This is a genomic window from Cellulomonas fulva (assembly GCF_018531375.1).
In the GTDB taxonomy this organism is placed as follows: domain Bacteria; phylum Actinomycetota; class Actinomycetes; order Actinomycetales; family Cellulomonadaceae; genus Cellulomonas; species Cellulomonas fulva.
On the sequence record NZ_JAHBOH010000001.1, the window covers coordinates 628,245 to 685,915 of the forward strand.

The 57,671-nt window shown below is 75.3% G+C and carries 46 protein-coding genes and 1 tRNA gene (2 of these 47 cut by a window edge); 17 read left to right on the forward strand and 30 right to left on the reverse strand.

Going from position 1 to position 57,671, the window contains the following annotated elements:
* The 5 genes from ftsH to dacB all read right to left on the reverse strand — a co-directional run.
* Positions 1-518, reverse strand: the 5' portion of a protein-coding gene (gene ftsH, locus KIN34_RS02790; RefSeq protein WP_214346351.1) for an ATP-dependent zinc metalloprotease FtsH. It extends 1,516 nt beyond the left edge of the window; only the first 518 of its 2,034 coding nucleotides appear in the window; the start codon lies at positions 516-518; its stop codon lies off the left edge, out of view.
* Positions 519-691: 173 nt separating this feature from the next.
* Positions 692-1,246, reverse strand: a complete 555-nt coding sequence (gene hpt, locus KIN34_RS02795; protein ID WP_214346360.1) for a hypoxanthine phosphoribosyltransferase — start codon at positions 1,244-1,246, stop codon at positions 692-694.
* A gap of 11 nt (positions 1,247-1,257) precedes the next feature.
* Complete coding sequence (tilS, locus tag KIN34_RS02800; protein WP_214346362.1) at positions 1,258-2,343, reverse strand: tRNA lysidine(34) synthetase TilS; 1,086 nt, start codon at positions 2,341-2,343, stop codon at positions 1,258-1,260.
* Between the two features lie 7 nt (positions 2,344-2,350).
* Entirely contained in the window at positions 2,351-3,412 is a 1,062-nt protein-coding gene (locus KIN34_RS02805; protein ID WP_307858055.1) for an Rv3626c family coenzyme F420 biosynthesis-associated protein, read from the reverse strand.
* Positions 3,413-3,467: 55 nt separating this feature from the next.
* Positions 3,468-4,883: a D-alanyl-D-alanine carboxypeptidase/D-alanyl-D-alanine endopeptidase gene (gene dacB, locus KIN34_RS02810; protein WP_214346367.1), complete on the reverse strand. Its 1,416-nt coding sequence runs from the start codon at positions 4,881-4,883 to the stop codon at positions 3,468-3,470.
* 169 nt (positions 4,884-5,052) lie between these two features.
* Here dacB and KIN34_RS02815 point away from each other — a divergent pair, with 169 nt between their 5' ends.
* Positions 5,053-5,547 carry an inorganic diphosphatase gene (locus tag KIN34_RS02815; protein WP_214346370.1) on the forward strand — a complete coding sequence of 165 codons (495 nt, stop codon included), beginning with the start codon at positions 5,053-5,055 and terminating at the stop codon, positions 5,545-5,547.
* 131 nt (positions 5,548-5,678) lie between these two features.
* Here KIN34_RS02815 and KIN34_RS17265 read toward each other — a convergent pair whose 3' ends face one another.
* Positions 5,679-7,112, reverse strand: a complete 1,434-nt coding sequence (locus tag KIN34_RS17265) for a C40 family peptidase (RefSeq protein WP_214346373.1) — start codon at positions 7,110-7,112, stop codon at positions 5,679-5,681.
* A gap of 453 nt (positions 7,113-7,565) precedes the next feature.
* Here KIN34_RS17265 and KIN34_RS02825 point away from each other — a divergent pair, with 453 nt between their 5' ends.
* The 6 genes from KIN34_RS02825 to KIN34_RS02850 all read left to right on the forward strand — a co-directional run bounded on the left by KIN34_RS02825 (position 7,566) and on the right by KIN34_RS02850 (position 13,746).
* Positions 7,566-8,885 (forward strand): bifunctional o-acetylhomoserine/o-acetylserine sulfhydrylase, encoded by a 1,320-nt coding sequence (locus tag KIN34_RS02825; RefSeq protein ID WP_214346376.1) that lies wholly within the window; start codon positions 7,566-7,568, stop codon positions 8,883-8,885.
* 115 nt (positions 8,886-9,000) lie between these two features.
* Complete coding sequence (metX, locus tag KIN34_RS02830; protein WP_237689237.1) at positions 9,001-10,182, forward strand: homoserine O-acetyltransferase MetX; 1,182 nt, start codon at positions 9,001-9,003, stop codon at positions 10,180-10,182.
* Between the two features lie 38 nt (positions 10,183-10,220).
* The gene (locus KIN34_RS02835; protein WP_214346379.1) at positions 10,221-10,952 is read left to right on the forward strand and encodes a maleylpyruvate isomerase N-terminal domain-containing protein; all 732 of its coding nucleotides are present in this window, start codon (positions 10,221-10,223) and stop codon (positions 10,950-10,952) included.
* A 73-nt stretch (positions 10,953-11,025) separates the two neighbouring features.
* Entirely contained in the window at positions 11,026-11,712 is a 687-nt protein-coding gene (locus KIN34_RS02840; protein ID WP_214346381.1) for a DUF5995 family protein, read from the forward strand.
* 54 nt (positions 11,713-11,766) lie between these two features.
* Positions 11,767-12,723, forward strand: coding sequence for a zinc-binding dehydrogenase (locus KIN34_RS02845; protein ID WP_214346383.1), 957 nt, complete (start codon positions 11,767-11,769; stop codon positions 12,721-12,723).
* A 9-nt stretch (positions 12,724-12,732) separates the two neighbouring features.
* Complete coding sequence (locus KIN34_RS02850; protein WP_307858056.1) at positions 12,733-13,746, forward strand: alpha/beta hydrolase; 1,014 nt, start codon at positions 12,733-12,735, stop codon at positions 13,744-13,746.
* Between the two features lie 52 nt (positions 13,747-13,798).
* Here the strand turns inward: KIN34_RS02850 and KIN34_RS02855 are convergent, their stop codons facing one another.
* Positions 13,799-15,352, reverse strand: coding sequence for a restriction system modified-DNA reader domain-containing protein (locus KIN34_RS02855; protein ID WP_214346385.1), 1,554 nt, complete (start codon positions 15,350-15,352; stop codon positions 13,799-13,801).
* A gap of 182 nt (positions 15,353-15,534) precedes the next feature.
* A complete protein-coding gene (locus KIN34_RS02860; RefSeq protein ID WP_214346387.1) occupies positions 15,535-15,846 on the reverse strand; it encodes an MTH1187 family thiamine-binding protein in 312 nt (103 codons plus the stop codon).
* A 70-nt stretch (positions 15,847-15,916) separates the two neighbouring features.
* Here KIN34_RS02860 and KIN34_RS02865 point away from each other — a divergent pair, with 70 nt between their 5' ends.
* Positions 15,917-16,366 (forward strand): pyridoxamine 5'-phosphate oxidase family protein, encoded by a 450-nt coding sequence (locus KIN34_RS02865; RefSeq protein WP_214346389.1) that lies wholly within the window; start codon positions 15,917-15,919, stop codon positions 16,364-16,366.
* 72 nt (positions 16,367-16,438) lie between these two features.
* On the opposite strand, the gene KIN34_RS02870 is transcribed toward KIN34_RS02865, so the two are convergent.
* Positions 16,439-18,313, reverse strand: a complete 1,875-nt coding sequence (locus KIN34_RS02870) for an ABC transporter ATP-binding protein (protein WP_214346391.1) — start codon at positions 18,311-18,313, stop codon at positions 16,439-16,441.
* Between the two features lie 102 nt (positions 18,314-18,415).
* Here KIN34_RS02870 and KIN34_RS02875 point away from each other — a divergent pair, with 102 nt between their 5' ends.
* Positions 18,416-18,835, forward strand: coding sequence for a MarR family winged helix-turn-helix transcriptional regulator (locus tag KIN34_RS02875; protein ID WP_307858057.1), 420 nt, complete (start codon positions 18,416-18,418; stop codon positions 18,833-18,835).
* 18 nt (positions 18,836-18,853) lie between these two features.
* Here the strand turns inward: KIN34_RS02875 and KIN34_RS02880 are convergent, their stop codons facing one another.
* The 4 genes from KIN34_RS02880 to KIN34_RS02895 all read right to left on the reverse strand — a co-directional run bounded on the left by KIN34_RS02880 (position 18,854) and on the right by KIN34_RS02895 (position 25,023).
* A complete protein-coding gene (locus tag KIN34_RS02880) occupies positions 18,854-21,787 on the reverse strand; it encodes an FAD-binding and (Fe-S)-binding domain-containing protein (RefSeq protein WP_214346395.1) in 2,934 nt (977 codons plus the stop codon).
* A gap of 224 nt (positions 21,788-22,011) precedes the next feature.
* Positions 22,012-22,449: an OsmC family peroxiredoxin gene (locus tag KIN34_RS02885; RefSeq protein WP_214346397.1), complete on the reverse strand. Its 438-nt coding sequence runs from the start codon at positions 22,447-22,449 to the stop codon at positions 22,012-22,014.
* Between the two features lie 85 nt (positions 22,450-22,534).
* Positions 22,535-23,518, reverse strand: coding sequence for an ATP-binding protein (locus KIN34_RS02890; protein ID WP_214346399.1), 984 nt, complete (start codon positions 23,516-23,518; stop codon positions 22,535-22,537).
* Between the two features lie 41 nt (positions 23,519-23,559).
* Positions 23,560-25,023: a D-alanyl-D-alanine carboxypeptidase family protein gene (locus KIN34_RS02895; protein ID WP_214346401.1), complete on the reverse strand. Its 1,464-nt coding sequence runs from the start codon at positions 25,021-25,023 to the stop codon at positions 23,560-23,562.
* A gap of 261 nt (positions 25,024-25,284) precedes the next feature.
* On the opposite strand from KIN34_RS02895, the gene KIN34_RS02900 reads away from it, so the two are divergent.
* Together KIN34_RS02900 and KIN34_RS02905 are read left to right on the forward strand one after the other, a co-directional pair.
* On the forward strand, positions 25,285-29,142 hold the full coding sequence (locus tag KIN34_RS02900) for a S8 family serine peptidase (RefSeq protein ID WP_214346403.1): 3,858 nt from the start codon (positions 25,285-25,287) through the stop codon (positions 29,140-29,142).
* A gap of 175 nt (positions 29,143-29,317) precedes the next feature.
* Positions 29,318-29,848, forward strand: coding sequence for a hypothetical protein (locus KIN34_RS02905; RefSeq protein WP_214346406.1), 531 nt, complete (start codon positions 29,318-29,320; stop codon positions 29,846-29,848).
* Positions 29,849-29,893: 45 nt separating this feature from the next.
* Here KIN34_RS02905 and KIN34_RS02910 read toward each other — a convergent pair whose 3' ends face one another.
* The 6 genes from KIN34_RS02910 to KIN34_RS02935 form a co-directional block, all read right to left on the reverse strand.
* The gene (locus tag KIN34_RS02910) at positions 29,894-30,844 is read right to left on the reverse strand and encodes a 5'-3' exonuclease (protein ID WP_214346409.1); all 951 of its coding nucleotides are present in this window, start codon (positions 30,842-30,844) and stop codon (positions 29,894-29,896) included.
* A complete protein-coding gene (locus KIN34_RS02915) occupies positions 30,841-31,599 on the reverse strand; it encodes a DUF4203 domain-containing protein (RefSeq protein ID WP_214346412.1) in 759 nt (252 codons plus the stop codon). The genes KIN34_RS02910 and KIN34_RS02915 overlap by 4 nt, the downstream gene beginning before the upstream one ends.
* A gap of 207 nt (positions 31,600-31,806) precedes the next feature.
* The gene (locus KIN34_RS02920) at positions 31,807-33,315 is read right to left on the reverse strand and encodes a hypothetical protein (RefSeq protein WP_214346415.1); all 1,509 of its coding nucleotides are present in this window, start codon (positions 33,313-33,315) and stop codon (positions 31,807-31,809) included.
* Positions 33,316-33,461: 146 nt separating this feature from the next.
* Positions 33,462-34,109: an RNA polymerase sigma factor gene (locus KIN34_RS02925; protein ID WP_214346418.1), complete on the reverse strand. Its 648-nt coding sequence runs from the start codon at positions 34,107-34,109 to the stop codon at positions 33,462-33,464.
* Between the two features lie 232 nt (positions 34,110-34,341).
* Positions 34,342-35,949: a chromosome partitioning protein gene (locus KIN34_RS02930; RefSeq protein WP_214346421.1), complete on the reverse strand. Its 1,608-nt coding sequence runs from the start codon at positions 35,947-35,949 to the stop codon at positions 34,342-34,344.
* Positions 35,950-36,101: 152 nt separating this feature from the next.
* A complete protein-coding gene (locus KIN34_RS02935) occupies positions 36,102-36,497 on the reverse strand; it encodes an ATP-binding protein (protein ID WP_214346425.1) in 396 nt (131 codons plus the stop codon).
* A 163-nt stretch (positions 36,498-36,660) separates the two neighbouring features.
* Between KIN34_RS02935 and ligD the strand changes: the two genes are divergently transcribed.
* Positions 36,661-37,737 carry a non-homologous end-joining DNA ligase gene (gene ligD / locus KIN34_RS02940; protein WP_214346428.1) on the forward strand — a complete coding sequence of 359 codons (1,077 nt, stop codon included), beginning with the start codon at positions 36,661-36,663 and terminating at the stop codon, positions 37,735-37,737.
* A 67-nt stretch (positions 37,738-37,804) separates the two neighbouring features.
* Here the strand turns inward: ligD and KIN34_RS17045 are convergent, their stop codons facing one another.
* Positions 37,805-38,863, reverse strand: coding sequence for a M15 family metallopeptidase (locus KIN34_RS17045; protein WP_214346431.1), 1,059 nt, complete (start codon positions 38,861-38,863; stop codon positions 37,805-37,807).
* Positions 38,864-38,979: 116 nt separating this feature from the next.
* On the opposite strand from KIN34_RS17045, the gene KIN34_RS02950 reads away from it, so the two are divergent.
* The 4 genes from KIN34_RS02950 (at position 38,980) to KIN34_RS02965 (ending at position 43,394) form a co-directional block, all read left to right on the forward strand.
* Complete coding sequence (locus KIN34_RS02950; RefSeq protein WP_214346434.1) at positions 38,980-40,155, forward strand: hypothetical protein; 1,176 nt, start codon at positions 38,980-38,982, stop codon at positions 40,153-40,155.
* A gap of 47 nt (positions 40,156-40,202) precedes the next feature.
* A complete protein-coding gene (locus tag KIN34_RS02955; protein ID WP_214346437.1) occupies positions 40,203-40,925 on the forward strand; it encodes a phosphatase PAP2 family protein in 723 nt (240 codons plus the stop codon).
* On the forward strand, positions 40,922-41,905 hold the full coding sequence (locus KIN34_RS16655) for a phosphatase PAP2 family protein (RefSeq protein ID WP_307858058.1): 984 nt from the start codon (positions 40,922-40,924) through the stop codon (positions 41,903-41,905). The genes KIN34_RS02955 and KIN34_RS16655 overlap by 4 nt, the downstream gene beginning before the upstream one ends.
* A gap of 364 nt (positions 41,906-42,269) precedes the next feature.
* Positions 42,270-43,394: a hypothetical protein gene (locus KIN34_RS02965; RefSeq protein WP_214346439.1), complete on the forward strand. Its 1,125-nt coding sequence runs from the start codon at positions 42,270-42,272 to the stop codon at positions 43,392-43,394.
* A 92-nt stretch (positions 43,395-43,486) separates the two neighbouring features.
* Here the strand turns inward: KIN34_RS02965 and KIN34_RS02970 are convergent.
* The 5 genes from KIN34_RS02970 to KIN34_RS02990 all read right to left on the reverse strand — a co-directional run bounded on the left by KIN34_RS02970 (position 43,487) and on the right by KIN34_RS02990 (position 48,190).
* Positions 43,487-43,562: transfer RNA gene (locus KIN34_RS02970), tRNA-Thr, on the reverse strand.
* A 70-nt stretch (positions 43,563-43,632) separates the two neighbouring features.
* A complete protein-coding gene (locus KIN34_RS02975; RefSeq protein WP_214346441.1) occupies positions 43,633-45,201 on the reverse strand; it encodes an alpha/beta hydrolase in 1,569 nt (522 codons plus the stop codon).
* A gap of 54 nt (positions 45,202-45,255) precedes the next feature.
* Positions 45,256-46,392 carry a DNA polymerase III subunit delta' gene (locus tag KIN34_RS02980; RefSeq protein WP_214346443.1) on the reverse strand — a complete coding sequence of 379 codons (1,137 nt, stop codon included), beginning with the start codon at positions 46,390-46,392 and terminating at the stop codon, positions 45,256-45,258.
* Positions 46,389-47,144, reverse strand: coding sequence for a dTMP kinase (tmk, locus tag KIN34_RS02985; RefSeq protein WP_307858059.1), 756 nt, complete (start codon positions 47,142-47,144; stop codon positions 46,389-46,391). The genes KIN34_RS02980 and tmk overlap by 4 nt, the downstream gene beginning before the upstream one ends.
* 41 nt (positions 47,145-47,185) lie before the next feature.
* Positions 47,186-48,190 (reverse strand): Gfo/Idh/MocA family protein, encoded by a 1,005-nt coding sequence (locus KIN34_RS02990; protein WP_214346445.1) that lies wholly within the window; start codon positions 48,188-48,190, stop codon positions 47,186-47,188.
* 606 nt (positions 48,191-48,796) lie between these two features.
* On the opposite strand from KIN34_RS02990, the gene KIN34_RS02995 reads away from it, so the two are divergent.
* Positions 48,797-52,516, forward strand: coding sequence for a CIA30 family protein (locus KIN34_RS02995; protein ID WP_214346448.1), 3,720 nt, complete (start codon positions 48,797-48,799; stop codon positions 52,514-52,516).
* Positions 52,517-52,663: 147 nt separating this feature from the next.
* Here KIN34_RS02995 and KIN34_RS03000 read toward each other — a convergent pair whose 3' ends face one another.
* The 5 genes from KIN34_RS03000 to topA all read right to left on the reverse strand — a co-directional run.
* Entirely contained in the window at positions 52,664-53,086 is a 423-nt protein-coding gene (locus KIN34_RS03000) for a hypothetical protein (RefSeq protein ID WP_214346450.1), read from the reverse strand.
* On the reverse strand, positions 53,083-53,784 hold the full coding sequence (locus KIN34_RS03005; RefSeq protein WP_214346453.1) for a hypothetical protein: 702 nt from the start codon (positions 53,782-53,784) through the stop codon (positions 53,083-53,085). The genes KIN34_RS03000 and KIN34_RS03005 overlap by 4 nt, the downstream gene beginning before the upstream one ends.
* Before the next feature lie 9 nt (positions 53,785-53,793).
* Positions 53,794-54,102, reverse strand: coding sequence for a hypothetical protein (locus tag KIN34_RS03010; RefSeq protein WP_214346456.1), 309 nt, complete (start codon positions 54,100-54,102; stop codon positions 53,794-53,796).
* Between the two features lie 126 nt (positions 54,103-54,228).
* Positions 54,229-54,984, reverse strand: a complete 756-nt coding sequence (locus KIN34_RS03015; protein ID WP_214346467.1) for a YbaB/EbfC family nucleoid-associated protein — start codon at positions 54,982-54,984, stop codon at positions 54,229-54,231.
* 128 nt (positions 54,985-55,112) lie between these two features.
* Positions 55,113-57,671, reverse strand: partial view of a type I DNA topoisomerase gene (gene topA, locus KIN34_RS03020; protein WP_214346469.1) — the 3' portion only. The gene runs 156 nt beyond the window's last position; only the last 2,559 of its 2,715 coding nucleotides appear in the window; the start codon falls outside the window, past its right edge; the stop codon is at positions 55,113-55,115.

Consider the following 57,671-nt stretch of genomic DNA (forward strand, 5'->3'; position numbering starts at 1 on the left):
ACCCCCGCGACGTCCGCGAACGTGACCTGCGGGGACTCCTTGGAGACCAGCTTGGCGCGCGACTTGCCGAAGCTCATGACGCGCGAGCCGCCGCCCTGCATGTTCGACATGAGGAACCAGAAGATCGCCAGGATGATGATGAACGGCAGCACCAGCGACAGCAGGCTGCTCCACCAGGAGGTCTGCGGGTTCTCCGAGGTGAAGCCCTTGTCGAGGTCAGCGCTCTGCACGGCGTCCACGACCGTCTCGCCCTGCGGCGCGACGTACTGGAACTGCACGAGCTTGCCGAGGTTGTCCTCGCCCTTGACGAAGTCCTCCTTCAGCGTGAGCTCGACCCGCTGCACGCCGTCGGTGATCTTGGCCTGCTCGGCCTTGCCGTCGGCGAGCAGCTCGAGGCCGTCGGAGGTGTCGATGGACTTCACGGACGGCTGGGTCAGCGTGCTCACGCCGATCCACAGCAGCACGACGGCCAGGGCGATCCACAGCAGGGGACCGCGCACGAGGCGCTTGGCGTTCATAGGCGTTCGGGGCAGGGCCCCTCATCCTCCTGGTCGGTCGACCGGCATGTGCCGTCGGACGGGCTGATCGCCTCGAAAGTACACGGTGGTGCTGTTCTTCCCGGGGCCTGTTCGCGCAGGGCACACCCGGTCCGCACCGGGTCCACACCGCGCGGGCACCGGCGTGGGCGCGGTCAGGCGCCGTACACGTGCGGCGCGAGCGTCCCGACGAACGGCAGGTTCCGGTAGCGCTCGGCGTAGTCGAGCCCGTACCCGACGACGAACTCCGACGGGATGTCGAAGCCCACGTACCGCACGTCGACCTCGACCTTCGCGGCGTCCGGCTTGCGCAGCATCGTCGCGATCTCGACGCTCGCCGGACCGCGGCTGCGCAGGTTCGAGACGAGCCAGGACAGCGTGAGACCCGAGTCGATGATGTCCTCGACGATCAGCACGTGCCGGCCCGTCAGGTCGGTGTCCAGATCCTTGAGGATCCGCACCACGCCGGAGGACTTGGTCCCCGAGCCGTACGACGAGACCGCCATCCAGTCCATCGCGACCGACGAGTGCAGGCGCCGCGCCAGGTCCGCCATGACCATGACGGCACCCTTGAGGACGCCGACCAGCAGCACGTCCTTGCCCTCGTAGTCGGCGTCGATCTGCGCCGCGATCTCGTCGAGCCGCGTGTGCAGCTGCTCCTGGGTGAGCAGGACCTTCTCGAGGTCGTCTCCCATGTCCGCAGGGTCCACTGCCGCTCCCGTCACGCGTTCGGTTCGTCTGTCGCCGGCTCGTCGTCGGGCCCGACGACAAGCGTGCCACAGGCACGGCGCGCCACCCGACTCCCGGGCAGGTGGACCGGGCCCTGGCCGCGCCAGTCGGTCAGCAGCGCGTCCACCGCGAGCACGTGGACGCGGTGCACCGCGCCCGCGGGCGCGCCCGCGGCGACCACCGCCGACCGCACCGCGCGGCGCCGCACCGCGTCCGGCGCCCCGACGAGCGTCGCGACGTCGAGCCGCACGTCGATCGCCTCGTCGGGTCCGTCGTTCGACGAGCAGTCCGACGAGCGGTCCGACGAGTCGGCCGATGCGGCGCGCGCCGTCGCGAGCAGCTCCGCCGCGGCGTGGTCGAGCGCGTCCGCGTCCTCCCGCAGCTGCGCGGCGGACCGGGCCAGGGCGCGAGCCACGCCCGGTCCCAGGACACGCTCCAGCGTGGGCAGCGCCTCGGCCCGCACCCGGCTGCGCAGCGGGTCGCCGGGAGCCCCCGCGTTCGTCGGGTCGTGCCACGGCTCGAGCCCCAGCGCCGCGCACGCGCCGAGCGTGTCCTCGCGCGTCAGGCCCAGCAGCGGGCGGCGCAGCACGCCCCGCACCGCGGGCATGCCCGCGAGCGAGCGCGCGCCCGAGCCGCGCGCCAGCCCGAGCAGGACCGTCTCCGCCTGGTCGTCGAGCGTGTGCCCCAGCAGCACGGCCGCCGCGCCGTGCTCGTCCGCCGCGGCCTCGAGCGCGGCGTACCGCGCGTCCCGGGCGGCGGCCTCGGGTCCGCCCGGACCGTCCACCTGCACCCGCACGACGAGCACGGGATCGAGCCCCAGCGCGCGGCACGTGCCCGCGGTCCGCCGCGCGACCTCGTCGGACCCCGCGACCAGCCCGTGGTCGACGACCACCGCTCCGGCCCGCCGGCGCGCGGCCCGGCCCGACCGGGGGACCGCGAAGGCCGCGCCCGCCGCGAGCGCGAGCGAGTCGGGTCCGCCCGAGCACGCGACCAGCACGAGCGCGTCGTCGGGCAGGTCCACGACCGCGGCGGTGACGGCCGAGCGGATCGCGGCGACCCGCGGGTCGGGACCGGGCACGCCCGGCTCAGCCGTGCACGCGACGCACCCACGCGTCGGGCTCGGCGATCTCCGCGGACGTCGGCAGGTGCGCGGCGGCCGTCCACACCTCGTTGAACCCCGAGACGCCGACCCGACGCCGCACGGCGCGCACGAACGCCGCGCCCTCGCGGTACTGCGCGAGCTTCTCGTCCATCCCGAGCAGGCGGCGCACCAGCCGACCGGTGCCCCGCGCGTTCGCGCCCGAGTCGCGGCGGGCCTCGAACTTGCGCCGGATCTCCCGGACGCTCGGCACCACACCGCGGCCCACGGCGTCCATGGTGACGTCGGCGTGGCCCTCGAGCAGGGCCATCACCGCGCCGACCTCGTCGAACAGGTCGCGCTGCTCGGGGGTCAGCACGTCGAGGACGCTGCCCGTGCCGGACACCACGCGGGACAGGCCGGTCATGAGCGTGCCGACCGGCTCGTCGGACGTCCGCGCGAAGTCCGTCAGCAGCTGCCCGGACCGTTCGCGCAGGTGCGCCGCGAGCCACGGCGCCGCCGCGAACTGCAGCGCGTGGGTCTGCTCGTGCAGCGCGACCCACAGCCGGAAGTCGTCCTCCGGAACCTTCAGCTCGCGCTCGACGTGCAGGACGTTGGGCGCGACCAGGAGGAGCCGTCCCTCGCCCGGCGCCTCAAGGGGCCGGCCCGGAGCGGGGGTGAACGGGTCGAACTGGCCGAGCACCTTGCTCGAGAGCAGCGCGAGCACGCCGCCGACCTGCAGCCCTCCGGCCCGCCGCCCCGCGAGCGTGGCGCGTGGCGTCGCGTCGGCGAGCGGGGCCGCCATGACCTCGAACATCCGGGTGTTCGCGCGCGCCCAGCCGGCGCGGTCCACGACGATCACCCGCGACACGGCCGCCGGGTCGCGTCCGTCGGCAGGACTCATCCGCGTGGCGCGCACCACGTGCTCCGCGGCCACGCCCGCGACCTCCCGCAGCCCCTCGACCAGGTCCTCGAGCACGGGTCGCGGCGCGGTGCTGCCGGGCGGCGCGATCCGCCCCGCCACGCGCGCGGCGGTCGCCCAGTCGACGGGACCCCGCGGCGCGCTCACGACGTCACCGTAACCCGGAGCCATCCCCCCGGGTCCCCGGAAGGCGTCGAGCGGGTCAGCCGCGGCAGCCGCACTCGTGGAGGTCGGTGACGAACTCGTCGATCGCGGCGCGCGCGCCCCACGGGCCGTCGGCGACCGGGTGCGTGGTGAGGACCGCGAAGGCGAGCTGGCGGCCGTCCGCGGTCACCACCGTGCCCGCGAGGGCCTTGATGCCGTTGAGGCTGCCGGTCTTGGCGCGGACCAGGCCGCGCGCGGGCGACTCGAGGTACCGGTCGTCCAGCGTGCCCGTCAGCCCGCCGATCGGCAGGCCGGGGGCGATGGGCCGCAGCGCGGGCTCGTCGGGGTCCATGACCAGCAGGACCAGCTGCTCGAGGGTCTGCGGGGTCAGCTCGGAGCCGTCCGCGAGACCCGAGGCGTCGGCGAGCGTGGCGCCCGTGACGTCGACGCCCAGCCGCGCGACCGCGCGCAGCACCGCCTGCGTCCCGCCCTCGAAGCTCGCGGGCAGCCCCTGGTCGAGTGCGACGAGCCGCGAGACCACTTCGGTGATGGTGTTGTCGGAGTGCTCGAGGAAGAGCTGCACCACCTGGGTCAGGGGCGCGGACGTCACCGAGGCGAGCGTCGTCGCGCTGTCCGACGCGGCGCCGCGGCGCGGGTCGCCGGACACCCCGATGCCCGCCTCCGCGAGCCGGTCGGCGAACACCTCGGCCGCGGCCATCGTCGGGTCGGGGTAGCGCGGCGGGTACTCGACGTCCGTCCTCGTCGCGCCGATGTGCACGGCCAGCGGCGTCACGGGGGCGACGTAGCCGAGCGCGAGGTCCCCCTCGGTCCAGGTCGGGTGCAGGGACGGGCCGGAGAACAGCGTGTCGTCGACGAGCAACGTCACCTCGGTCAGCCCCGCGAGCTTGAGCCGCTTCGCGGCGGCGCGGGCCAGGTCGCCCAGGCCCGCGTGCCCGTCGACGAGCGTCGGGTCGCCCTCGTCGGGCGCCAGCATCATGTCCCCGCCCCCGACGAGCACGATCTGGTCGCCGCTGCCGCGCACGACCCGGGTCTCGACCCCCGCGCCGCCGTCGAGCGTGCCGAGCGCGGCGACCGCCGTCACCAGCTTCTGCGTGGAGGCGGGCACGCGCGGGACGTCCGCGCGGTGCTCCGCGAGCACCTGGCCGGTGAGCTGGTCCGCGACGACGACGCCGGAGAACTTGAGGCGATCGTCGTCGACCAGCGCGTCGACCAGCGCGTCGACGCCGTCGGCGGACGGCTGCGGCGCCTGCGGGTCGAGCGCGCCGAGGGCCGGCACGACGTCGTCCGGCTCGACCGCCCCCGGGGCCGTGGGGAAGGGTGCGGCGTCCGCCGGCACGGGGTCGAGCGTCATCACGCCGGGCACGACGTCGTACGCGTCGGCCACGGCGTAGCCGCCGAGCCCGAGCACCAGGACGAGCATCGTCGTGCCGACGACGCGGGCGCCTGTGGCCATGATCACGCTCCGTAGCTCGTCCCGGTACGGGCGGGGAGGGACGGCCCGCCCGCCGGTGCGTCAGACTATGACGACGAGACGAGGTGACCGACCCACCGGCGCGCCGGTCACCGCCGAGGTGACCGACAGCGCAGGCCCACCGGCCGGCGGTTCGGCGGACAGGAGTGCTGTGGAGTTCGACGTCACGATCGAGATCCCCAAGGGTCAGCGGAACAAGTACGAGGTGGACCACGCCACGGGGCGCATCCGGCTCGACCGCATGCTCTTCACCTCGACGCGCTACCCCGACGACTACGGCTTCATCGAGGGCACCCTCGGCGAGGACGGCGACCCGCTCGACGCGCTCGTCCTGCTGGAGGAGCCCACGTTCCCCGGCTGCCTGATCCGCTGCCGCGCGCTCGGCATGTTCCGCATGCGCGACGAGGCGGGCGGCGACGACAAGGTGCTCTGCGTCCCGACGGGCGACCAGCGCGCCGCGTGGCGCCAGGACATCGACGACGTCTCCGACTTCCACCGCCTGGAGATCCAGCACTTCTTCGAGGTCTACAAGGACCTCGAGCCCGGCAAGTCCGTCGAGGGCGCGCACTGGACGGGCCGCGCGGAGGCGGAGGCGGAGATCCAGCGCTCGCGCCAGCGCGCGATCGACGCCGGCTACGACCACTGACGCGGCCACCGACCCGCTGACGGCAGCCGCACCGCCGGTACGAGGCGACGCCCGGTCCCCCGAGGGGGGCCGGGCGTCGTCGTGCGGGCGCCTGCTCGCGCCCGGCACGTGAGGCTACCGGTGCGCCCGGGTCACGGACGGCCCGCGTACGGCATCGCGTCGTAGTAGCGCATCGGAGCGATGCGCACGGTCAGCCCCGGCCGCGGGGCCTCGATGATCTGCCCACCGCCGATGTACATCGCCACGTGGTAGACCGAGTTCGGGTCGTTCGGGTTGGTGCCCCAGAAGACCAGGTCACCGGGCCGCATCGACGAGTAGCTGATCTTCAGCACCTGCTTGTACTGGTCCCGCGAGGTCCGGTAGAGGCCGACGCCGGCGGCGCTCCAGGACGTCATCGTGAGCCCCGAGCAGTCGTAGCCGGGTCCCGTGCCGCCCCACACGTACGGCGCACCGAGCCGCGTCCTGGCCACCGCCACCGCGGACTGCCCCATCGAGGACGACCCGCGCGAGGTCCCGGTGCCCAGCCCGTAGCCCGGGTTGGTGGGCGTCGGCGTGGGGGTCGGGGTCGGTCGCGGCGCCGGGGTGGTGGGCTCCGGGTCCGGGTCGGCCGGCGGGGTCGTCGGGTCGGGGTCCGGGTCCGCGGGCGGGGTCGTCGGGTCGGGGTCCGGGTCGGCCGGCGGGGTCGTCGGGTCGGGGTCCGACGGGGTCGTGGGGTCGGTCGGCCGCGCGGGCGGCGTCGTCGGCTCGGGGTCGGGCGTCTGCTCGCGCTCGCGCCGGGCCTCGTCCTCCTCGCGCCGACGCCGCTCCTCGTCGATCGCCTCCTGGCGGCGGCGCTCGGTCTCGACGCTCGTGTCCCGGGCGGCGGCGAGCTGGGTCAGGAGCGTGCCGCGCTCCGCCTCGGCCGTCCGCCGTGCCGCGTCCGCCTCGTCGGCCGTGCGCTGGGCCGTCTCGAGCGCGGTCTGCGCGGTGTCCTGCGCGGCCTGCGCGTCACGTGCCGCGTCCTGGGCCTGGTCGGCCAGGGCGCCCGCCACGAGCTGGGCCGCCTGGTAGGCCTGGACCGCGTCGTCCGCCTTGCTCGTGATCTGGTCCATCGCACTGGTCCGACGAGCCACGTCCTCGAACCCGTCGGCGGACAGCAGCGCCTCGACCACGTCGGCGGAACCCCCCGACCGCGCGACCTGGCGCGCGATCGCGACGAGCTCGCGACGCGCCTGCTCGGCGGTCCCGGCGGCGTCGGCGGACCGCTGCGCGGCCTCGTCGGACTCGTCCTGCGCGGCCTGCGCGTCGGTGAGCGCCTGCGTGTACGCCTCGCCGGCCTGCTGGACGGCCCGGTCGGCCGTGTCCGCCTCGGTGCTGAGCTGCGCGAGCCGGACCTCCATCTGCGCCACGGACTGCTCCGCGCTCGCGACGGCCTCCTGCGCACGCCGCACATCGTCGTCGCTCGGCCCCGTCGGGTCGGCGACCGCCCCGGGCGCACCGACGAGGAGGCTCGCGGCGGTCACTGCGACGAGCGCGAGCGCACCCGCGCTGCGGCCCGGCCGGCCGCCGGCTCGTCGATGCGTCACGCGCGCCCCTTCGTCGTCCCGTGCTCGTCGGGTGCCCGTCCGCGCGCGGCTGGTCGCCCGCCCGTCCACGTGCACTCGTCTGTCCGCGAGGGACGCTACCCGTCGCGACCTCAGAAGTGAACACCAGTCACAACAGTCACAGGAGTCACACGGATGTGACTCGGGACGAGTCGGGCGCCGCGGATGAATCTGTCTCGGACAGTGAGATAGGCGTGTCAGCACGTGGCACACGCGGCCTACTCTGCCGTCATGACCTGCCGCCGAATGTGTCGCTGACGCGCACGTTCGGCCTGCCTGCGGGCGGCCCGTCGACCACCTGACGGGCTGATCGACCCGCACGAGCCCTGCTCGACACGTGCGCCACCCTCCCCCTCCGCGGGACGGACGTCGGCTGCCCGAGCTCCCCGCGGATCCCGTCACGGACCAGCCGTCACCCACCGCAAGGAGCCACCGATGAGCAACGAGAGCTGGAGCTTCGAGACCCGCCAGATCCACGCGGGCCAGTCCCCGGACCCGACCACCGGCGCCCGGGCGCTGCCGATCTACCAGACGACGTCCTACGTCTTCGACTCCGCCGAGCAGGCCGCCGCGCGCTTCGCGCTGCAGGACCTCGGCCCCATCTACACGCGCATCGGCAACCCCACGCAGGAGGTCGTCGAGAACCGGATCGCGTCCCTCGAGGGCGGCGTCGGCGCGCTCCTGCTCGCCTCGGGCCAGGCCGCCGCGTCGTTCGCGATCCTCAACGTCGCGGAGGCCGGCGACCACGTCGTCGCGAGCCCCTCGCTCTACGGCGGCACCTACAACCTGCTGCACTACACGCTGCCCAAGCTGGGCGTCGAGACGACCTTCGTGACGGACCCGCACGACGCCGAGGCGTGGCGCGCGGCGATCCGGCCCAACACCAAGGCGTTCTTCGCGGAGACCATCCCGAACCCGCGCTCCGACGTGCTGGACATCGAGCTCGTTGCGGGGGTCGCGCACGAGTACGGGGTGCCGCTGGTCGTCGACAACACGGTCGCCACGCCCTACCTGATCAACCCGCTGAAGTGGGGCGCCGACGTCGTCGTGCACTCCGCCACCAAGTACCTGGGCGGCCACGGCTCGGCGATCGGCGGCGTGATCGTCGACGGCGGCTCGTTCGACTACGCGCGCTACCCCGAGCGCTTCCCCGGGTTCAACCAGCCCGACCCGTCGTACCACGGCCTCAACATCGCCGAGGCGCTGGGCGTCGGCTCGGCGTTCGGCGCCAACCTCTCCTACATCCTCAAGGCGCGCATCCAGCTCCTGCGCGACCTGGGCGCGGCGGTCTCGCCGTTCAACGCGTTCCTCATCTCGCAGGGCATCGAGACGCTGTCCCTGCGCGTCGAGCGGCACGTCGAGAACGCGACGAGGGTCGCGCGGTGGCTCGAGGCGCGCGACGACGTGCTGGGTGTGCACTACTCCGGCCTCGAGTCGAGCCCGTGGCACGCCAACCAGGTCAAGTACGCCCCGCGCGGTGGCGGCGCCGTGCTCGCGTTCGAGCTCGAGGGCGGCGCGGCGGCCGGTCAGGCGTTCGTCTCCGCGCTCGAGCTGCACTCCAACGTCGCCAACATCGGCGACGTGCGCTCGCTCGTGATCCACCCGGCCTCGACCACGCACAGCCAGCTCACGCCCGAGGAGCAGGCGCTGTCCGGCGTCACGCCCGGGCTGGTCCGGCTCGCGGTCGGCATCGAGCACATCGACGACATCCTGGCCGACCTCGAGGCGGGCTTCCGCGCCGCCAAGGGCGCCTAGCCCCCACCCGCCGCACCCGTCCCGGCCCCCGGTCGCGACGGGTGCGGCGGGAGCTCCCTGCGTAGATTGGATCCTCGTGTCCGACGAGTCCCCCGCCTTCACGCCCGCCCGGGCCCTGGCCAGCACGCGTGCGAGCCGGGTCCCGGTGGCGCAGCGCGCCGCCACGCCGGCCTCGTCGGCCTGGCGCGAGGGCGACCCCGTCGGCCGCCGGCAGTTCGCCGACCTGGGTCCGTTCGCGCTCGAGTCGGGCGGCCGGCTGCCCGCCGTGCGCCTGGCGTACGAGACGTGGGGCGAGCTCGCTCCCGACGGCTCCAACGCCGTCCTGGTGCTGCACGCGCTGACCGGCGACTCGCACGTCACGGGTCCCGCGGGCGAGGGCCACCCGACGCCGGGCTGGTGGGAGTCGATGGTCGGGCCGGGCGCGCCGATCGACACCGACCGCTGGTTCGTCGTCGCCCCGAACGTCCTGGGCGGCTGCCAGGGGTCCACCGGACCGTCCTCGCCCGCGCCCGACGGACGGCCGTGGGGCAGCCGGTTCCCGCGCGTGTCGGTGCGCGACCAGGTCGCGGCCGAGGTGCGGCTCGCGGACCTGCTCGGCATCCGCACGTGGGCGCTCGTGATCGGCGCGTCCATGGGCGGCCTGCGCGTGCTCGAGTGGGCGGCGTCCGAGCCGCAGCGCGTCGACGCGTTCGCGGCCATCGCGACCGCCGCGCAGACGTCGGGCGACCAGATCGCCAACTTCCACACGCAGCTGTCCGCGATCCACGCCGACCCCGGCTTCCGCGGCGGGGACTACTACGACGCGCCCGACGGCGAGGGGCCGCACCTCGGCCTGGGCCTCGCCCGGCAGATCGCGCACCAGAGCTACCGCTCGGCGTACGAGCTCGACGCGCGGTTCGGCCGCATCCCCCAGGGCGCCGAGGACCCGCTCGAGGGCGGGCGGTTCGCCGTGCAGTCCTACCTCGAGCACCACGGCGACAAGCTCGCCCGGCGCTTCGACGCGAACACCTACGTGACGCTGACCCGCTCGATGATCACCCACGACCTGGGCCGCGACCGCGGCGGCGTCGACAACGCGCTCAGCCAGGTCACCGCGCGCGGCCTGGTGATCGCGGTCGACACCGACCGGCTGTTCCCGGTCGCCCAGTCCGAGCGCATCGCCGAGCACGTGCCGGGCGCCGGTCCCGTGCGCGTGGTGCACTCCGACTACGGGCACGACGGCTTCCTCATCGAGGCGGACCAGGTGGGCGCGCACGTCGCCGACTTCCTGGGCGAGCTGGTCCGCACCCGGCCCTGAGCCCGCGCGCCGTGGCGGCCGTCGGGCACCATGGACGCATGACCGCGACGACGTCCGAGGCGCGCACCGCCCTGCGCGCCCAGTGGGCCCGCCTCCGCGGCTGGGTCGCCGAGGTCGTCGACGACACCGCGGGCGCCACCCCGTCCGTCCTCGAGGGCGGGACCGTCGCGGAGCTCGTCGCCCACCTCGGCCGCGCGATGGACGCGCTCGCGGCGTGCGTGCCGCTGCCGGAGGGGACGGTCCCGCTGACGCTGGCCGAGTACCTGGGCACCTACGGGGGCCGGTCCGACGACGTCGCGGCGCGGACGCGCGAGCTCGCGGCGCAGGCCGCGGGCGACCCGCTCGCGTGGGTCGACGCGCGCGCCGCCGCCGCGTTCGCGGTCCTCGACGAGCTGGCCGGGCCGGCCGGCGCCGACCCCGTGGTCCAGGCCCGCCGCGGCCCCGTGCGGCTGTCCACGATGACGGTGTCCCGGGTCGCCGAGCTCGTCGTGCACGCCGACGACCTGCACCGCTCCGCGCACCGCGTGCCCGGCGCCGGCGCGGGGCCCGACCCCGTGGATCCCGGCGCGCTCGACCTCGTCGCGCGCGAGCTGCTCACGATCGTCGTGGCCCGCGGCGGCTGGGACCTCGAGATCGCCGACGCGCGCCGGTGGGTGCGCCTCGCCGCCGGCCGCACGCCGTACCACGTGGAGGAGCTCACGGCCGCGCTGCACCCGCACTGGACGGGCGACGCGGTGCCGGACCTGGGGCGCATGCTCCCGGTCCTCTAGCCCCAGCCGGGCGAGGCCCCGCCGCGCCCGGTTCAGCCTTCCCGTGACCGCGCCGCGCGAGGACAGTAGGGCCATGGTGCAGGGGTCGGTGGCGATCGGGCGGGTCGTGGCCGCCATGGACGACGAGCGGGCCGCGTGGTCGCGCGACGACGGCCTGGGCGTGTTCTGCGACGTGTACCGCCGGGTGACGGCGCTCGTCGCGCTGCGCGTCACGGACGGCACGTTCACGGACCCGGCGTTCGTCGAGGACCTCGACGTGCGGTTCGCGTCGCTGTTCCTCGACGTCCCCCGGGACCTGGCCGCTCGGCGCGAGGTGAGCCGGGCCTGGGCACCGGTGGTCGAGCGGCGGGCGACGCGCGGCATCTGGCCGGTGCAGTTCGCGCTCGCGGGGATGAACGCGCACATCAACCACGACCTGGCGCTCGCGCTGGTCGAGACGTGCGAGGCGCGCGGCCTCGCCCCGACGAGCCCGGGCGTCCACGCCGACTTCGAGCGCGTCAACGACGTGCTCGCGGAGGTGGTGCGGCCCGTGCGGCAGTCGTTCCTCGACGAGCACGTCGTGCGCGTGGGCGCGCCGCTGTCGCCGCTGGCGGACCTGGTCTCGTCGTTCTCGATCGACAAGGCGCGCGACGCGGCCTGGGCACAGGCCCTGGTGCTGTGGAACGTGCGGGACCTCGGGTTCGTCGCCGCGGCCGCCCGGGACGCGCTGGCCCGCACCGTCGGGCTCGTCGGGCGCCAGCTCCTCACGGTCGTCTCCTGACGGGCGGCGCGCCACCCGGCCGCGCGCGTGGGCGCGCGTGGGTAACGTGACGCTGTGATCGCGGCCTGGGTACGTGAGCTCTCGTCCGACGACCCGCTCGCGGGACTCGAGGTCGGGGAGGTGCCCGAGCCCGTGGCGCCCGCGCACTGGTCCGTGGTGGACGTGCGCGCCGCCGCGCTCAACCACCACGACCTGTGGTCGCTGCGCGGCGTGGGGCTGCGCGCCGAGCAGCTGCCGATGGTGCTGGGGACCGACGCGGCGGGCGTGGTCGACGGGCGCGAGGTCGTGGTGCACGGCGTGGTCGGCGGGCCGTCGGGGCATGGCGTGGGACCGGACGAGCCGCGTTCGCTGCTGTCCGAGCGGTACCCGGGGACGCTCGCGGAGCGCGTCGCGGTGCCCACGTGGAACCTGGTCGACAAGCCCGCGGAGCTGTCGTTCGTCGAGGCGGCGTGCCTGCCGACCGCCTGGCTCACCGCGTACCGGATGCTGTTCACCACGGGCGGCGCGGTGCCCGGCCAGCGCGTCCTGGTGCAGGGCGCCGGGGGCGGGGTCGCGACCGCCGCGGTGCTGCTGGGCGCGGCGGCGGGGCTCGAGGTGGTCGTCACCTCGCGGGACGCGGAGCGCCGTGAGCGCGCGCTGCGCCTGGGTGCCGCGGCGGCGGTGGAGAGCGGGGCGCGGGTGCCCCGCGCGGACCTGGTGCTGGAGACCGTCGGCCGCGCCACGTGGTCCCACTCCATGCGCTCGGTGCGTCCCGGCGGCACCGTCGTCGTGGCGGGTGCGACGTCCGGCGACCCGGACGCCGCCGAGCTCACGCGCCTGTTCTTCCAGGAGATCACGGTGCGCGGCGTGACCATGGGCTCGAAGCAGGACCTCGAGCAGCTCCTGGCGTTCCTCGCCCGCACGGGGGTGCGCCCGCTCGTCGACGCGACGTACCCGCTGGCCGACGCGCGGGCCGCGCTCGCACGGCTCGCGGCCGGCACGCAGTTCGGCAAGATCGTGCTGACGACCTGAGGGGGCGGCGTGACCGAGGAGACGCTCGCGGCCCCCGCGTGGGTGCCGCCCGCGGCGGAGGACGGCTGGGCGCCCGACGTGCTCGGGCCGGGCTACGAGGTCCGGACGCTGCCGCTCGCCGACGACGACGAGGGCGAGGTCGTCGCGAGCCTGGTCCGCTACCGACCCCCGCGGGACGAGGCGCTGCGCCCCGCGCGGGCCCTGCTGTACGTGCACGGGTGGTCCGACTACTTCTTCCAGACCGAGCTCGCCGAGCACTGGGACGCCCGGGGCGTCGCGTTCTACGCGCTCGACCTGCGCAAGTACGGGCGCTCCCTGCGCGACCACCAGACGCCCGGGTACGTCGACGACCTCGTCGTGTACGACGAGGAGCTCGCCGCCGCGCTCGACGCGATCCGGGCCGACCTCGGCGCCCACGTGCGGATCATGCCGATGGGGCACTCCACCGGCGGGCTCGTGGTCAGCCTGTGGGCGGACCGGCACCCCGGGCAGATCAGCGGGATCGTGCTCACCAGCCCTTGGCTCGAGCTCCAGGGGTCGGGGCTCCTGCGGCACGTCAGCAGCCCGGCCATCGCGCAGATCGCCCGGTTCCAGCCCAAGGTCGCGCTGCCGAACGTGGACCCCGGGTTCTACAGCCGCACCGTGTCCGCCGCGTCCGGCGGCGAGTGGACGTTCGACGAGCGCTGGCGGCCGACCCCGTCGTTCCCCGTGCGCGCGGGCTGGCTCGCCGCCGTGATGACGGGGCACGCCCTGGTCGCGCGCGGCCTGCACGTGGACGTGCCGATCCTCATGGCCGCGTCGACCCACTCGCTCATCAGCCCCCGCTGGAGCGAGGCGATGCGGACCTCCGACGTGGTGCTCGACGTCGAGCTGCTCGCGCGGCGGGCGGTACAGCTGGGGCCCACCGTGACGGTGGTGCGCGTGCGCGGCGGCGTGCACGACCTGACGCTGTCCGCACCCGACGTGCGCGCACGGTTCTACGCCGAGCTCGACCGCTGGTCCACCGCGTACGCATGGACCTGACCTGACCTGACCTGACCTGACCTGGCTTGCCCGCTCCTGGTCGCGACCGGGATCAGAGACCGGTGCGGCCGGTCGCCTCCGCCAGCGTCGGGCCGCCGTCGCCCAGGCGCCACGAGCGCCAGCCGTCGATCTCCGCGGTGGACCCGATCGCGGCCGCCGCGGCGTCGCCGGGCTCGACGAACGTGCGGCCGTCCACGAGCTCGATCAGCCCGTCGTGGCGCAGCGTCGCGACGACGCGCTGGTTGCGGCGTTCGCGCAGCCAGACGAGCGTCGCCAGGGCCCGGCGCTGCTTCGCGACGATGGCGAGCTCGGGGTAGGGCAGGCCGCGGGGCTCGTGCCGCTGCTCCGGCACCTCGTCGGCGACCACCCCAGCCGGCGGCTCCTCGGCCACGGGCGCGCCGGCAACGGGCACCTCGGCGACGGGCACTGCGGCGACGGGCACTGCGGCGACGGGCACTGCGGCGACGGGCTCCGTGGTGGTCGCCCGGGCACCCGGCGCCGGGTGCGGCGCGGCGCCGGGCGCCGGCGACGTCCCCACGGCCGGGACCTGACGCGTGCGCGTGCTCGCGACCGGCTCACCCGCGACGTCGGCGCTCGCCGTGACAGGGCGGGCGGCGGGAGAAGGCACGGGGCGGGCGGCGGGGGGAGGAACAGGGGGCGCGGCGGGCGGAACCGCGGGCTGGCGACCCGTGCGGGGCGGCTCGGGGTGCGAGGGCCGGTTCTCGGGCGGCGCCGCGGGCCGGCCGGCCGACGGGTACGGCAGACCGGCGTGCGTGGCGTTCACCGGCACGCTCGTCGGGAGGTCCGGGAGCTGGTCCGGGCGGGCCGGTCCGCTGGTCGCGGCCGGGCGCCCGGGCGCCGAGGGGAACGCGGACGACGAGGGCAGACCGGGGGCCGTGCCCGCGGTGGGGTGCTGGCCGGGGTGGGGAGCCGGCGGGCGGCGCCGCTCGCCCTCGTAGGCCATCGCGGTCGCGAACGACGCCTCGCTCGAGCGGACCAGGCGCAGCGCGGTGGGCTCCACGGGCCGGCGCACCGTCTCGTGCCGCGCGAGCGGCGAGACCTCGAGCAGCCGGCGGTCGTCGACGCCGCGGACGACGCCGAGCTGGAGGATGTCGACGTGCCGGCCGGGGCCGCGCAGGTAGCCGAGGGTGTCACCGGCCTCCGGCGCGACCTCCGAGCACAGCACCAGGAGCCGCACGCCCTCGCGGCGGCTCGAGGTCATGCCGAACGCGACCTGGTCCCGGAACGCCGCGAAGTCCACCGCGAAGCGGTCCGGGTCCGCGTGGTACGAGCGCGCGAGGTCGGTCGCGGTCATCCGCGCGGCACCGCCCGCGTGCCGCAGGGAGGCGACGACGGCGTCGTCGTCGAGCACCTGGACCACCTCGATCACCACCACGCGACCCGTCGGGTCCAGCGCCAGCAGCTCGGGCAGGTCCGCGTGCTCGGGTGCGTCCGAGCGGCGGCGGACCGGGAACAGCGGCTCGCCGGCGATCGCGCTGAGATGGTGCGTCAGGAGCGACGCGCAGTCGCTCGCGAACGAGCCGGGGAGCGGCTGCATCGGCTGGACGAGGCGCGGGCGGCCCTCGTCGAGCTCGAAGATCGGCATCCGGTTCCCAGCCCTTTCCTCTGGTCGTGCGCGGTCCGACGCGGCCGGCCGTCCGACGGCGCGATTTCGCGCGCCCACACTCTCCCACGTCCGGAGCGCCCGGTCTGTCCGCCGTCCGGGTTGCCGTCAGCCGACCCTCACCGCGCTGGACGGCCGCCGGCGGCGCGTCCGGGTGACGGGGCTCAGGCCTCGCCGGCGGGATCCGGCCGCAGCGCCGCCTCGACCCGGTCCACCTTGCCCGTCAGCTCACCCGTGCGACCTGGCCGGATGTCCGCCTTGAGCACCAGGCTCACGCGGTTGCCGTGGCGGCCGACCGCCTCCGTGGCGCGGCGGACGACGTCCATCACCTCGTCCCACTCGCCCTCGAGGGTGGTGAACATCGCGTCGGTCCGGTTCGGCAGGCCGGACTCGCGGACGATGCGCACCGCGTCCGCGACGGCCTCCGAGACGGACTCGCCGGAGCCGAGCGGGGAGACGGAGAAGGCGACGAGCATGGCTCGACTCTGGTCGACGGGTCGCGCCGGCGCAACGTGCCGTGTCGGTGGTCGGGTGTCTGATCACGGGATGACTCGGTGGAAGGACGTGGCGGCGGAGGCGCCGGACCTCGCCGCCCTGGCGCGTGCGGTGTTCACGGCGGGGACCAACAAGACCCTGGCGACGCTGCGCGCCGACGGGTCGCCGCGGATCTCGGCGACGGAGTGCGAGCTCGGCGACGACGTGACGCTGGGGATGATGCCGGGCTCCAGGAAGCTCCTCGACGTGACGCGGGACCCGCGGGTCGCGCTGCACTCGCCCACGCTCGAGCCGCCGTCGGACATGCAGCAGTGGGCCGGGGACGCGAAGCTCGCGGGCGTCCTGGAGCCCGCGCCGCGCCCGGAGGACGGGCCGCCCGGCGCCTACTTCTGGCTGGACGTGCGCGAGGTCGTGCACACGGGGCTCGACGAGGCCGCGCGTCGGCTCGTCGTCACGTCGTGGCACCCCGGGCGCGGCGTGACCCGCGTCGAGAGGGACTGACTGCGGGACTGACCGCGGGACTGACTGTGGGACCGACTGCGGGACCGACGCGGGCTGAGCGACGGGCGCCGGTCACGCGGCCGCGCTGGCGCTGCCCTCGAACTGGGTCCGGTACAGCTCGGCGTACAGGCCTCCGCGGGCGAGGAGATCGGCGTGCGTGCCCTGGTCGACCACGCGGCCGTCCTGGACCACGACGATCGAGTCCGCCTGCCGGACCGTGGAGAGGCGGTGCGCGATGACGATGCTCGTCCGGCCGGAGAGCGCCTCGTCGAGCGCCGCCTGCACGGCGGCCTCGGACTCGGAGTCGAGGTGGGCCGTGGCCTCGTCGAGCACCACGACGTCGGGCGCCTTGAGCAGGAGCCGCGCGATCGCGAGCCGCTGGCGCTCGCCACCCGAGAGCCGGTACCCGCGGTCGCCGACGACCGTGTCGATGCCCTCCGGCAGGCTCCGGACGAGGTCGAGCACGTGCGCCTGGCGCAGCGCGCGCTCGATGTCCGCGTCGGTCGCCTCCGGGCGCGCGTAGCGCAGGTTCTCCGCGATGGTGTCGTGGAACAGGTGGGCCTCCTGGCTCACGACGCCGACCGTCGCACGCAGCGACGCGTGCGTGACGTCGCGCAGGTCCGTGCCGGCGATCCGCACCGCGCCGCGCGTCGGGTCGTACATGCGCGTGACCAGCTGGGAGATCGTCGTCTTGCCCGCACCGGAGTGACCGACGAGCGCGACCATGTGCCCGGCGGGGACCGTCAGGCTCACGTCGCGCAGGGTGTCGTCGACCGGCTCGTGCCCCAGGGTCGCCACCGACTCGAGGGACGCGAGCGAGACCTCGTCGGCCCCGGGGTAGCGGAACCCGACGGCGTCGAGCTCGACACTCGCCCCGCGGGCAGCCGTCGCGGCGCGCAGGTCCACCGCGTCGGGCCGCTCCGCGACGGTCGGTTCCAGGTCCAGCACCTCGAGCACGCGCTCGAAGCTGACCAGGGCGGTCATGACGTCGACCTGGACGTTGGACATCGCGGTGAGCGGCCCGTACAGCCGGCCGAGGTAGGCGGTGAGCGCGACCACGACGCCCACGGTGAGCTCGCCGCGGACGGCCATGACGCCACCGACGCCGTAGACGATCGCGACGGCGACGCTGGCGAGCGTGGTCAGGCCGACGCGGAACCACGTCGAGTACAGGGCGCGCCGGACGCCGATGTCGCGGACGCGGCCCGCCTGCCCGGCGTACGCGGCGGACTCCCGCTCGGGGTCGCCGAAGATCTTCACCAGGTGCGCGCCGGCGACGTTGAACCGCTCGTTCATCATCTGCGCGGCGTCCGCGTTGAGCTCGTAGCTCTCCCGGGTGATCGCGGCGATCCTCCGGCCGAACCAGCGGGCGGGCAGGACGAACGCGGGCAGCAGCACGAGGCTGAGCAGCGTCAGCTGCCAGGACATGGTGAGCATCGCCGCGAGGACGAACACGACGGTCAGCGCGTTGCTGACCACGTTCTGGAGCGTGCTGGTGAAGGCCTGCTGGGCACCGAGGACGTCGCCGTTGAGGCGCTGCACCAGCGCGCCCGTCTTGGCCCGGCTGAAGAACGCGAGCGGCATCCGCTGCACGTGGTCGAAGACCGCGGTCCGCAGGTCCAGGATCAGCCCCTCGCCCACCTGCGAGGACACCCACCGGTCGGCGACCGAGAGGCCGGCGCCGACGAGCGCCAGGACGGCGACCGCCGCGGCGACACCCACGACGAGCCGCGTGTCGCCGGCGGTGATGCCGTCGTCGATCAGCGTCTGGAACAGCAGCGGCGTCACCGCACCCGCGGCGGCCTCGAGCGCGATGAGCACGACGAAGACCACGAGCCGGCCCCGGTACGGGCGGGCGAACGCCAGGATCCGGCGCAGGGTCTGGCGGGTCAGCCTGTGCTCGCGGACCGCGCGGTCCCGCGCGAAGCCGCGCATCGACTCGTACATCTGTCGCTCCTTGCGTGCGCCCGGGGGTCGGCGCGTGTGCTGGCAAGTAGTGAGGTTAACTCACTATGTGGGTTGCTCACCAGTCGCGCTACCCTCTGCGGTGTGAACACCGAGGCCGAGCCCGATGCTTCCGCCGAGCTGCTGGAGCTCGTCTACGCGATCCTCCACGCGGTCCGGCGCGAGTCCGGTCCGGGGGCGCCGGGGCAGCTGCGCTTCCTGCGGACGCTGGCGGCGTGCGGCTGCGCGCAGCGGCCCGGCGCGCTGGCGGAGGCGCTCGGCGTCGCGCCCCGCTCGGTGACGTCGAAGGTGGACACCGCGGAGAGCGACGGCCTGGTGCGGCGCCTGCCCGACCCGACCGACCGGCGCGCGACCCTCGTGGAGCTGACGCCCGCCGGGCACGCGCTGCTCGCCGAGTCGGCGCACCGACGGCACGAGCACGTGGCGGCACGCCTCACGCGGCTCTCGAGCGCGGAGCAGGCCGAGCTGCTGCGCCTGCTGCGGGTCGTCGCCGGGCAGGGCTGAGCACCCGCCCGCGTCCGGTCAGGCGCCGGGCGTCGTCGCCCCGGCCGTCGGGAGGTGGGCCGCGAGCAGCTCGGCGAGGTGGACGCCCTGGACGTCGGCGAGCTGGTCCGCCTGGGTGCGGCAGGAGTAGCCGTCCGCGAGGTAGACGTCGCCCGGGGCGGCGGCGCGCAGCGCCGGGAGCAGCGAGCTCTCGGCCACCGCGACCGACACGTCGTAGTGCCCCTTCTCCATCCCGAAGTTGCCGGCGAGCCCGCAGCAGCCCGCGAGCGCGGAGAACTGCGCGCCCGCCTCGGTGAGCAGGCGGCGGTCCGCGGTCCACGTCATCACGGAGTAGTGGTGGCAGTGCGGCTGCACCACGGCGGTGACGTCCGAGAGGTCGGGCACCTGCCAGCGGTCGCCGGGGCCGATCGGCGCGGGTGCGGTGAGCAGCTCGGCGAGCGTGCGGGTCTCCCGCGCGACGGCCACGGCGCGCGGGTCGTCGGGCAGCAGGTCCTGCAGGTCCGAGCGCAGCACGGCCGTGCACGACGGCTCGAGCCCGACGATCGGGATCCCGTTGACCGCGAACGGGCCCAGCACCTCGAGCAGGTGCTCGAGCTGGTGCCGGGCGCCCTCGAGCTGCCCCGTGCTGATCCAGGTGAGGCCGCAGCACGCCTGGTGGTCCGGGACCAGCACCTCGTAGCCGGCGTCGCGGAGCACGGTGACGGCGGCCTTGGCCACCGACGGGGCGAGCGCGTCGCTGAACGAGTCGGTCCACAGCAGCACGCGCGGCCGCGCGGGCTCGGCCGGCAGCGGCTGGTCGTCCGCGCGCGAGCTCGGCGTGACCGAGACCTGGTCCGCGCCGTCTCGTCGGACCCACGTCCGGAACGGCTCCCGCGCGAAGGTGACCATGCGCCGGCGGGTGTCCATGCCGCCGCCCGCGAGCACCAGCTTCGCGACGGGCCGGAGGCCGAGCACCGCGTTGGTGAGCGCGGCCAGGCCCGGCAGCCCGGTGACGAGCCGCGCCCAGCGCGGCAGCCAACCGAGGGCGTAGTGGTTCATCGGGCGCAGCTTGCGACGGTAGGTCTGGTGGAGCACCTCCGCCTTGTAGGTCGCCATGTCGACGCCCGCCGGGCAGTCCGACGAGCACGCCTTGCAGCTCAGGCACAGGTCGAGCGCCTCGTGCACCTCGGGCGAGGACCAGCCCTGCGAGACGAGCGTGCCGTTCGCCATCTCCTGCAGCACGCGGGCGCGGCCGCGCGTGGAGTCCTTCTCGTCCTTCGTCGCCAGGTACGACGGGCACATGAAGCCACCGGCGGCGGTCGAGTCCGCGCGGCACTTGCCCACGCCGACGCAGCGGTGCACGGCGGTCGTCAGGTCGCCGGAGTCGTGGGGGAAGGCGAAGCCCGTGGTGGCCAGGACCGGGCGCGCGGCGGGCCGGCGCAGGTCCGCGTCGATCGCCCGCGGCCGCACCAGGACCCCGGGGTTGAGCAGGTCCCGCGGGTCGAACAGCGACTTGAACGCGCCGAACACCTCGATCGCACGCTCGGAGTACATGACGGGCAGCAGCTCGGAGCGCGCGCGGCCGTCGCCGTGCTCGCCGGACAGCGACCCGCCGTGCGCCGCGACCAGGTGCGCGGCATCGGTCATGAAGGACCGCAGCGCGTCGCCGGAGCGCTCGAGCGGGATGTCGAGCCGCAGGTGCACGCATCCGTCACCGAAGTGCCCGTACGCGAGCCCGTCCACGCGGTGCCGCGCCATGAGCGCCTCGAGCTCGCGCAGGTAGGCGCCCAGCCGCTCGGGCGGCACCGCCGAGTCCTCGAACCCGGGCCACGCCTGCTCGCCCGAGGGGGTGCGTCCGCCGAGGCCCGCACCGTCCTCGCGGATGCGCCACATGGCGGTCGCCTGCGGCCCCGGCGGGAACAGCCCGACGGCGGTGGTGCCGGAGTCGGCCGCGAGCGCACCCGCCCGCTCCATCGCCTCGTCGAGGGTCTCGCCCCCCACCTCGACCATGAGCCAGCCCGCACCGGGCGGCAGGTCCGGCACCGCGGACGCGCCACGCACGCGCCGCACCACGTCGACCAGGCGCGCGTCCATGCCCTCGATCGCGATGGGCCGGTGCGCCAGCAGCGCGGGCACCGCGTCGGCGGCGGCGGGCATGTCCGGGTAGCCGAGCACGACGAGCACGGGCGCGGCGGCCACGGGGACCAGCCGGACGGTCGCCTCGAGGAGCGTGCCGACCGTGCCCTCGGTGCCGACGAGCGCCTTGGCGAGGTCGGTGCCGTTCTCCGGCAGCAGGTGCTCGAGCGAGTAGCCGGAGACCTGGCGGCCGAACCGGCCGAGCTCGGTGCGCAGCAGGTCCAGGTTGCCGCGCACCAGGTCGCCCAGGCCGGGGACCGCGTCGAGGGCTCCCGCGCCCGCGCGGGCGGCGACCCGGCGGCCCGTGCCGTCGACCAGGTCGAGCGCGAGCACGTTGTCCGCGGTGCGGCCGTAGGCCACGGCGCGCGGGCCGCAGGCGTTGTTGCCGATCATCCCGCCGAGCGTGGCGCGGGTCCACGTCGACGGGTCCGGCCCGAACCGCAGCCCGTGGGGTGCCGCGGCCTTCTGCACCGCGGCCATGACCACGCCCGGCTCGACGCGGGCGGTGCGCGTCTCCGGGTCGAGCTCGAGGATCCGGTTGACGTGCCGCGAGAAGTCCAGGACCACGCCCGGGCCGACCGCGTTGCCCGCGACCGAGGTGCCGCCGCCGCGGGAGGTGATCGGCACGCCCGCCTCGCGCGCGACGGCCAGCGCCGCCTCGACGTCGTCGGGGTCCTGCGGGAAGACGACGACCTGCGGCACCACCCGGTAGTTCGACGCGTCGGTCGAGTACTCGGCCCGGCGGCGCGTGGAATCGTCGACCGCCCCCCGCACGGCGGACCGCAGCGCGGCGACGACGTCGGTCCCCACACGGTTCTCGTCGGCCAGGGCAGTCACGGGGGCATCCTCGCACCCCGCCCCGGGTGCCCCTCGGGACCTCCCGCGGACCGGACGCCCGGCCGGCGGACTCCTCACCCGCATCACCCCGCCCTCTTCTGCCGAGCGCCCCCGGTACGGCGCGAGCGCCACCCCGGAGGGGTAGCGCTCGCGCGCGGACGGGAGCGCTCGCGCCGTACCGGGCGAGCGCCGTCCCGGGCGAGCGCGGACCGGGCGAGGGCGGGTCAGGCCAGGGCGGCGTCCAGCGTGATGGACGTGCCCGTGAGCGCCTTGCTCACCGGGCAGGTCGCCTTCGCGGCCTCGGCGGCGGTGCGGAAGCCCTCGTCGTCCAGGCCGTCGACCTCGCCGCGGACCGACAGCGCGATCTGCGAGATCTGGAAGCCGCCCGCGGGGTCCGGCCGCAGCGTCACGTCGGCGCTGACGTCGAGCGAGCGGGGCGTGCCGCCGGCCTCGGCCAGCAGCGCCGAGAGCTGCATGGCGTAGCAGGACGAGTGCGCCGCGGCGATCAGCTCCTCGGGGCTGGTCACGCCGCCGGCCTCGTCGGCGGCGCGGCGCGGGAACGAGACGTCGAACCCGCCGGCGCCGGAGCTCGTGAGCTCGACGCGGCCGCTGCCGTCCTGCAGTCCACCGGTCCAGGCGGTCGTTGCGCTGCGCGTGGGCATGTGCTGCTCCTTCGTGCGGGGACCCGGGCGCGGTTCGCCCGGGAGACTCGTCACCACGCTAGGCAGGTCGCGCCGCCCGCGCGCGTCAGCGCGCGCGCTCGAGATGGGTCGCGACGACGGCCTGCGGCGCGCCCGCGTCGCGCAGCGTCGTGGCCGCGCGGGCGTGCAGCCCGCGCCGCTCGTCGGGCGCGAGCCCGCCGTACAGCGCGGCGCGCACCACGTCGTGCCGGAAGACCAGCCGGTCGCCGCGCGCCTGCACCACGCCCGCCGCGAGCGCGTGCCGCAGCGTGCGCCACACCTCCGGCACGGGCTGCCCCACGACCACCGCGAGGTCGACCACCACGAACGAGACCCCGAGCACGGACGCGACCGCGAGCAGTGCGAGCACCTCGTCGTCCAGGTAGTCCAGGCGCCCCCGGACCCGTTGCTCGACCACCGCGCGCCAGCCGAGCACCACGGCGTCGATGCCGCCCTCGACCGGGGCGAGCGCCCCGGCGTCCCGTGCGGCGGTCACCACGTCGACGACGAACCGCGGGTTCCCGCCGGCGGTCGCGACCGCGCCGCGGAGCGACGGACCGAGGCTCGCGCCCAGGATCGCCTCGGCGAGCTCGGCGGCCGCGGCCGCCGGCAGCGTGCGCAGCTCGACGTGCTGCGCACCGGCGCGCGTCCAGCCGGAGACCACGCGCACCACGCCGTCGCGGTGCGGCACGGGACGCAGCGTGAGCACGACGAGCGTGCGCGCCGGCACGCCCTCGCGCGCCGCGTCGGCCAGCGCCTCGAGCGCGTCGTCGGGCCAGTCCTGGAGGTCCTCCAGCACGACGAGCCGCGCGCGCCCGTCCGCCGGCGGCGGACCGATCCGGGTGCTCCCCGGGCCGGCCGCGTCCTCGATCCCCAGCAGCCGCGCACCCGAGCGCAGCGCGTCCACCAGCGACGTGCGGCCCACGCCCGCCTCGCCCTCGAGGACCACCACGCCGCCAGCGGCGTCCGTGGCGTCGGTCAGCAGCGTCTCGAGGTCGTCGAGCTCCGCGGCACGTCCGACGAGCGGCCAGTCACGACCCGGGTCAGGCATGTGCCGATGCTAGGGCCGACGGGGCCTCGCGGTGGGCTCCGTCAGCGGGTGTACTCCCAGTGCCACGGCTCGGGCTTGCTGCCGGTCTGCTCCGCCCAGTCGGGGTGCTCCCAGCCGAACTCCGCGGCGTTCTCGCTCAGCCACGTCCACTCGGGCGTGCCGAACCCCTGCGCGCCACCGCCCAGGTCGATCGCCGTGCCGGTGCCGTGGTTCGAGGTGCCGGGCACCGCGCACAGCGAGCCCTTGCGCGCGCGGCAGCTGACCTGCGCCGCGTACGAGCGGTAGGAGTCCGTGATCGTCAGATGCTCGCCGAACTCCGCGGCGTACGCCTCGTCGAGGGCCTCGAGGTCCTCGGTCGCGTCGCACCGGAGCAGGACGTTCTCGTCGAACGACGCCGCGCACAGCGCCGAGGACGGGATCTGGCCGTTCGGGTAGCCGAGGAGGGACTCCTTCCAGGCGGCGCGCTCGGCGGCCTCCTGCTCGGCCTTCTCCTTCGCGGCCTGCTCGGCGGCCTCCTGCGCGGCCTTCTCCTTCGCCTCCGCGGCGGCCTGCGCGGCCTCGCGGTCGGCGACCTCCTGGGCGGCGGTGTCCAGCACCTCGTCGCTCAGCTCGACCACGCGCTGCAGCGCGGCGCGCAGCCGCGTGGTGGTCGCGTCCTCCGCGCCGGAGACGGGCGGCACGACGACGTCCTCGGGCGCGGCACCGTCCGCCGTCGGCCCGGCCGACGGGTCGGTCGTCGCGTCGGTGGACGGCTCGGTGGACGCGTCGGTCGTCGGCTCGGTGGTCGGGTCGCTCGTCGGCTCGTCCGACGAGGTCGTCGCGTCGCTCGTCGGCTCGTCCGACGACGTCCCGGTGGTCAGCGCGCGGTCGCCCGACGCGCTCAGGAGCCCCTCGGCGGCGGCCGACGCGGCATCGGTCGGCTCGGGGTCGGTCGGCTCGGGGTCGGTCGGCTCGGCATCGGCGTCCGCAGTCGGCTCGGTGGTCGGCTCGGCGGTCGGCTCCGTGGTCGGGTCGGCGGTCGACTCGGTCGTCGGGTCGGACGCCGGGTCCGCGGTCTGCTCGGCCGACGCGTCGCCCCCGAGCTCGCTCACGTCGGCGACGCCGGCCTGGGCCAGCAGGTGCTGGAGCTCGGCGGTCGCGGCCTCGAGCTCGGCGACCTGGTCCCCGTCGACGGTGACGTCCTGCGCGGTGTGCTGCGCCGCCTGCGCGACGGTCAGGGCGTCGACCGCGGCGTCCGCGACGGCGGCGCGCGCGGCGAGCCGCTCGCCCGAGCGCGGGTCCGCGCTGGCGGACGTCTGGGCGGCCAGTCCGCCCAGCGACCCGGCGAGCGCGACGACGAGCACGCCCTGGGCCACGCGGCCGGGGGTGCTGGTCGGGAGCGCCCGGCCCAGGACGGAGCGGGCGGGGTGCTGGGGGCTGGTCGTCGGGCGCGGGGCGCGCGACCGGCGAGGGGCCGCATGGCGGCCGCCGCCGGACGTGCGCCGGCGCTGCGGCTCGTCAGTCATCGCGTACCACGGTACGAACCCGGCTCGGACGTCCCGGAGGGGCGGCGTCAACGTTCTGGGGAGGAGTGCGTGTCCGATTCACACGACCTGTTCACAGCCCGGGGCAACCGACCGCCCGATCCGTCCCGCGGCGCCCGAAACATGTTGGTGACACGTCAACGGGTGACTTAGGACCTACCGGTCAGTAACGTGCATCCGGTGCGCCGCCGTGACCCCGGTCACGTCGGCGTCCCGCGACCACCACTCACCACAGGGGTACGCATGTCACGTCGACCACTTCTCGCCTCCGTCACCGCGCTGTCCGTGGCCCTGAGCAGCGCGCTGCTCGCCACGTCGGCGGCGGCCGCCCCACCCGATCCCTCGCCCGACCAGCGCACGATCGACCCCGCGCTCGCGAGCCGGTCGCTCGCCGAGGCCCGCAAGGTCGCCGGCCTCGTCGGCGTGGAGGGCCAGGTCACCGCGCTCGTCGAGCTCGACACCACACCCGCCGTCGAGGTCGACGGCGGCGCGAGCGCCGTCCGGGCCGCCACGGCGGCGACCGAGGACGTCGCGCAGGACGTGGTGCCGGCCGAGGCCACGGCCGCGAACGCCGGCTCCGCCGAGCCGAAGCGCCTCGGCACGCTCACCAACCTGGTCGCCGGCACGCTCGTCACGGGTGACGCCGACGAGGTGCGTGCGCTCGCCTCGTCGGACCAGGTCACGGCGATCTACCGCGTCGCCACCAAGCGCCCGACGAACGCGAACACGGTCGCGTTCACGCACGCGCTGCAGACCTGGCAGGACCTGGGCGAGACCGGTGAGGGCGTGACCATCGCCGTCATCGACACCGGCCTGGACTACACGCACGCCGACTTCGGCGGCGAGGGCACCGTCGCGGCGTACGAGGCCGCGTACGGCGAGGACGGCACGCAGCCGGTGCCCGCGGGCTCGTACGACCCGGCCAAGTTCGCCGGCGGCTACGACTTCGCCGGCCCGCTCTACGACGCGAGCGGCGACACCGAGGGCTCGACCCTGGTGCCGACGCCCGACGAGAACCCGATCGACTCGCTGTCGACGTCCGACAACTCGGGCCACGGCACGCACGTCGCCGGCACCGCGGCCGGCTACGGCGTGGACGCGGACGGCGAGACGTTCGACGGCGACTACTCGACGCTGACCGACCTCGAGGGCTGGAAGATCGGCCCCGGCTCGGCCCCCGGCGCGAAGCTCTACTCGTTCAAGGTCTTCGGCGACATCGGCGGGTCCACCGACCTGACGAGCCTCGCGCTCGACCGCGCGGCCGACCCGAACGGCGACGGCGACCTGGGCGACCACGTCGACGTGGTCAACATGTCGCTCGGCTCCGACGGCGCGCCGGCCGACGACCCGGACACGGTCCTGGTCGACCGGCTCACCGAGCTGGGCGTGCTCGTCGCCAACTCGGCGGGCAACGCGGGCGACATCACCGACATCGGCGGCGCGCCCGGCAACGCGGCGAGCGCGCTGACGGTCGCCAACTCCGTCGCCTCGCCGGTGCTCGACGCCGTGAAGGTCACGGCCGCGGCGGACGACGAGCTCGAGGGCCGCACCTTCGCGGGCCAGAACTCCGTGGCCTACGCGGGCGACGACGTCACCGCCCCGGTCGCGTTCGTCGCGGACGACTTCGACGGCTGCACGCCGTTCACCGCCGAGCAGGCCGCGACGGTGGCCGGGAAGATCGCCTACCTGTGGTGGGACGACGACGACGCGAGCCGCGCGTGCGGCTCGGCCGTCCGGTTCAACAACGCCGCCACCGCGGGCGCGGTCGGCGTGGTGCTGCCCACCGAGCTCACGGTGTTCTCCGCCGGCATCGCGGGCAACGCCGCGATCCCCGGCGTCCAGCTCACCAAGGACTCGACCGACGCGCTGCTGCCGGAGATCGAGGCCGGCACGCTCTCGCTGCAGATCGGGCCGAGCCTGGCCATGACCGGCAGCCTCACCGGCGCGGGCGACCTGCTCAACGACGGCTCGTCGCGCGGCGCCCACGGCTCGCTCGGCTCGGTGAAGCCGGACGTCGCCGCCCCCGGCACGGGCATCCTGTCCGCCGCCTCCGGTGGTGGCGCCGCGGGTCACGTGCTGTCCGGGACGTCCATGGCGTCGCCGCACGTCGCCGGCATCGCCGCGCTCGTCCGCGCCGCGCACCCCGCGTGGGACGCGTCCGAGGTCAAGGCCGCGATCGTCAACACGGCGACGCACGACGTGACCACCGAGCCGGACGGCGCGGGTCTGGCCTACGGGCCCGAGCGCGTCGGCGCCGGCCGCGTGGACGCGCTGGACGCGGTCTCGACCGACGTCATCGCGTACAGCGGCGCGAACAAGGCGCTCACGTCCGTGTCCTTCGGGATCGTCGACGTGGGCACCGAGACGGTGACCCGCAAGGTGCCGGTCACGGTGCGCAACTTCGGCACCACCGACCGCACCTTCGACACCGCGTTCGTCGCGTCGTCGACGGCGGGCGGGGCGACCGTCACGGTCTCGCCGTCCACCATCACCGTCCCCGCGACGGGCAAGGCGGCGACGCTGACCGTGACGCTCACGGCCGACCCGGCGACGCTCGAGCGCGAGCTCGACCCGACGTCGCAGGCCCTGCAGAGCGGTCTGCCGCGCGAGTACGTCGCGATGCTCACCGGCCGCGTGGTCCTCACGGACGACGACCAGGAGCTGCGCGTGCCCGTCCAGGCCGCACCCCGCCTGGTCAGCCACCTGAGCGCGAAGGACGTGGCGTTCACCGGCAGCAGCACGGTTGCGGACCTGGAGCTCACGGGCGAGGGCGTCGACGCGGGCGGCTGGCAGTCGCTCACGACGCCGCTGGTCCTGGGCGCCACCAGCCCGCAGCTCGAGGACGACCCGTCGCTCGAGACCTCCCGGTCGGCGATCGACTCGGGCGACATCCGGTACGTCGGGTGGTCCTCGACCGCCCCGTACGTCGACGAGCTCGGCGGTGACCCGCAGGAGGACGGGCTGCTCAACATCGGCATCGCGACCCAGGGCGACTGGGCGTCGCTCGGCCAGGCCGTGATCCCGATCATCGACATCGACGTGGACGGCGACGGCGAGGCCGACCTCCAGTCGTACGTCTGGAAGCTCGACGAGGCGATCGACCTCACCGTGGTGTCGACGTTCGACCTGCACGCGCCGGCGAGCGACCCGGCCATCGACGTCGAGCCGATCAACTACGAGTTCGGCGACGTCGACACGGGCACGTTCGACCGCAACGTGCTCCTCGCCCCGATCAGCCTGGGCGCGGTCGGCATCGAGCCGGGTGACACGCCCGAGGTGTCGGTGTGGACGTACTCCGACTACGGGCGCGACAACGTCGTGGACCAGGCCCCCTCGTTCACGGTGGACCCGTACACCCCGCCGTTCTGGTTCGAGAACGACCGCAACTCGCTCGTCTCGAGCAACGGCGACGGCGGCGTCAGCATCCCGGTGCACCGCTCGTCGTCCGCGACCAGCGGCAAGCTCCTGGTGCTGCAGCACCACAACGCCGACCCGACCTCGCGCGCGCAGGTCGTGTCCGTCGCGGTGCCCAAGGCCACCACGACGAAGCTGACCGTCTCCGGCGGCTCGTCGTACGGCCAGAAGGCCACGCTCACCGCGACCGTCGCGCCCGCGGCGGCCGGGACCGTGAAGTTCTACGACGGCAGCAAGGTGCTCGGCTCGGCGACGGTGAAGGGCGGCAAGGCGACCATGAAGGCCGCCCTGGGCGTCGGCACGCACAAGCTGAAGGCGACGTTCACGCCGTCCTCGGCCGCGTCGTACCGGGCGTCGACCTCGCCGGTCGTGACGTTCACGGTCAAGAAGTCCTCGACGACCACCAAGCTCGCGCTGACGCCGTCGACCGTGAAGAAGGGCCACACCGCCAAGGCGGTCGTCACGGTCACCGGGGCCACCGCGGCACCGGCCGGGAAGGTCCAGGTCAAGATCGGCGGCAAGGTCGTCGGCACCGGCACCCTGGTGGTGTCGGGACGCACCGGCAAGGTGACGGTCACGCTCCCGAAGAGCCTGCCCGTCGGCACGCACACCGTGGTGGCGAGCTACCCGGGCAGCTCGGGGACCGGCTCGTCGTGGGCCACGGCCAAGCTGGTGGTCAAGCGCTGACGCCGGCGCGCACGTCCGTGCTGGTCAGCCGCTGGAGACAGCGCTGACGGCCGGCTGACACCGACGGGGTGTCGCGGTGGGCTCCCGCCCTCGCGGCACCCCGTCGGCGTCTCCCGGGGCGCCGCGCCGGGTCCAGGTGCTCACGTCTCACAGGTTCCGTGCCGATGATGGGGGTATGACGACGTTCGAGGAGCTGGACCTCGACGAGGCGTTCGGCGACTTCGGTGACGCCGGGCAGGAGCCCCGCCGCCGGTCGCGGGTGCTCGCGGTGGCTGCGCTCGTGGTCGCTGCGGCGCTCGTCGTCGTGGGCGTGCTGTGGGCCCGCTCGGCACGGGACGCACCCGACGTCGCGGCACCGACCGACCTGGTCCCCGCGCTCGCCGCCGCGCAGGGCACGGACGACCAGGTCCCCGCCGAGGACCTGGAGGACCTGACCGTCTCCGCCCCGAGCACGCGCCTGCTCGCGTCCACCGCGTACGGCACGCACTACGCGGCGCTCGGCCGGGACGGCGACGTCTGCCTCGTCACCGTGAGCGCGGGCGAGCTCCCGCGCGAGACGTGCGCGGCCCCGTCCGAGCGGCTCGCGCTGACCTACACGGACGCGGACGACGAGACCGTCGTCATGCTCGCCCCGTCGGACGCCGCGCCGGCGGCCGCCGAGGGCTGGGCCGAGAAGGTCCCGAACCTCTACGTCCGGCACCCCTGACCGCCCGCTGACGGGCCGCGGCCGGCCCCCGAGGCCCGATGGCCACTACCGCGCGAGCGCGTCCACCACACGGGTGAGGCTCGAGCCGATGCCCCAGCGCTGCGCGAGCTCCACGACCGCCTCGGGGTCCGCCGGGGTCGCCGGCAGGTGGTCGTCGACCTCCGCCACGGGCGCGTCCGGCGCCACGCGCACGACGAGCGGGGCGACCTCCAGGTAGTCGGCGGCCTCGGTCAGCCGGCGGCGCTGCGTCGCCGTCAGGCCGGGGTCGCCGGAGTCCCGAGCGGCCAGGACGCCAGCGAGCGAGCCGAACCGGGCGACGAGCGCCGCGGCCGTCTTCTCGCCGATGCCGGGGACGCCCGGCAGGCCGTCGCTCGGGTCGCCGCGCAGCGCGGCCATGTCCGCGTACGCCGGGCCCGACGCGACCGCGTACCGCTCGCGCAGCCGCGCGAGGTCGACGACGTCGAGGTCCTTGATGCCGCGCACGGTGTAGAGCACGCGCACGCGCGCCTCGTCGTCGACGAGCTGGAACAGGTCGCGGTCGCCCGTCACGACGTCGACCGCGTCCCGCTCCGCCGCGGGCCGGGCCACCTCGCGCGCGACGAGCGTGCCGATCACGTCGTCGGCCTCGTACCCCGGCGCGCCCAGCCGCGGGATGCCCAGCGCCCGCAGCGCCTCGGCGATCACCGGCACCTGCGGCGCGAGCGTGTCCGGCACCTCCTCGACGCCCGTGGTCCCCGGGAGGGGGGTGGCGACGCGGTGCGCCTTGTACGTGGGGATCGCGTCGACGCGGAAGGCGGGCCGCCAGTCGTCGTCCCAGCACGCGACCAGCCGCGTGGGGCGACGGTCGACGACGAGCCGGGCGATCATGTCCAGCAGCCCGCGCACGGCGTTCACGGGGGTGCCGTCGGGCGCCCGGCCGACGCTCTCCGGGACACCGAAGTACGCCCGGAAGTACAGCGAGGCCGTGTCGAGCAGGAGCAGGCGACCGTCGCTCACGCGGTCGGTCCGGGGGTGGCGGGACCGCCGGGCGCGCCGGGGGCGGCCGCCGGCGGGGGCGTGGGCGGCACACCGGCGGACGCGGTCGGGGCGGGTGCGGGTGCCTGTGCGGTGGCGGGGGCGGTCGGAGCCGGCGCGGTGGCGGTCGGGGCCGGCGCAGCGGGCGTCGGGGCGGGCTTGGGCTCCTTGGGCGGCAGGCCCAGCCGCTCGCGGAAGAGCTGGCGCTGGACGTACCAGCCGGTCCCGCCGATGGCCAGCCAGACGACCATCATCACGGTCTGCTGCCAGCCCTCGTCGGGGTGCGCCAGGAAGTCGAAGGCCTCCGGCCACAGGAGCGCCGCGCCCGAGAGGATGATGCTCGCGCCACCCAGCGCCGTGAGCCACAGCAGCGCGCGCCGCGTGTACTTCTCCGCGAGCATGCCGGACGCGAACGCGGTGGTCGCGATCACGAAGATGCCGAGCAGGATGCTGGTCTCCGAGTCGTTGAGCGACGCCCACACCTTGGCCCCGATCACGGCTCCGGTCGCGAGGCCGACCACGAAGGTGGCGAACCGGAAGATGAGCGAGACGATCATCCACACGACCAGCGCCGTACCGAGGGCGATCCAGAGCGTGGTCCACGCGTCGGCGTCGAACGCGTCCGCGAGGAAGAAGCCGATCGCGAAGCCCGCCGCGATGAGCGCCAGGTTCACCGACCGGATCCCGTAGAAGCAGAGCAGCGCCCCGACGAGCAGGACGACGAGCGCGGTGGTCATGACCGCTCCTTCCGACGGCTCTCACGCTAGCGGTCGCGGGGCGCACGCGCGGGGTACGGGCGGGGGTGGGGGCGGCTCGTCGTCCCCGGGGACGACGAGAGGCCAGCCGGTGCCCCTCCGCACCGACCGGCCTCGCGTCCTTGCCCTGCCGGGGTCAGCCCCACCCGGTCCGGGCGCTCTCGCGCGTTCGCCCGCGAAGCAACCGGCTCAGCCCGCGAAGCTGAGCTGCGCGTCCGTCACCGCGATGACGTTCCAGGACCCGCCCGCGCCGTCGCTCAGCTGGTACGCGGGCACCAGCGCCGTGGACCCGTCGTCGAACGTCCGGAGCGCGACCCCGAGCCGGGCGTCCGTGACCATCACGTCCGTCACCAGCCACGGGAGGTCGGCGCCCGGCTCGAGCGTGGCGGGGACCGTCGGCTCGTCTGCCGGCTGGTCCGCCGGGGCGCTCACCGCCGCGTCACCCGCCAGCGGGACCGTGGCGGCGGAGACCGCGTCGGCCGCCTCGGCGCGCGCCATGAGCGGGAAGACGCCGTACGTCTCGGCGAACCGGGGGTCGTTGAGCCGCGCGACGGCCTCGCTCGGGCTGACCACGTCGTAGTCGCCCAGCGCGACGAGCGGCGCCATCGGCCCGGACGCCGACTGCACGCCGTCCTCCGCGACCGTGAAGCTCCACATCGCCCCCGTGCGCTGCCCGTCGACCACGCCGTACGCGATGACGCTCGCCGCCGCGCCGCCCGTGGCCGTCACCTCGTACTCGTAGTCGTCCGGCTCGAGCCCCAGGGCCTCGAGCGTGTCCTGCGCCTGCGAGCGCGCCTGCTTCGACGAGACCTCGCCCTGCCCGCAGTCCGGCGTCATCGGCACGATGCGCCCGGGGTCGAGCGGCTCGACGTCGGTGCCCCAGGTCGACGCCTTGTCGTCACCCGCGGCGCCCCCGGACGTGCCGCCGCCCGCGTGCTCGGCCTGCCCGTCCACCTGCGGCTCGTCCGGCGCGGACCGCTCCTCGCTGCACGTCCACGGGTCCCGCGTCGGGTCGTAGTAGGACGCGGTCGCCATCCCGTCCGGGGAGAGCGTCACCGTGGCGCGCGACCCGTCGACCGGGCCGACGGTCCAGCCGTAGTCCTGGCGCACCGCGCCGGTCACGCCGAAGACGTCCGCGAGCAGCTCGACCGTGTCCCGCGAGTAGGCGGACGCCGCGTCGTACGCCCACGCGGCGTGCGTCGCGCCCTCGTCGGACAGGTCCTTGGCGTGGAAGACGAGGTGCCCGGCGTACGAGGTCGCGGGAAGCGTGAGGGCGAACTTCTCGGCGGCGCCGGACGTCTGCCGGACCTGCGTTGTCCCGCTGACCGCCGCGTCCTCCTGGACGTCTGACAAGGGGGCCTGGCCCGAGCCCGCGACGCTGTCCCGCTCCGGCTGGTCCAGCGTGATCGCCGGGCTCGCCGCGGCCGGACCGCCCGTCGCGCCCACCGCGTAGCCGCCCGCTCCGACGACGGCGACCGCCGCCACCGCCGCCGCGGCCTGCAGCCAGCGGGTGCGGGACCGGCGCGCCCGCGCGGCGGCGAGCTCGTCGGCGTCGACCCGGACGCCCGTGGTCGCGGCCAGCGTGGCATGCAGGCGGGTGGTGTCGAGCTCCGCGTCGGCCGCGGGGTCGGCGGCGGCGACGCGGCGCAACGCCTCGTCGAGCCCGTGCTCGTCGTCGCGCGGCTGCTGCGTGGTCATGGTGTCCTCCAGCGGGGCCATCGGTGTGCGGGGTGTGCCCGGTGCGTCCCGGGCAGGCCCTCCTGCCCCGTACGTGTGGTCACGCCGGCACGTCTTGCAGGCAACGGGACGATTCTCGGGACGGCTCCGGCGGGACGGGTGCTCGCTCAGTCCTCGCCGCCGGTCCACGCGGCGGCCAGCCGGGCGCGCGCCCGGCTCAGCGCGGCGTCGGCGCCACCGCGGCCGATCCCCAGCACGTCCGCGAGCGCCTGGCCCTGCAGGCCCTCCCACGCGTTGAGCAGCACGATCTGCCGGTCCCGCGGGCTGAGCGCCGCGAGCGCGCTCCGCACCCGCTCGTCGCGCACGGCGCGCAGCGCGGGGTCGTCGTCGTCGACCTCCTCCGGCAGGCGCTCGACGGGGATCGGCCGGCCCTTGCGCCGGTGGTTGGCGAGCACGAACCCGGCCGTGCGGTAGAGCCACGGCAGCTCCGCGCCGTCCGGCACGTCCTCGCGGCGCCGCCACGCGATCGTCAGGACGTCGGCGACGAGGTCCTCGGCGTCGCCGCCCGCGCGGCGTACCAGGTACCGGTGCAGCTCGCGCTCGTGCGCCCGGACGACGGCGGTGTACCAGGCGGCGTCGTGCACTCGCGGCGGCGGTCCGGCGTCCCCGGGCTCAGCGGGTTCCTCGGTCGCGGGCTCGACCACGGCCGGCTCGGCCGGGGCGTCGTCGGCCGGGGCGTCGTCGGCCGGGGCGTCGTCGGCCGGACCGTCCGTGGCGGGGACGGCGGCGAGCCGGTCGGTGGTCCGGGACAGCATCCTGGGCCTCGTCTCGTCGTTCTCTCGGTCGGGCGGGCGGTCCACCATCGGTCAGACCGCCGCCCCGGGCCGCGGGGGCGCGACAGAGCCACCCCTGCACACCGCACGTGTCGCGAGCGGACGCGGTCTTGCAGCGGGACGCGCACGTCCTCGCGATCTCACCCGCCGCGCTCCGCCGCCCACCGGTCGCACCGCCACCGCTCCCGCCGTGCCGTGCCCCGCACCGCCCCGTCTACAGGCCGTCGGCGACGACGGCGGTCGCCCGCAGCCACGCGTCGCGCGTCGCGGGCCGCAGCACCTCGTAGTCGATCGGCCCGCCGGGCACCAGCGACGGGTCGTACGGCACCTCGACGACCGCGCGGGTCAGCGCGCCGAAGTGCGCACGCAGCCGCTTGCGGAGGTCCTTGTCGATCTTGCGGTCCGGGGCGGACAGGATCGTCACCGCGCTGCGCACGGCGTCCTCCCGGCCGCTGGCCCGCAGCGCGTCCAGCGCCCACGCGGCGGACTGCGCCGTGTCCTCGCGGATGGTCGAGACGACCACCACCTGGTCCGCCGCGTCCACGGCCTCCTGCCAGTTGGAGGCGCGCATGTTGTTCCCCGTGTCGATCACGAGCACGCGGTAGAACCGCGACAGCACCCGGTGCAGCGACGCGAACGCCGCGGCGTCCATGGAGGTCGCCGACGAGGAGCTCTCGTCGGACGCCAGCACGTCGAACTGCTCCGCGGTCTGCGTCCGCACGTACCCGTCCAGGTCACCGACCCGCACCGTGGCCGCGCCGCCCAGCGAGGGCATCGCCTGCAGCAGGTCGACGGCCGTGCGCTGGTGGTCGGTGTGCGCGGAGCGCCAGCCGAGCGTGCCCCGTGTCTCGTTGTTGTCCCACGCGAGCGTGTAGCCGCCGCGCTGCAGGCCGAACGTCGCGGCCAGCAGCATGGTCGCGGTCGTCTTATGGGCGCCGCCCTTGGGGTTGATCACGACCACCGTGCGCGGGCCGTCGAACGTGCGGCGGACCGCGGCGGTCTGGACCCGGCGGCGCTTCTCCGCGCGGCCCGGCCCGGGCTTGACCGCACCGAACGTCGCGCGGCGCACGCCGACGCGCCACCCGTGCTCCGCGGGGCCGGTGGTGCTGGGGTGGCGCGCGGCCAGCAGGTCGTCGAGCGTCGGCAGGGACTCGCGCCCCTCGGACGCGCGCGTGCTCGCCGCGGCCCCCGCACCGAGCGACGACGACGTGGGCGACGTGGCGCCGGGTGCGGGAGAGTCGTCCGACGAGCGCGTCGCCGGGGCTGCCGCGGAGGACGTCGCGGAGCCCGGCCCGCCAGCCGCGGGGCCGGTCGGCGTGCTGCCCGGCGTCGCGCCCGTCGCGGTGCCTTCCGACGCGGTCCCTTCCGACGCGGTGCGATCCGACGCGGTGCCATGTGACGTGGTGCCCTCCGACGGGAAGCCGCCCGGCCGGTCCGAGGTGCCGGCACCGGCGTCCGCGCGCGAGCCGTCGCCCGCGGGCTCGTCGGGACCCTCGCCGGACGTCGCGACGGGGCCGGCGCCCGGCTCGCCCACCCGGGCGCTGCCGCCGTCCGCCGGTGCCTCGTCGACCAGGCCGTCCGGGTGGATGAGGAGCGACCACATGCCGTCCGGGTCCCGGACCTGCACCGGGACCGGCGACCCGACCTCGCCCGCGAGCGCGGCGATGCGCTCCGTGATCGCCGCGCCGGCCTCCTGGAGGCTCGCCATGCGGATGCGCTCGACGACGCCGTCGACCGAGATCTGCCCCGTGCCGTCGTCGTGCACCTCGGCGGTGACCTGCGGCAGCCGTGCCGCGGTCGTCGTGCCGTCACCCTCGCTCATGGCCGTACCTCCTTGGGGCTTCGAGGGCGAAACTACGCGAAAGGGCGCGTTCGCGCGCGTGCCGCGGCACGTGTGCGGTCCCCGGGTCCCACCCGTGCCCGCCGCGCGCCCGTCCGCCCGACCTGCGGCGACGTGCCCGCCGGGCGCGCGGGTCACGCGTCGACGTCCACCTCGAACCAGACGAGCGTGCCGTCGGCGTCCGACGTGGTCCCCCAGGAGGTCGACAGCGCGTCGACGAGAGCGAGGCCGCGACCGTTGGGCGCGGTGGGGTCCGTGCGCCGCAGCACCGGCCGGCCGTGCCCCTCGTCGTGCACCTCGACCCGCAGGACGTGGCCCAGGAGCATCACCCGGACGGTGACGTCGGCGTCGGAGGGGCCGTGCACCACGGTGTTCGCGACGAGCTCGCCCGTGAGCAGCTCGGCGACCTGGTTCGCGGCGCCGCCCACGCCCGCCCCGGCCGCGACGCGCATGACCCACCGGCGTGCGACGCGCGGCGCGACAGGCGTGGCGGGGACGACGATCTGGTCCTCCGCGTCGGGTCGACGCATGCGGACGCTCGCCGCGCTCCTGATGTCTCGCACCTCACCCACGCCCACCAGGGTGCCCGACGACGGGCCGGCGCGCTGGGCGAACCAGCGGATGAAACCGTTGGCGCGCCGCACCACGCCGTGACCGGGTGACGCTGTCAGCGGTCACCCCTACGTTGGGGGCATGCCCTCGTCGACGCCCGCGATCGAGATCGACGTCCGGGGCCGCGCGGTGCGCGTGAGCAGCCCGGACAAGGTGTACTTCCCCGCGCGCGGGCTGACGAAGCGCGACGTGGTCGAGTACTTCGTCGCCGTCGGGGACGGCGTGCTCGCGGCGCTGCTGGACCGCCCGACGACGTTGGAGCGCTGGCCCAAGGGCGTGTTCGAGGGCGCGCGGCTCTCGACGCGGGCCGACTCGTCGGGGGACGCGTTCTACCAGAAGCGGGTGCCGGCGGGTGCACCGGACTACGTGCGGACCGCCCGCATCGGCTTCCCCAGCGGACGGACGGCCGACGAGGTGGCGCCGAGCGAGCTCGCCGTCGTCGCGTGGGCCGCCAACCTCGGCACCCTCACCTTCCACCCGTGGCCCGTGACGTCCGACGACGTGGACCGCCCCGACCAGCTCCGCATCGACCTGGACCCGCAGCCGGGGACCGACTTCTCGGACGCGGCCCGCGTGGCGCCCCGGGTGCGCGAGCTGCTGGCCGAGCACGGGCTGGAGGGCTGGCCCAAGACCTCCGGCGGGCGTGGCATCCACGTCTTCGTGCCCATCGAGCCGCGCTGGACGTTCGTCGACGCGCGCCGCGCCACCATCGCGTTCGGCCGCGAGCTGGAGCGCCGGATGCCCGACGAGGTGACGATGAAGTGGTGGAAGGAGGAGCGCGGCTCGAAGATCTTCGTGGACTACAACCAGATGGCCCGGGACCGCACCATCGCCTCCGCCTACTCGGTGCGCAGCAACCCGCGCGCCACCGTGTCCGCCCCGCTGCGGTGGGAGGAGGTCGGGGACGTCCACCCCGACGACTTCGACGTCACGAGCATGCCGGCGCGGTTCGCGGAGGTGGGCGACCTGTTCGCGCCGCTCGCCGCCCACGCACCCGGCCGGTTCTCGATCGAGTCGCTGCTGGAGCTCGCCGAGCGCCAGGAGCACGACGAGGGCCACGGGGACCTGCCCTACCCGCCCGAGTACCCGAAGATGCCGGGCGAGCCGCCGCGCGTGCAGCCGTCCCGTGCGCGCAAGGACCCCGCCGAGCCCGCGTGAACCAGCCCGCGTGAACCGCGTGAAGGGGCTCGCGTGAACCAGCCCGCGTGATCCCGTCGGCGAGGGCTCAGCCGACGAACTCGTAGTGCCAGTACTCGGGGTTGCCGCCGTCCTCGAGCGCCCAGGACGGCTGCACCCAGCCGTACGACGGGCCCTGGGCGAGCAGCCACTGGCGCTGGGGCGTGTCCCAGCCGTACTCGCACGGCAGCTCGGGCACGTCGAGCGCCACCCCGGTGCCGTGCCGCGAGGTCCCGGGCTCGGCGGCGATCGAGCCCAGCGCCTCGCGCATCGCGACCTGCGTCGCGTAGTCGCGGTAGGTCAGGTCGAGGTCCAGGTCGTGCCCGAACTCGGCGCGGAAGGCGCGGTTGAGCCGCTCGAGCGCCGCCGTCGCGTCGGTCCGCAGCCAGTAGCGCGTGCCGCGGCTGTCCGCGCCCCAGGACGTCGGGGTGAGCATCGACTCCGGGAGCCGGCCGTTCGACCCGTCACCGCCCTCGGTCGGCGCGGACGTGAAGAACGCCGGGCCGTCGTACGTCGTCGTGCAGCGGTCGGTGGTGGGCGCGGGGTCCGGCTCCGCCGTCACCCCGTCGTCCGGCTCGTCGTCCGGCAAAGGCTCGGGAGTGGCCTGCAGCGCGAGCCAGTCCCGGTGCGCGGCGTCGACGTCCTCACTGACGTCGAGCGTCTGCGCGGCGAGCGCGCGCAGCGCCTCGACCGCGCCCGCGCGGGTCTCGTCGTCCTCCGCGTGCTCCAGCAGGTCCGCGAGCCGGCCGCGCACGGCCTCGTCGTCCTCGGCCACCTCGCCGCGGCTGGCCGCGAGCGCGTCCCGCGCCCGCTCCTGCGCGTCGCGCAGCGCGCCGAGCGCCAGCTGCCGCGTCCGGAGCACGGCGGTCCGTGACGACCGCGCCGCGCCCTCCCGCTGGACGGCGGTGTCCGCCAGCCGGGAGTCGACCGCGGCCGCCGCCCGCGCGCTCGCGCGCGCCGCCGCCTGCACCCGGTCGGCGCGGACGTCCGCCCGGTGCTCCGCGACGACGAGCGAGCCCGCGCCCGCCCCGATCCCGAGGGCGGCGACGACGACCGCGACGGCGGCTCGCCGCGGTGCGCCCGGTCGTCGGTCGGTGGACTCGCGCATCGGGCGATGCTGCCTCGCGGACGAATCGGACGCAAACGACGACGACACGCCGCCGTCCGGTGGAACCCGGACCTCGGGGCCTCAAGGGCACCGCGCCCGTCACCGATGATGAAGGCATGACCGATGCCCGTCCCCTCGTCGCCTCCACCCCCGGGGCCGCGATGCCGGGGGCCGCGGCGGCGGGCATGCGGGAGCTCGGCCCGGCCGAGCACGCGCACCTCGACCGGCTGCGGACCCACCTGCGAGCCAGCGGCGCGCCCGTGGAGTCGGTCGCCGGCCTGGGTGCCCTCCTGGGCGCGGCGCACGGCTCCTGGGCACGCAGCCCCGAGCCCGGCCGGCCCGACCCCTCGCCCATGATCTCCGCGATCGCCGTCGGCGTGGGCGACCTGGTGCTCGCCGGGGCGCCGGGCGCGCGGTGGGTGCTCCGCGTCGACGGCCCCGCGCCCTCCCCCGCGGTCCTGTCCGCGGACGGCTCGGCCGCCGTGGTGCCCTTCGCCGACGTCCGCAAGCGCTGGACCGACGACGAGGGCGGCCTGGACGCCGAGTGGCTCGACCGCTACGTCGCGGCCGCCTCGACGCACCTCACGGAGACCGCCCCGGCGCCGCAGCCTGCGCCGACCGGCTCCGCACCCGCCCTGTCCGCACCCGCCCTGTCCGCACCGGCCGGGTCCGGACCTGCCGGCTCGGCATCGACCGCGTCCGCGCCGGCCCCGCAGCACTCGCCCGCCGACCGCGAGCCCGGCGTCCCCACCCAGCGCACCGCGGCGAGCGCGGACGCACCGCGGTCCCACCGCCGCCGCGCCGCACCGGCGGCCGAGGAGCCGGTCGTCCGCTACCGGACGCCCAACGAGCTGCCCGTCGTGCCGTCGCCCGAGGCGCAGAACCTCGCGCTGCGCGCGCTGGACCGCGGGCTGTCCCTCGCCATGACCGACGGCCCGCGGCCGTTCGCGATGCGTGACGACGGAACCAACGTGCACGTGCGCTGGTTCACCACCGGGCCGGACGAGGCGCTGCCGCTCGCCGAGGCGTGGGTCGCCGACGGGGTCGCGCTGCGCGCGGCGATCGGGTGGGCCGTGCCGCTGGCGCCGTCGGGCGCGCTCGTCGTGCCCGGTCTCGGCACGGTCCCGGACGACGAGTCCGCGGTCGCCGAGGGTGCCGACCACGCGGTCGTCGTGCTGACGTCCGACCTCGGGTCCCCCGGGCTCGTCGTCGCCCACCGGTACGCGTCCGGCGCACCGGGACGGCCGGTCGGCCAGCCGCTCGTCGTCGGCCCGTGCGCGTCGGTGGTCTGACCGTCGCTCGGCGAGCGCGGCGGTCGCCGCGCACCTAGCCTGCGGGGATGCGGCCGCACCTGACCCGACGACGCGCCCTCCTGCGCGCCGCGGCGTTCGGCGTGGGCGCGGCGGTGCCCGTGCTGGTGCTCGCGTACCTCGTCCGCTCCCAGGCCAGCGGCCTGCAGTCGTTCGACGAGCAGGTGGTCGCGTCCGCGACGTCGTTCACCCGCGAGCACCCCGCGGTCCGCGACGCGCTGCTGACCTGGCAGTCGGTCTTCGAGCCGATGTGGGTGAACCTCGCGGGCACCGTGGTGTGCGTGTGGGTCGCGCGCCGGATGCCGAGCCGGGCGCTGTGGGCCTTCGGCACCCTCATGGTGACCTGGGGCCTGACCAACCTCGCCAAGCTCGCCGTCGGCCGGGCGCGGCCGGTCGTCGAGGACGCGCTCGTCGACCCGCCCGGCGCCAGCTTCCCGTCCGGGCACGCGACGGCGTCCGCCGTCGCCGCGGTGACCCTCACCGTGCTGCTCTGGCCGCTGCTCGGACGGACCGGGCGCGTCGTCGTGCCCGTGACCGGCGGGCTCGTCGTGCTCGTGACGTGCGCCGACCGCGTGATGCTCGGCGCCCACTACCCGTCCGACGTGCTCGCGGGCGTGCTGCTGGGCACGGCGATGGCGGGTGCGTCCGCGATCGGCTACCTGGGCTGGTCGCCCCGCACCGACGCCGCCTCCCGCGCCGACCACGTCGACGCCGCGCTCACGGACCCCCACCCCCAGGAGGAGACCGCGTGATCCACGAGTACGTGCACCGGTACGAGATCGACCCCACCCCGCCGCGGTTCGCGGCCGCCGCGCGCGACGTCGCGGTGCGCGGGCTCGGCCTCGCCGCGCTCTGGTGGCTCGTCCTGCTGGGCGTCGGGCTCGTCATCCACGGCCCGCTCGACGACCTGCAGGCGGAGTCGAGCGTCAACGAGTGGTTCGTGGACCAGCGGACCGCGACGCTCGACACCGCGAGCAACATCGCGTCGCACGGCGGCGAGACGTTCGTCATCATCGGCGTCGCCCTGCTCGCGATGGCCCTCGTGTGGTGGCGGACCCGGCAGTGGTGGTTCGCCATCGTGCCCGGCCTCGCCGTCGGGCTGCAGTCCGCCGTCTTCCTGTCCACGACGCTCGTCGTCGGCCGCGAGCGCCCCGAGGTCGAGATGCTCGACGACGCGCCGCCCACCTCGTCGTACCCCAGCGGGCACACCGGTGCCGCGACCGCGCTCTACGTGACGTTCGCCCTGCTCGCGCAGCGCATCCGCACCCCGTGGCTGCGCGCCGTGGTCACGGTGCTCTGCCTGGCCGTCCCCCTCGCCATCGGCACCGCACGCCTCTACCGCGGCATGCACCACCTCACCGACGTGCTCATGGGCATCGCCAACGGCCTGGTCACGGCCTTGCTGGCGTGGCGCTACCTGCGTCGCTCGGTCGCGTCGGACGCGTCCGACGAGCGCGGCTCCGCCGAGGCCGCGTCCGGCGGGGCGTCGTCCACCGGGGCATCGTCCAGCGGGGGGACGTCCACGGGCCGCGCGTCCGCGGGCCCCGCGTCCTCCCGGTCCGACGAGCGCGCGCCGGGCCGCGTCACCGCGGCGGGCTCCGCGCCCCCCGGCCCGTCGTCCAGCGGCTCGCCGTCCACCGGTGCGTCGGCCACCACGTCGTCCACGGGCTCGTCCGCGCCGCCGGGGTCCGCCGGCACCTGGTCGTTCCTGCGCGCGGCGGTCAGCACGTAGCCCGTCGTCGCGACGAGCCAGACGATCCCGAGCACGGCGAACGCCCACGTGTGCCGGCCCGACGTGAGCGCCGCGCACACCGCGATCAGCGCGCCCGCGGGCAGCGCGGAGCGCACCTTGGCGTCGCGCAGCACCGCCCTGACCATGCCGTGACCTCCTGACGTCGCGGACGACCGGCCCACCCTGCCACACGACGCGCCTCATCCGATCGGGTGAAGCCGGACCGGGGAAGCCGACAGCGAGGGACAAGCCGGAGGACCCGCCCAGGGCCGTCCGGGTGACGGTCCCCCGCACCGGTCGCGGGTGCGGGATCGTCGCGCGTGCGAGGGGGTCACCTCGCGCTCCCCTGCCCCAAGGATCCCGCATGCGCACCTCACTCCCCACGTCCCGCGGCTCCCGCGTGCTTGCCGCGGCGGTCGCCGCGCTCGCCGCCGGCGTCGCGTCGCTCGCCGGCGCCGTCCCGGCCGCCGCGGCAGACACGACCACCATCACGGGCACGGTCGTCTACCCCGCCGGGGCCGAGGCCTCGGACGTCGCGACCGTGCTCGCCTGGCTGCCCACCGCCCGCGGGATCGACGTCTCCGCGGCGGCCGACGTCGCGGCCGACGGCTCGTTCTCGCTCACCGACCTCAGCCCGCGCACCGGCTACCAGCTCTCGTACACGGACGCTGAGGGCCAGTTCGCCACGGGCTACTACCGGACCACGGGCTCGCTCGTCGCCAAGGCGGCCAACGCCTCCCTGGTCACGGCGGGTGGCTCACCGGTTACCATCGCCGCCCGCACGTCCGCCCCGATGACCGAGGTGGCGCTCACGCTGCCCGGCGACGGCACCTTCCCCGACTGGAGCCCCATGGGCTTCTTCGTCGCCGAGCCCGGCAACGGTCGGGTCGTGTCCGTGGCGGGGGTCGGCGGCCCCGCCACCGCCACCGCACTGCTCCGCGGCTCGGCGGCTCCCACCGCTGCGGCCGGCGTCAGCGGGTTCGGCGCCCAGGGGTTCGGCGCGGCCTCCGCCTCGCCCGCCGCGGGCGAGGCGAACGTGGTGAGGCTGCCGGTCACCGGCCTGCTGCGCGGCGGGAGCTACACGTTCGCGCTGCCCACCTCCCCGGACTTCACCGGCTACTACTACGGCGGTGCGGGTCAGCCGCTCAAGCGCTCCCTCGCGAAGGCCGGCGCCTTCACGGGCGGGACGCCGTCGGTCGAGGTGCTCGTGATGGCGCCGTGGGCGACCGTCGCCCCGGCGGTCACCGGCCAGGCGCGTCTCGGCGTCAAGCTCACCGGGACGCGCGGGACGTGGTCCACCGCCGGCAAGCCGGCCTACCAGTGGCTCCGGAACGGCGTGGCGATCAAGGGCGCCGTCTACTCGTCGTACACGCCGAAGGCGGCCGACCTCGGCAGGAAGCTGAAGCTCCGGGTCACGTTCACCTCGAACGTCGCCGGGTACGCCCCGGGCACCGCCTACTCGACGGCGACCGCGCTCGTCGTGAAGTAGACCTCTCGTGAGGTAGGCGTCGAGCGGTCCTGCGCGCCGCCGCCACGAGAAAGGCCCCGGACCTGCGATGCGCAGGGCCGGGGCCTTTCCTGTGGAGCCGCCTAAGGGAATCGAACCCTTGACCTTCTCATTACGAGTGAGACGCTCTGCCGACTGAGCTAAGGCGGCATCGTCGGCGGACCGACGAGCGGCGCCTACTGTACCTGGCCGGGGTCCCGCGCTCCAAAGCGGCCACCGGTCAGCAAGTGGTCCCCTCGGCCGGGACGGTGCCCTCGAGCAGGTAGGCGTCGACGTTCTGCGTGACGCAGTCGTTGGAGCTGCCGTAGGCCGTGTGACCCTCGCCCTCGTACGTCAGCAGCGTCCCGGAGGACAGCAGCTCCGCGAGCGCCTGCGCCTGCGCGTACGGCGTCGCGGGGTCGTTGGTGGTGCCGACCACCAGGATCGGCGCGGCGCCGGGTGCCGAGTAGTCCGCCAGCCCGCCGACCAGCGGCACCGGCCACTGCGCGCAGAGCACGCCGCCGTAGGTGAAGTACGAGCCGACGGTGGGCGCCGCCGCGACGATCTTCTCGGCCTCGGCCGCCATGTCATCGAGGTCCGCGCTCGCCCGGCTGTCCGCGCACCCGATCGACCAGAACGCCTCGGTCTGGTTCGACGAGTAGGTGCCGTCGGACTGACGGTCGTAGTACGAGTCGGAGAGGGTGAGCAGGATCGAGCCGTCGCGCTCCTCGATCGCCGCCGTCAGCGCCGAGGTCAGGTACGTCCAGTAGGACTGCGAGTACAGCGTCACCGCGACCCCGCTGAACGCGAGCGCGCCCGTCAGCGGGCGGTCCGTGCCGGTGGGCAGCGGGTCGGCCGTCGCCTCGTCGAGCAGGTCGCGGACCTGGCTCATCCCCTCGTCGACGTCCCCCGTCAGCGGGCAGCGCGCGCCGGCCTGGCAGTCCGTGACGTAGGCCCGCAACGCGCTCTCGAAGCCCACGGCCTGCGCCAGCGTCGACTCCTCGGTGGTCAGCGTCGGGTCCACCGCGCCGTCCAGCACCAGCCGGCCGACGCGCTCGGGAAAGAGCCCGGCGTACGTCGCGCCGAGCTGGGTGCCGTAGGAGAAGCCCAGGTAGGAGAGGTCGGTGTCGCCCAGGACGGCGCGCAGGACGTCCATGTCCCGGGCGGCACTGACCGTGTCGACGTGCCCGAGCACCGGTCCCGTCTGGTCCAGGCAGGCCGCCGAGAACTCGGCGTACATGTCGATGGAGCGCTGCACGCCCGCGGGCGTCGAGTAGTCCGGGTCGTAGGCCAGGAGCTCGTCCATCTTGGGCGCCGCCAGGCACGTCACCTCGGGCTGCGAGTGCTGCACGCCGCGCGGGTCGAAGCCCACCAGGTCGTAGCGCGCCTGCACGTCGTCGCTCACCACGTCGGTCGCGTAGTCCAGGAAGTCCACGCCGGAGGCCCCCGGGCCGCCCGGGTTCAGCAGCAGCGACCCGATCGCGTCGCCGTCCCCGGCGCGCTGCCGGGCGACCGCGAGCCGGATCGTCTGGCCCTCCGGGTCGGCGTAGTCCAGCGGCACCTCGAGCATCGCGCACTCGCCCTCGTCGCACGTCTCCCACGCGAGGACCTGGGCGTAGAACGGCTCGAGCTCGGCGGACGGCGCGCTGTCCACGTCCGCCGGCGGCGGGGTGGTGCCCGCCTGGTGCTTGGGTGCGGTGCACCCGGTCACCACCAGCGCGAGGACGGCCAGGAGGGCGACGCGCGCGCCCCGGGACCCGCGGCCCGGGGTCGAGGAGGGACGACGAGCGGCGCGGCGGGCTGACTGCACGGGCTCACCGTAACCGTCCGGACCGTGCGACCCGTGCCGCCGGGGCGTCACTCGTCAGCCCTGCGGCCGCAGCGCCACGGCCATCGCCTCGACGGCGAGCAGCGGCGCGACGTTGCCCTCCAGCCGCGTGCGGGCCTGCCCGATCGCGTCCATCCGCCGCAGGGTCTGCTCGGGCGCGGAGGTCGCCGCGATCGCCCGCACCGACTCCTCGTGGTCCAGGTTCACGAGCGACACGTCCGCACCGAGCTGCACGACGAGCACGTCGCGGTACAGCGAGAGCAGGTCGAGCATCGCGCGGTCGAGCACGTCCCGCTGCGCCCTCGTCGCGCGGCGCTTCTGGTCCTCCTCGAGCTGGCGGACCTGCGCGCGCACCGCGGGAGGCACGGTGGCGAGGCCCTCCGCGCCGAGGGTGCGCAGCAGCGCGGCGCGCTCCGCGGCGTCCCGCTCCTCGGTGGCCGCCTTGGCGTCCGCCTGCGCGGTCGCGACCAGGTCGCCGGCCGCGAGCACCGCGTCCCCGACGCCGCGGATCCGGGTCGCCACCTGCAGCACGTCCGAGCGCCGACGACGAGCCTCCGGGTCCCGGGCGAGGCGGCGCGCGATCCCCACGTGGCTCTGCGCCGCGCGCGCCGCGACCTCGGCGACCCGCGGGTCGATGCCGTCGCGGCGCACCAGCAGGTCCACCACGGCGTCCACCGGCGGCACGCGCAGCGCGACGGCCCGGCTGCGCGAGCGCAACGTGACCAGCACGTCCTGCGGGCTCGGGGCGCACAGCATCCACACCGTGCGCGGCGCGGGCTCCTCGAGCGCCTTGAGCAGCACGTTCGACGTCTTCTCCACCAGCCGGTCCGCGTCCTCGACCAGGATCACGCGCCAGCGCCCCGCCGCCGGGGAGCGCTGCGCGAGCTCGACCAGCGGCCGCACCGCGTCGATGAGGATGTTCACACCCTCGGTCGCGACCACCTTCACGTCGGGGTGCGTCCCGCCGAGCACCGTCAGGCACGCGTGGCACCGCCCGCACCCGCCCTGCTCGCACTGGAGCGCCGCCGCGAACGCGCGCGCCAGGTTGGACCGGCCGGAGCCCGGCGGCCCGGTGAACAGCCAGGCGTGCGTCATCGCCGCGGGGTCCACCACCGCGCGCTGGAGCTCGGTGATCGCGGGCTCCTGCCCGACGAGCCCGTCCCAGACGCTCACCGCGCCGCCCCGGCACTCAGGACCGCCGTCACGCGGGCCTGCACGGCGGCCGCGATCTCCTCCGCCGGCGCGGTCGCGTCGAGCACCAGCCAGCGGCCGGGCTGCGCCGCGGCCCGGTCCAGGAACGCGAGACGGGTCCGCCGGTGGAAGTCGCCGCCCTCGCTCTCGAGCCGGTCCGGGTCCCCCGTGAGCCGCGCGCGCCCGACGTCCGGGTCGAGGTCCAGGAGCACGGTCACGGCGGGCAGGAGCCCGCCCGTCGCCCACAGCGAGAGCCGCTCGACCTCGTCGGCCCCCAGGTCCCGGCCGGAGCCCTGGTAGGCGACCGAGGAGTCCAGGTACCGGTCGGTCACCACGACGGCGCCCCGCTCGAGGGCCGGCCGCACCAGCGACGCGACGTGGTGGGCGCGGTCGGTCGCGTAGAGCAGCGCCTCGGTCCGCGCGTCGACGTGCTCGCCGTGCAGCACGGCCGCGCGCAGCGTGCGCCCGAGCTCGGTGCCGCCGGGCTCGCGCGTGAGCACCACCTCCCGCCCGTGGGCGCGCAGCCACTCCGCGAGCAGACGGGTCTGCGTCGTCTTGCCCGCACCGTCGCCGCCCTCGAACGAGACGAACAGCCCGCCCGGGACGGGCGTGCTCGTCGTCGGCAGGCTCGTCGTCGGCAGGCTCGTCGTCGGCAGGCTCGTCGTCGGCAGGCTCGTCGTCGGCATACCGGCGGGCGCCTGCGGACTGCGCCGCTGCGGGTCGGGCGTGGTCACGGCGTCAGGCTAGCCGCCGCGACCCACACGTCCGGCGCCGCTCACTCGCCGGGGTAGACCACGCCCACCTGGCGCCGCACCTCGTCCAGCGTCCGCAGGACCTCGATGGTCCCCTGCCACGTCATCCGCGGGCTCTCGACCGCGCCGTCCGCGACCTGCCGGGCGACCTCCGCGGCCTCGTACTGCAGCCCCTGGGTCCCCGGCTGCTCGAAGGTCCACACGCGCCCGTCCAGCCGCGTGACACGGAACGACGAGGGACCGTAGAACGAGCCGGCGACCTCGACGAACCCCTCGGTGCCGGAGATCTGCGCGGTCGTCGGCGTCTTGGCCCACAGCGTCGTCGACAGCGTCGCCTGCGTGCGCTCGCCGTAGGACAGGACGATCGAGACCTGCCCGTCGACGCCCGTCGGCGCGAGCGTGCCCACGGCCCGCACCGCGTCGGGCGCGCCCAGCAGGTCGTGCGCGAACGACACGGGGTAGACGCCCAGGTCCAGCAGCGCGCCGCCGGCGAGCGCCGGGTCGTACAGGCGCGAGGCCGGGTCGAAGCCCATGAGCTGGCCGTGGTCGGCGGAGACGTTGACGATCTCCCCGATCTCCCCGGCGTCGAGCACCTGGTGCAGCGCGGCGACGTGCGGCAGGAACCGCGTCCACATCGCCTCCATGACGAACACGCCGGCCTCCCGCGCCGCGGCGAACACCTGCTCCGCCTCGGCCGCGTTGCGCGTGAACGCCTTCTCGACGAGGACGTGCTTGCCCGCCCGGATCGCGAGCAGCGCGTGCTCGAGGTGCTCCGAGTGCGGGGTCGCGACGTAGATCGCGTCCACGTGCGGGTCGGCCACCAGCGCCTCGTAGCCCAGGTGCGTCGTCGGGACGCCGTGCGCGGTGGCGAACCGTTCCGCACGGTCGCGGTGGCGGGAGCCCACGGCGACCAGCTGCGCGCGGGTGTGCTGCGAGACCGCGTCGGCGAACGAGCCGGCGATGCGGCCCGCGCCGAGGATGCCCCAGCGGATCGGCGGTGCGGTGCGCGGGTCCAGTGTGCGTGCCATCCCGCCAACCTAGCCGTACCCGCCCCCACCCCACCCACCCCCTCGACTCGCACCCCACCGCCCGCCCCCCGAGCGCGGACGGCACGCCCCCACCGCGGACGCTCGACGACCGCCCTCACCGCTCACCGTCCGCGCTCACCGCCCGGCCGCGGGCCCGGATGACCGACCCGCACGGGGTGCGGTAGGGCACGAGCAGACGCCACCCCCACCCCGAGCGCGGACGCGGCGCACCGAGCGCGGACGCTCGACGACCGCACTCGCCGCGTACCGTCCGCGCTCGCCGGGTGGTGGGCCGCGTGAGGTGGTCGACAGGGGTGGGTGGTGGTTGACGAGGTGGGCGGGGGTGCGGCACGGGCAGGCGGGTCACTGGCGCCGAGCGCGGACGGAGCGCGCCGAGTGCGGACGCTTGACGGGCGCGCTCGCTGCGCACCGTCCGCGCTCGCGGGTGGGTGGGGGTGGGTGAGGGACCGGGCGGGGTGGGGGATATGGCTTGTCCTGGGGACTTTCTTCGGTTGGCGTACTTAGTTACCCTCGTCCCGATCGGTCCGATGGGGGGCCGAGGCGGTTGGGCACCACGGACCGACGTTCAACGGAGAACTCATGGCCATGACTCGCACCACACCCCGCTGGCGATCACGCATCCCTGCCGTGGTCGCCGCCACCTCGCTCGCGCTGGCGGGTCTCGGCACGGCCGCGCAGGCGGCGCCCGACGACGAGACCGTGGCGGTCGTCGACACCGCCGCGACCGACGACACGCTCTCGCTGTTCCGCTACCTGCGGGACCAGGAGTCCGGCGGCGTCCTGTTCGGTCAGCAGCACGCGACGGACGAGGCGATCTCGTCGTCGGTCACGGGACCGGACGGCCTGCCGCTGAAGTCGGACGCGTACGACGTGACCGGCGACCTGCCGGGGATCTTCGGGTTCGACACGCTCGCGCTCAAGGGCGACGAGAAGCCGGGCTCCCACGACAACACCGACGAGGAGAACGCGCTCGCGCTCGCCGAGCAGTTCGTCCGCGCGGACACCCTCGGCGCAGTCGTGACGCTCTCCGCGCACATGCCCAACTTCGTGACCGGCAACGACTTCTACGACACGAGCGGCCGCGTCGTCAGCCACATCCTGCCGGGCGGCGACAAGAACGCCGACTACCGCGACTACCTCGACCTCGTCGCGCTGGCCGCGACGAGCGCGGAGCGCACCGACGGCTCGCTGGTCCCGGTCGTGTTCCGGCCGTTCCACGAGAACACGGGATCGTGGTTCTGGTGGGGCGCCGCGCACGCGACCACCGGGGAGTACAAGGAGATCTTCCGGTACACGGTCGAGTACCTGCGCGACGTCAAGGGCGTGCACAACCTGCTGTACGCGTTCTCGCCCAACGGCTCGTTCGACGGCGACGCGGCGCGCTACCTCGAGACCTACCCGGGCGACCAGTGGGTCGACGTCCTGGGCTACGACATGTACGAGAACTCGAACGCGGCAGACGACTCCTCCGCGTACGTCGCGTCGGTGGTGACCGACCTCGAGATGGTGGTCGACGAGGCGCGCGAGCGCGGCAAGATCCCCGCGTTCACCGAGTTCGGCCGCAACGGCGACCGCACCATCAAGCCGTCGGGCAACAAGTCGCTGCACTACTACACCGAGCTGCTCCAGGGGCTGCGGGCCAGCGAGAAGGCCGGCAGCGTCGCGTGGATGCTCACGTGGGCGAACTTCGGCTCCGGCCAGATCTACGTGCCCTACGCCGGTCACGAGATGGCGGCTGACTTCCAGGCCCTGTACGACGACGAGGGCTCCGTCTTCGCGAGCCAGACGGGCGACCCGTACGCGTCGCCGGCCACGCCCGGTGCCCAGGAGCCCTTCCTGCGGATCGTCTCCCCGGCGGACGGCACCCGTCTCACCACGCCGACGACGACCGTGCGGGCGAAGGTCACCGCGGCGCCCGGCGTCGACACCGTGACGTTCACGGCCACGGGCTTCGACCCGGTCACGCTGACGCAGGACGCCGACGGCTACTGGTCCGGCACGTGGGAGATCGGGGAGGACGCGCTCACCAACCGCACGGTGGCGGCGAGCGTGTCCGCGACGGGCGGCGGCCAGGAGCTGTCCGCGGACGTGTCGCTCATCCTCGGCTCGGCCCCCGAGCTGCCGGTCGGCACGGTCGACGACTTCGAGGGCTACGGCGACGACGTCGCGCTGCGCGCGGCCTACACGGTCACCAACGCCACCTCGTCGGCCCTGACGCTCGCCGAGCACGGCGACGGCCACGCGGCCCGGCTGTCCTACGACTTCCCCGCGTCCCGCACGGGCTACCTCGGGTTCGGCAAGTCGTACGCGCCGACGCAGAACTGGTCCGGCTTCGGTCAGCTCGACCTGTGGGTGGACCCCGACGCGTCGGGCCACAAGCTCGTCGTGCAGGTCCAGGCGGGCGGCGTGACGTTCGAGGCGTACCCGTCCCTCGCGGGCGACGACCCGTACCTCGCCGAGATCCCCTGGGACGAGTTCGCGCCCGCCCCCTGGGACACGGCCAACGCCGGCGCCACGCTCACCTGGGAGCGGCTGGCCAAGGTCAGCCAGTTCTTCGTCTACCTGAACGACGCGGGCGGCTCGGCACCGCTGACCGGCTCGGTCGTGGTGGACGACATCGCGGCGTCGGGCGAGGGCGAGTACGTCGACCCTGAGCCGTCGGCCGAGCCGATCCTGGTCGACGACTTCGAGTCCTACGCCGACGAGGCCGCGTTCGACGCCGCGTGGGGCAACCGGGGCAAGTCCGACCTCGTCACCCTGTCCGACGACGCCGGCCAGGGCGAGCAGGCGCTGTCGTTCACGTACGACAACGCGAACGGCGGCTGGCAGGACGTCGCGCGCTGGCTCGGCGGGCAGGACTGGTCCGGCCGGGACGCGCTGTCGCTGCAGGTGAAGGGCGACGGCTCGAGCAACCAGCTCGCGATCCAGATCGGGAACGGGACCGGCGGCTACTGGCTCGCGCAGGTCCCGCTGACCGACGCGACGTGGCACGCGGTCGAGATCCCGTTCTCGTCGTTCACCCCGTCGTGGCCGGCCGACCTGACCGACCCGCTGGGCGACGCACAGCTCGGCGTCGTCAACGAGCTCGTGCTCGCGTCGAGCTCGCAGTCCGGCGCCGGGACGTTCGGCGTCGACGACGTGCGCGTGGTCGGCGGCGACGTCGCACCCGAGGTGCCGGACGGCACGCCCGAGGTGCTCGACACGTTCGAGTCCTACGCCACCACCACGGACCTGCGTGCCGCGTGGAACAACATCGCCGAGCAGGACTGGGGCGACGGCTGGCAGCTCGCGCTCGCGCCCGGCGAGGGCTCCGGCGGCTCGCAGGCCGGCGAGTTCACGTACGACTTCTCGTCGACGACGTACCTGCAGGAGTCGCGCTGGCTCGGCGGGCACTCGTGGGCGGGGCTCGACGGGGTCTCGGCGTGGGTCGACCCGAACGGCTCGGGGCAGTCCGTCACGTTCCGCGTGCGCACGCCCTCCGCCGACGGCACGGGCGAGGACTGGTACTGGGAGCTCCCCGTCGCGCTGACCGGCCCGGCCCGGACCGTGCACCTGCCGTTCGACGAGGCCGTGGCGACCTGGCCCAGCGGGATCGACCCCTCGGTCCGGCCGACCCGCGCCCAGCTCGCCAAGGTCAACGAGTTCATCATCATGGCGACGCAGGCCGACGCGACCGCCACCACCGGCTCGTTCCTCCTCGACGACCTCGAGGTCGGGGACTTCCCGGACGAGCCCGAGCAGGTCGCGCCGTCGGTGACGACGGACCCGGCCGACGCCTCCGGCGCCCTGGGCAGCACCGTGACGCTCACGGCCGCGGCGGCCGGCACGCCCGAGCCGTCGGTCCAGTGGCAGCGGGCCGCGGCGGGCTCGTCGTCCTGGACCGACGTCCCGGACGGCACCGCGGGCTCGCTCGACGTGGTGCTCACGGCCGACGAGGACGGCGCCCGCTACCGCGCGGTGTTCACCAACGCGGCCGGCTCGGTCACGTCGGCGACCGCGACCGTGACGGTCCGGAGCACGGCACCCGTCGTGACGCACCAGCCGGGCTCCGCGGCGGGCAGGGTCGGCGCGAAGGTCACGCTGACGGCGGAGGCCACGGGCTACCCGGCCCCGCGCGTGCGCTGGCAGCTGCGGGTGGGCTCCTGGTGGATCGACGTGCCGCACGCCACGGGCACCACGCTGCGCACCGTGGTGCTGCCGGCGCCGGTCACGTACCGGGCCGTCTTCACCAACGCGGCGGGCACGGTCACGACGCACACCGCCACGGTGTCGCCGACGCCGTCCTGGTGGCCCTGGCCGCGCTGACGCGGCCCAGCTCCGCGTCGCCGTGCGCAGCGACGCGGGTCGGGCCGCCCGCCGCCCCGCCCTCACGTGGGGCGGGCCGGGCGGTCTGAGACGACGACACCCCCGCCGGAAGGGCTGCCGGCGGGGGTGTCGTGCGTGCGGGTCGGGTCAGGCGGCCGCGCTGCGGACGGTCCGGGCGGAGTACCACGACGAGCAGCCGAGCACCGTGACCACGGTGCCGAGGAGCACCAGGAAGACGAGCATCGACGGGGCCGCCGCCGGCGAGTCCGCGTCCAGCGGGCGCAGGAGCAGCACGAACCCCCCGAGGGTCACGACGAGCGCGGCGACGGCGCACGCGCCCGCCACGCCGCCCGCGCGACCCCGGGGCGGCAGCCGCCGCAGGTCCAGGACCCCGAGCGCGAGCGCGAGGAGGGCGAGCAGCCCGGCGCACCCCGCGGCGACGCCCGTGTGGGGGCCGCCGTCCCCCGCCGCGACCGCCGCGACGACCCCGCCCAGCAGCGCGAGCACCAGGAGCGTGACCGCGCGGACCCGCGAGAGCCGGCCCTGGTCCGGCGGCGGCTGCTGGCTCACGAGACCGCGAAGCTCGGCCAGGTCGTCAGGCCGTAGGACTTGGCGTTGTCGAGCGCGAGCTCGGCGGACGTGGCCTGGTTGCTCAGCGTGTTCCACGTGGTGCCGAGGGCGACGAGCGCGCCCGCCACGCCGAGCCCGGCAAGCACCGGGGCCGCGGGGAGCCCGAAGACCGTGCCCGTCGCCGTGATCGCGCCGGCGATCCCGAGGGCGAGCGAGACCAGCGCCCCGGCGACGCCCCACCAGAACACCGTGATGCCGGAGCTCATGGAGTCCAGCGCGGACGTCAGCGCCGTGACGTACTCCGTGCGGACGGCCTCGAGCGTGGACTTCTGCTCCGGGACCCGCTGGCGGTACTGGTCGGCGGCGTCGCCCTGCCAGCGGTCGTCGACCAGCAGGTCGCCGTCCTCGATCTCGTGCGTCTGCGCGGAGGTCGGCGCGGACACCTCGTCCGCCCACCGTCTGGCCAGGTCGGACAGCCCGCCGGGATCACCCGCGTACGCGAGCTTGTCCGTGAACCAGTCCCAGAACTGGCCGAGCTTCTCGCACAGGCCGTTCCACGCGTCCTGGACCCGGTCGGCGACCCAGCCGGCCCACCCGGGCACCTTGGCGAGCGTCTCGTTGACCTTGCGGGTCAGCTCGTCCACCTTGTCGCGGATCTCCTGCAGGAGCCGCGTCACCTCGTCGATCGCGTCGTCCACCGTGCCCCCTCAGTCCCAGTCCCACGTGCCGGCGAGCCGCTGCTTGGCGGCCTCGTCCGTGCCCTCGTACGTCGCGCGCACCTGGCGCAGCGCGGTCGCCGCCCCGGCCATCTCCGCGGACCCGCCGCGCAGCAGGCCCTCCACGACCGAGCGGATCTCCTCGAACGAGGTGGACACCGCGCCCCCCGCGAACGAGAACTGGGACGGACGGACGCTCAGCGAGCCCGCCGAGTCCGCCGCCGTCCGCGTCACGTCCGCGACGCCGTCCCAGCGTTTCGCGTCGTCCGTCAGTGCCTGCATCGCCGCCTCGAACGTCATGCGCTCCCCCTCTCGGCCGTCCGGTGCTCACCGCACCGGCCGCACTCGGTCGTGAAATCGGTCGGTCGTCGTGTCGGTCGTCGTGCCAGTCGTCGTGTCAGTCGTCGTGCCGGTCGGTCCGGCTGGTCACTCGTGCAGGAAGCCGGCCCGGCGCGCGAGCGCGTCCGGGTCGGCGAACAGCCGCGCCGCGTCGGCCAGCGCCGTGCCGTCGAACGGCTGCTCGGGCACCGTGCGCGTCGCCGCCTGCACGGCCGCCCCGAGCGCCTCGGTGAGCTCGCGGCTCAGGTTGAAGGGGTGCGTGCGCGCGGCCCACTGCTCGTCGGCCTCGACGCGGACCAGGACGCCCGCGCCGTTGACCGCGGCGGTCACGTGCCCGGCGGCGCTGCGTCCCTCGTGCTCCGCGGCCGCCCGCTCCGCCACCTGGTCGAACGCGGTGTCGAGCCGGCTGTTCACCGTCCGCAGCAGCTCGGTGAGCTCGTCGATCGAGCGGCGGACGTCCACCCGGTCGCCGGACTGCGCGGCGAGCTCGCGCAGACGGTCGGTGAGCGACTCGACGCCCGTGGCGGCGGGACGCGCGCGGGGAGCCGGCTCGTCGAGCGACTGCACCGTCGCCTCGCCCCAGAGCCGCGCCCGCTCGGCGCCCGCGCTCCCGTACGCCTCGAGGACGGCGGCACCCAGGCCGGCGGCGCCGTGGTGGGTCGCCCACCCGTCGCGCACGACGACGTCCTGGGGCGCGCCCTGCGCGTCGATCCGCACCTGCACCGTCCCGGACGGGTCCGCGCCCGTCACCGGCCCGGCGGCGCGGACCGCCTCCTCGTACCGCTGGGTCGACACGTCGATCGACTCGCGCAGCTCCGCGAGGTCCTCGCGCGGATCCGTCACCTGGTCCCCCTGGCCTCGTCGTACCGTTCCGGCTGCACTCTAGCCAGACGAACCGGACGAGTCGCCCCGAGCCCACGGCCGGCACCCGATCGGGTCATCGGACCGGACCCGGGGCGCGGCGTGCGGCCTCAGGAGGACGACGAGGCCTTCTTGCGCGTGGTGGTGCGCCGCGCCGGCGCCTTCTTCTTGGCCGGGGCCGAGGCCCGCTTGTCCGCGAGGAGCTGGATCGCCTGCTCGGGCGTGATCGACTCCGCCGTGACGTCGCGCGGCAGCGTCCGGTTGGTCACGCCGTCGGTCACGTACAGACCGAACCGGCCGTCCTTGACCACGATCGGCTTGCCCGACGTCGGGTCGTCGCCGAGCTCGCGCAGCGGCGGCGCGGCGGTGGCGCCGCGGCCGCGCTTGGGCTGGGCGTAGATCGCGAGCGCCTCCTCGAGCGTCGTCGTGAACAGCGCCTCCTCCGAGGCGAGCGTCCGCGAGTCGGTGCCCTTCTTGAGGTACGGCCCGTACCGGCCGTTCTGCGCGGTGATCTGCGTGCCGGACTCCGGGTCGACGCCGACGACGCGGGGCAGCGACAGCAGCCGCAGCGCGTCGTCGATCGTGATCGAGTCGAGCGACATCGTCTTGAACAGCGAGGCCGTGCGCGGCTTGGGGGCCGCGGACAGCGCCTTCTTCCGCGCGGCGGCCGAGAGCGACGGGTCGAGCTCCGGCTCGGGCAGGAGCTCGGTCACGTACGGGCCGTAGCGGCCGTTCTTCGCGACGATCGTCGTGCCGGTGGTCGGGTCGGTGCCCAGCACCTGGTCGCCCTCGGGCTCGCTGTCGAGCAGCTCGCGGGCCCGCACGGCCGTGAGCTCGTCGGGGGCCAGCTCCTCGGGCACCGACGCGCGGCGCGGGTTGCCGTCCTCGCCCAGCACCGCGGGGTCCTCGAGGTACGGCCCGTACCGCCCGACGCGCAGCGTGATGCCGTCGCCGATCGGGATCGAGTTCACCTCGCGCGCGTCGATCTCGCCCAGGTTCGCGACGAGGTCGTGCAGGCCCTGGCCCTCGGTGCGGCCCGTTCCGTCGCCGAAGTAGAACCGGCTCAGCCACGCGACGCGGTCCTTGTCCCCCGCCGCGATCGCGTCGAGGTCCTGCTCCATCTCCGCCGTGAAGTCGTAGTCGACCAGCCAGTCGAAGTTCTCCTCGAGCAGCCGGGTCACCGCGAACGCGAGCCACGAGGGCACCAGGGCCTGGCCCCGGTTGCTCACGTAGCCACGGTCCTGGATCACCGAGATGGTCGCGGCGTACGTCGACGGGCGGCCGATGCCGCGCTCCTCGAGCGCCTTGACCAGCGAGGCCTCCGTGAACCGCGGCGGCGGGGACGTGCGGTGCCCGTCGGCGGCGAGGTCGCGCCCGGTCAGCGGGTCGCCCTCGGCCATCTTCGGCAGGCGGGCGTCCTTCTCGTCGGCGGCCGGTGCGCCCTCCTCGTCGTACCGCGAGACGTCACGGCCCTCCTCGTACGCCGCGAGGAAGCCGCGGAACGTGATGACCGTGCCGGACGCGGAGAAGACCGCGTCCCGGCCGTCCGCGGCCACGGCACCGAGCCGCACCGAGGCCGTCTGGCCGCGCGCGTCGGCCATCTGGGAGGCGACCGTGCGCTTCCAGATCAGCTCGTACAGCTTGAACTGGTCGCCGGAGAGCTCGCGGGCCACCTGGGCGGGCGTGCGGAAGTGGTCACCCGCGGGCCGGATCGCCTCGTGCGCCTCCTGGGCACCCTTCGCCTTCGACGTGTAGACGCGCGGCGAGTCGGGCACGTACTCCGCGCCGTACAGCTCGGCCGCCTGGCGCCGCGCGGCGCTGATCGCCTGCGTCGACAGCACGGGCGAGTCCGTCCGCATGTAGGTGATGTAGCCGTTCTCGTACAGGCTCTGCGCGGTGCGCATGGCCTGGCGCGAGGACATCCGCAGCTTGCGGGACGCCTCCTGCTGCAGCGTCGAGGTGGTGAACGGCGCCGCGGGGCGGCGCGTGTACGGCTTGGTCTCGAGGCTGCGGACCTGGAACGACGCGCCCTCGAGCGCGGTCACGAGGGACGTCGCCGCGGCCTCGTCCAGGTGCACCGCGTCCGAGCGGAGCTCGCCCCGGTCGGTGAAGTCACGGCCCGTGGCGACCCGGCTGCCGTCCAGCGCGGACAGGCGCGCGGAGAACGCGGGCTCGTCGTCGTCGGCCACCGCGAACGTGCCGGTGACGTCCCAGTAGTCCGCCGCGACGAACGCCATGCGCTCGCGCTCGCGCTCCACGACGAGCCGGGTCGCGACCGACTGCACGCGGCCCGCGGACAGGCCCTGGCGGACCTTGCGCCACAGCACGGGGCTGACCTCGTACCCGTAGAGCCGGTCGAGGATGCGCCGGGTCTCCTGCGCGTCGACCAGCCGGTCGTCGAGCTCGCGGGTGTTCTCCAGGGCGCGGGTGATCGCCTCGCGCGTGATCTCGTGGAAGACCATGCGCTTGACGGGCACCTTGGGCTTGAGCTCGGAGAGCAGGTGCCACGCGATGGCCTCGCCCTCGCGGTCCTCGTCGGTGGCGAGGTAGAGCTCGTCGGACTCCTTGAGGAGCTTCTTGAGCTCGGCGACCTTCTTCTTCTTGTCGGAGTCGACCACGTAGTACGGCGTGAACCCGTTGTCGACGTCGACCGCGAACTTGCCGAACGG

Bases quoted from the DNA above. Each gene is read 5' to 3' on its own strand.
- KIN34_RS02890 (WP_214346399.1), bottom strand. From the start codon at position 23,518: ATGCCTGACCCGGGTCGTGACTGGCCGCTCGTCGGACGTGCCGCGGAG.
- KIN34_RS02900 (WP_214346403.1), top strand. From the start codon at position 25,285: ATGTCACGTCGACCACTTCTCGCCTCCGTCACCGCGCTGTCCGTGGCC.
- KIN34_RS02860 (WP_214346387.1), bottom strand. From the start codon at position 15,846: ATGCTCGTCGCCTTCTCCGTCTCCCCGCTCGGCTCCGGCGAGTCCGTC.
- KIN34_RS02995 (WP_214346448.1), top strand. From the start codon at position 48,797: ATGACTCGCACCACACCCCGCTGGCGATCACGCATCCCTGCCGTGGTC.
- KIN34_RS02865 (WP_214346389.1), top strand. From the start codon at position 15,917: ATGACTCGGTGGAAGGACGTGGCGGCGGAGGCGCCGGACCTCGCCGCC.
- KIN34_RS02855 (WP_214346385.1), bottom strand. From the start codon at position 15,352: ATGCCGATCTTCGAGCTCGACGAGGGCCGCCCGCGCCTCGTCCAGCCG.
- KIN34_RS03010 (WP_214346456.1), bottom strand. From the start codon at position 54,102: ATGACGTTCGAGGCGGCGATGCAGGCACTGACGGACGACGCGAAACGC.
- KIN34_RS02990 (WP_214346445.1), bottom strand. From the start codon at position 48,190: ATGGCACGCACACTGGACCCGCGCACCGCACCGCCGATCCGCTGGGGC.
- KIN34_RS02870 (WP_214346391.1), bottom strand. From the start codon at position 18,313: ATGTACGAGTCGATGCGCGGCTTCGCGCGGGACCGCGCGGTCCGCGAG.
- ligD (WP_214346428.1), top strand. From the start codon at position 36,661: ATGCCCTCGTCGACGCCCGCGATCGAGATCGACGTCCGGGGCCGCGCG.
- KIN34_RS02835 (WP_214346379.1), top strand. From the start codon at position 10,221: ATGACCGCGACGACGTCCGAGGCGCGCACCGCCCTGCGCGCCCAGTGG.
- KIN34_RS02825 (WP_214346376.1), top strand. From the start codon at position 7,566: ATGAGCAACGAGAGCTGGAGCTTCGAGACCCGCCAGATCCACGCGGGC.
- KIN34_RS02895 (WP_214346401.1), bottom strand. From the start codon at position 25,023: ATGACTGACGAGCCGCAGCGCCGGCGCACGTCCGGCGGCGGCCGCCAT.
- KIN34_RS02930 (WP_214346421.1), bottom strand. From the start codon at position 35,949: ATGAGCGAGGGTGACGGCACGACGACCGCGGCACGGCTGCCGCAGGTC.
- KIN34_RS02885 (WP_214346397.1), bottom strand. From the start codon at position 22,449: ATGCCCACGCGCAGCGCAACGACCGCCTGGACCGGTGGACTGCAGGAC.
- KIN34_RS02965 (WP_214346439.1), top strand. From the start codon at position 42,270: ATGCGCACCTCACTCCCCACGTCCCGCGGCTCCCGCGTGCTTGCCGCG.
- KIN34_RS02950 (WP_214346434.1), top strand. From the start codon at position 38,980: ATGACCGATGCCCGTCCCCTCGTCGCCTCCACCCCCGGGGCCGCGATG.
- KIN34_RS02915 (WP_214346412.1), bottom strand. From the start codon at position 31,599: ATGACCACCGCGCTCGTCGTCCTGCTCGTCGGGGCGCTGCTCTGCTTC.
- KIN34_RS02920 (WP_214346415.1), bottom strand. From the start codon at position 33,315: ATGACCACGCAGCAGCCGCGCGACGACGAGCACGGGCTCGACGAGGCG.
- dacB (WP_214346367.1), bottom strand. From the start codon at position 4,883: ATGGCCACAGGCGCCCGCGTCGTCGGCACGACGATGCTCGTCCTGGTG.
- KIN34_RS02905 (WP_214346406.1), top strand. From the start codon at position 29,318: ATGACGACGTTCGAGGAGCTGGACCTCGACGAGGCGTTCGGCGACTTC.
- KIN34_RS02935 (WP_214346425.1), bottom strand. From the start codon at position 36,497: ATGCGTCGACCCGACGCGGAGGACCAGATCGTCGTCCCCGCCACGCCT.
- KIN34_RS17045 (WP_214346431.1), bottom strand. From the start codon at position 38,863: ATGCGCGAGTCCACCGACCGACGACCGGGCGCACCGCGGCGAGCCGCC.
- KIN34_RS02840 (WP_214346381.1), top strand. From the start codon at position 11,026: ATGGTGCAGGGGTCGGTGGCGATCGGGCGGGTCGTGGCCGCCATGGAC.
- KIN34_RS02955 (WP_214346437.1), top strand. From the start codon at position 40,203: ATGCGGCCGCACCTGACCCGACGACGCGCCCTCCTGCGCGCCGCGGCG.
- KIN34_RS02925 (WP_214346418.1), bottom strand. From the start codon at position 34,109: ATGCTGTCCCGGACCACCGACCGGCTCGCCGCCGTCCCCGCCACGGAC.